At 38.2% G+C, this 57,671-nt stretch carries 63 protein-coding genes and 2 pseudogenes (2 of these 65 cut by a window edge); 6 read left to right on the top strand and 59 right to left on the bottom strand.

What is annotated here, in order from left to right; genetic code table 11:
• Both topB and ACOI1C_RS11935 read right to left on the bottom strand, forming a co-directional pair.
• Positions 1–741, bottom strand: partial view of a DNA topoisomerase III gene (gene topB, locus ACOI1C_RS11930; protein WP_422510749.1) — the 5' portion only. 1,440 nt of this gene lie to the left of the window's left edge; 741 of the gene's 2,181 nt are visible here — the first part of the coding sequence; it begins with the start codon at positions 739–741; its stop codon lies off the left edge, out of view.
• A 144-nt stretch (positions 742–885) separates the two neighbouring features.
• Positions 886–3,129 (bottom strand): UvrD-helicase domain-containing protein, encoded by a 2,244-nt coding sequence (locus ACOI1C_RS11935; RefSeq protein ID WP_422510750.1) that lies wholly within the window; start codon positions 3,127–3,129, stop codon positions 886–888.
• A 340-nt stretch (positions 3,130–3,469) separates the two neighbouring features.
• Between ACOI1C_RS11935 and ACOI1C_RS11940 the strand changes: the two genes are divergently transcribed.
• Together ACOI1C_RS11940 and ACOI1C_RS11945 are read left to right on the top strand one after the other, a co-directional pair.
• Positions 3,470–3,664 carry a small, acid-soluble spore protein, alpha/beta type gene (locus ACOI1C_RS11940; RefSeq protein WP_422510751.1) on the top strand — a complete coding sequence of 65 codons (195 nt, stop codon included), beginning with the start codon at positions 3,470–3,472 and terminating at the stop codon, positions 3,662–3,664.
• Positions 3,665–3,852: 188 nt separating this feature from the next.
• Positions 3,853–5,148 carry an MDR family MFS transporter gene (locus ACOI1C_RS11945; protein WP_422510752.1) on the top strand — a complete coding sequence of 432 codons (1,296 nt, stop codon included), beginning with the start codon at positions 3,853–3,855 and terminating at the stop codon, positions 5,146–5,148.
• 51 nt (positions 5,149–5,199) lie between these two features.
• On the opposite strand, the gene ACOI1C_RS11950 is transcribed toward ACOI1C_RS11945, so the two are convergent.
• Complete coding sequence (locus tag ACOI1C_RS11950; RefSeq protein ID WP_422510753.1) at positions 5,200–5,754, bottom strand: GNAT family N-acetyltransferase; 555 nt, start codon at positions 5,752–5,754, stop codon at positions 5,200–5,202.
• 284 nt (positions 5,755–6,038) lie between these two features.
• A complete protein-coding gene (locus tag ACOI1C_RS11955) occupies positions 6,039–7,925 on the bottom strand; it encodes a sensor domain-containing diguanylate cyclase (RefSeq protein WP_422510754.1) in 1,887 nt (628 codons plus the stop codon).
• 696 nt (positions 7,926–8,621) lie between these two features.
• Here ACOI1C_RS11955 and ACOI1C_RS11960 point away from each other — a divergent pair.
• A pseudogene (locus tag ACOI1C_RS11960) lies at positions 8,622–8,815 on the top strand (MFS transporter); the annotation flags it as partial.
• Between the two features lie 103 nt (positions 8,816–8,918).
• Here ACOI1C_RS11960 and ACOI1C_RS11965 read toward each other — a convergent pair.
• On the bottom strand, positions 8,919–9,740 hold the full coding sequence (locus ACOI1C_RS11965; protein ID WP_422510755.1) for a serine/threonine protein kinase: 822 nt from the start codon (positions 9,738–9,740) through the stop codon (positions 8,919–8,921).
• Complete coding sequence (locus ACOI1C_RS11970) at positions 9,740–9,919, bottom strand: hypothetical protein (RefSeq protein WP_422510756.1); 180 nt, start codon at positions 9,917–9,919, stop codon at positions 9,740–9,742. Before ACOI1C_RS11970 ends, ACOI1C_RS11965 begins: the two co-directional genes overlap by 1 nt.
• A 550-nt stretch (positions 9,920–10,469) precedes the next feature.
• On the opposite strand from ACOI1C_RS11970, the gene ACOI1C_RS11975 reads away from it, so the two are divergent.
• On the top strand, positions 10,470–11,732 hold the full coding sequence (locus ACOI1C_RS11975) for an MDR family MFS transporter (RefSeq protein WP_422510757.1): 1,263 nt from the start codon (positions 10,470–10,472) through the stop codon (positions 11,730–11,732).
• 184 nt (positions 11,733–11,916) lie between these two features.
• On the opposite strand, the gene ACOI1C_RS11980 is transcribed toward ACOI1C_RS11975, so the two are convergent.
• The 21 genes and pseudogenes from ACOI1C_RS11980 to ACOI1C_RS12080 all read right to left on the bottom strand — a co-directional run bounded on the left by ACOI1C_RS11980 (position 11,917) and on the right by ACOI1C_RS12080 (position 30,668).
• Positions 11,917–13,272, bottom strand: coding sequence for a hypothetical protein (locus ACOI1C_RS11980; RefSeq protein ID WP_422510758.1), 1,356 nt, complete (start codon positions 13,270–13,272; stop codon positions 11,917–11,919).
• Positions 13,273–13,632: 360 nt separating this feature from the next.
• Positions 13,633–13,911, bottom strand: coding sequence for a type II CAAX prenyl endopeptidase Rce1 family protein (locus tag ACOI1C_RS11985; protein ID WP_422510759.1), 279 nt, complete (start codon positions 13,909–13,911; stop codon positions 13,633–13,635).
• Positions 13,912–14,112: 201 nt separating this feature from the next.
• On the bottom strand, positions 14,113–14,604 hold the full coding sequence (locus ACOI1C_RS11990) for a hypothetical protein (RefSeq protein WP_422510760.1): 492 nt from the start codon (positions 14,602–14,604) through the stop codon (positions 14,113–14,115).
• Entirely contained in the window at positions 14,601–15,536 is a 936-nt protein-coding gene (locus tag ACOI1C_RS11995) for a ParA family protein (RefSeq protein WP_422510761.1), read from the bottom strand. Before ACOI1C_RS11995 ends, ACOI1C_RS11990 begins: the two co-directional genes overlap by 4 nt.
• 155 nt (positions 15,537–15,691) lie before the next feature.
• A pseudogene (locus ACOI1C_RS12000) lies at positions 15,692–16,022 on the bottom strand (GGDEF domain-containing protein).
• A gap of 34 nt (positions 16,023–16,056) precedes the next feature.
• Positions 16,057–16,539, bottom strand: coding sequence for a hypothetical protein (locus ACOI1C_RS12005; protein WP_422510762.1), 483 nt, complete (start codon positions 16,537–16,539; stop codon positions 16,057–16,059).
• Positions 16,529–16,906 (bottom strand): hypothetical protein, encoded by a 378-nt coding sequence (locus tag ACOI1C_RS12010; RefSeq protein ID WP_422510763.1) that lies wholly within the window; start codon positions 16,904–16,906, stop codon positions 16,529–16,531. The genes ACOI1C_RS12005 and ACOI1C_RS12010 overlap by 11 nt, the downstream gene beginning before the upstream one ends.
• A 407-nt stretch (positions 16,907–17,313) precedes the next feature.
• Complete coding sequence (locus tag ACOI1C_RS12015; protein ID WP_422510764.1) at positions 17,314–17,601, bottom strand: hypothetical protein; 288 nt, start codon at positions 17,599–17,601, stop codon at positions 17,314–17,316.
• Positions 17,602–17,657: 56 nt separating this feature from the next.
• Complete coding sequence (locus ACOI1C_RS12020) at positions 17,658–17,990, bottom strand: hypothetical protein (protein ID WP_422510765.1); 333 nt, start codon at positions 17,988–17,990, stop codon at positions 17,658–17,660.
• Positions 17,991–18,322: 332 nt separating this feature from the next.
• Positions 18,323–18,979 (bottom strand): carboxymuconolactone decarboxylase family protein, encoded by a 657-nt coding sequence (locus tag ACOI1C_RS12025; RefSeq protein WP_422510766.1) that lies wholly within the window; start codon positions 18,977–18,979, stop codon positions 18,323–18,325.
• Positions 18,980–19,085: 106 nt separating this feature from the next.
• Positions 19,086–20,348: a hypothetical protein gene (locus tag ACOI1C_RS12030; RefSeq protein ID WP_422510767.1), complete on the bottom strand. Its 1,263-nt coding sequence runs from the start codon at positions 20,346–20,348 to the stop codon at positions 19,086–19,088.
• A gap of 2 nt (positions 20,349–20,350) precedes the next feature.
• Positions 20,351–21,076, bottom strand: coding sequence for a creatininase family protein (locus ACOI1C_RS12035; RefSeq protein ID WP_422510768.1), 726 nt, complete (start codon positions 21,074–21,076; stop codon positions 20,351–20,353).
• 23 nt (positions 21,077–21,099) lie between these two features.
• Positions 21,100–22,482 carry an amidase gene (locus ACOI1C_RS12040; protein ID WP_422510769.1) on the bottom strand — a complete coding sequence of 461 codons (1,383 nt, stop codon included), beginning with the start codon at positions 22,480–22,482 and terminating at the stop codon, positions 21,100–21,102.
• A gap of 79 nt (positions 22,483–22,561) precedes the next feature.
• Positions 22,562–24,223 (bottom strand): ABC transporter substrate-binding protein, encoded by a 1,662-nt coding sequence (locus ACOI1C_RS12045; RefSeq protein WP_422510770.1) that lies wholly within the window; start codon positions 24,221–24,223, stop codon positions 22,562–22,564.
• Between the two features lie 93 nt (positions 24,224–24,316).
• Positions 24,317–25,135 (bottom strand): nickel transporter permease, encoded by an 819-nt coding sequence (gene nikC / locus ACOI1C_RS12050; RefSeq protein WP_422510771.1) that lies wholly within the window; start codon positions 25,133–25,135, stop codon positions 24,317–24,319.
• Between the two features lie 12 nt (positions 25,136–25,147).
• Positions 25,148–26,167 (bottom strand): ABC transporter permease, encoded by a 1,020-nt coding sequence (locus ACOI1C_RS12055; RefSeq protein ID WP_422510772.1) that lies wholly within the window; start codon positions 26,165–26,167, stop codon positions 25,148–25,150.
• Positions 26,168–26,191: 24 nt separating this feature from the next.
• On the bottom strand, positions 26,192–27,148 hold the full coding sequence (locus ACOI1C_RS12060; RefSeq protein WP_422510773.1) for an ABC transporter ATP-binding protein: 957 nt from the start codon (positions 27,146–27,148) through the stop codon (positions 26,192–26,194).
• Positions 27,102–28,118, bottom strand: coding sequence for an ABC transporter ATP-binding protein (locus ACOI1C_RS12065; protein ID WP_422510774.1), 1,017 nt, complete (start codon positions 28,116–28,118; stop codon positions 27,102–27,104). Before ACOI1C_RS12065 ends, ACOI1C_RS12060 begins: the two co-directional genes overlap by 47 nt.
• A gap of 28 nt (positions 28,119–28,146) precedes the next feature.
• Positions 28,147–28,800, bottom strand: coding sequence for a GntR family transcriptional regulator (locus ACOI1C_RS12070; protein WP_422510775.1), 654 nt, complete (start codon positions 28,798–28,800; stop codon positions 28,147–28,149).
• Positions 28,784–29,836: a ketopantoate reductase family protein gene (locus ACOI1C_RS12075; RefSeq protein ID WP_422510776.1), complete on the bottom strand. Its 1,053-nt coding sequence runs from the start codon at positions 29,834–29,836 to the stop codon at positions 28,784–28,786. Before ACOI1C_RS12075 ends, ACOI1C_RS12070 begins: the two co-directional genes overlap by 17 nt.
• Positions 29,837–29,849: 13 nt before the next feature.
• On the bottom strand, positions 29,850–30,668 hold the full coding sequence (locus tag ACOI1C_RS12080; protein ID WP_422510777.1) for an SDR family NAD(P)-dependent oxidoreductase: 819 nt from the start codon (positions 30,666–30,668) through the stop codon (positions 29,850–29,852).
• 285 nt (positions 30,669–30,953) lie between these two features.
• On the opposite strand from ACOI1C_RS12080, the gene ACOI1C_RS12085 reads away from it, so the two are divergent.
• Positions 30,954–32,330, top strand: a complete 1,377-nt coding sequence (locus ACOI1C_RS12085) for a M20/M25/M40 family metallo-hydrolase (RefSeq protein WP_422510778.1) — start codon at positions 30,954–30,956, stop codon at positions 32,328–32,330.
• 386 nt (positions 32,331–32,716) lie between these two features.
• Here ACOI1C_RS12085 and ACOI1C_RS12090 read toward each other — a convergent pair whose 3' ends face one another.
• The 4 genes from ACOI1C_RS12090 to ACOI1C_RS12105 form a co-directional block, all read right to left on the bottom strand.
• The gene (locus tag ACOI1C_RS12090; protein ID WP_422510779.1) at positions 32,717–32,848 is read right to left on the bottom strand and encodes a hypothetical protein; all 132 of its coding nucleotides are present in this window, start codon (positions 32,846–32,848) and stop codon (positions 32,717–32,719) included.
• A complete protein-coding gene (locus tag ACOI1C_RS12095) occupies positions 32,848–33,105 on the bottom strand; it encodes a hypothetical protein (RefSeq protein ID WP_422510780.1) in 258 nt (85 codons plus the stop codon). The genes ACOI1C_RS12090 and ACOI1C_RS12095 overlap by 1 nt, the downstream gene beginning before the upstream one ends.
• 221 nt (positions 33,106–33,326) lie before the next feature.
• Entirely contained in the window at positions 33,327–34,328 is a 1,002-nt protein-coding gene (locus tag ACOI1C_RS12100) for an LLM class flavin-dependent oxidoreductase (RefSeq protein ID WP_422510781.1), read from the bottom strand.
• Positions 34,329–35,382: 1,054 nt separating this feature from the next.
• Positions 35,383–36,528 (bottom strand): glycosyltransferase, encoded by a 1,146-nt coding sequence (locus ACOI1C_RS12105; RefSeq protein WP_422510782.1) that lies wholly within the window; start codon positions 36,526–36,528, stop codon positions 35,383–35,385.
• Positions 36,529–36,850: 322 nt separating this feature from the next.
• Here ACOI1C_RS12105 and ACOI1C_RS12110 point away from each other — a divergent pair, with 322 nt between their 5' ends.
• On the top strand, positions 36,851–37,498 hold the full coding sequence (locus ACOI1C_RS12110) for a cell wall hydrolase (RefSeq protein WP_422510783.1): 648 nt from the start codon (positions 36,851–36,853) through the stop codon (positions 37,496–37,498).
• Positions 37,499–37,500: 2 nt separating this feature from the next.
• Here the strand turns inward: ACOI1C_RS12110 and ACOI1C_RS12115 are convergent, their stop codons facing one another.
• The 28 genes from ACOI1C_RS12115 to ilvB form a co-directional block, all read right to left on the bottom strand.
• On the bottom strand, positions 37,501–37,644 hold the full coding sequence (locus tag ACOI1C_RS12115; protein WP_422510836.1) for a DUF6508 domain-containing protein: 144 nt from the start codon (positions 37,642–37,644) through the stop codon (positions 37,501–37,503).
• Positions 37,645–37,674: 30 nt separating this feature from the next.
• Entirely contained in the window at positions 37,675–38,148 is a 474-nt protein-coding gene (locus ACOI1C_RS12120) for a hypothetical protein (protein WP_422510784.1), read from the bottom strand.
• A gap of 147 nt (positions 38,149–38,295) precedes the next feature.
• Positions 38,296–38,541, bottom strand: coding sequence for a hypothetical protein (locus tag ACOI1C_RS12125; RefSeq protein WP_422510785.1), 246 nt, complete (start codon positions 38,539–38,541; stop codon positions 38,296–38,298).
• Between the two features lie 257 nt (positions 38,542–38,798).
• On the bottom strand, positions 38,799–39,230 hold the full coding sequence (locus ACOI1C_RS12130) for a hypothetical protein (RefSeq protein ID WP_422510786.1): 432 nt from the start codon (positions 39,228–39,230) through the stop codon (positions 38,799–38,801).
• A gap of 256 nt (positions 39,231–39,486) precedes the next feature.
• Positions 39,487–39,684 carry a hypothetical protein gene (locus tag ACOI1C_RS12135; RefSeq protein ID WP_422510787.1) on the bottom strand — a complete coding sequence of 66 codons (198 nt, stop codon included), beginning with the start codon at positions 39,682–39,684 and terminating at the stop codon, positions 39,487–39,489.
• A gap of 575 nt (positions 39,685–40,259) precedes the next feature.
• The gene (locus tag ACOI1C_RS12140; protein WP_422510788.1) at positions 40,260–40,478 is read right to left on the bottom strand and encodes a zinc-binding dehydrogenase; all 219 of its coding nucleotides are present in this window, start codon (positions 40,476–40,478) and stop codon (positions 40,260–40,262) included.
• Positions 40,479–40,801: 323 nt separating this feature from the next.
• Positions 40,802–40,912, bottom strand: coding sequence for an alcohol dehydrogenase catalytic domain-containing protein (locus tag ACOI1C_RS12145; protein WP_422510789.1), 111 nt, complete (start codon positions 40,910–40,912; stop codon positions 40,802–40,804).
• Positions 40,913–41,022: 110 nt separating this feature from the next.
• A complete protein-coding gene (locus ACOI1C_RS12150; RefSeq protein WP_422510790.1) occupies positions 41,023–41,241 on the bottom strand; it encodes a nuclease-related domain-containing protein in 219 nt (72 codons plus the stop codon).
• A gap of 155 nt (positions 41,242–41,396) precedes the next feature.
• Positions 41,397–41,741: a hypothetical protein gene (locus ACOI1C_RS12155; RefSeq protein ID WP_422510791.1), complete on the bottom strand. Its 345-nt coding sequence runs from the start codon at positions 41,739–41,741 to the stop codon at positions 41,397–41,399.
• A 25-nt stretch (positions 41,742–41,766) separates the two neighbouring features.
• Positions 41,767–42,141, bottom strand: coding sequence for a VWA domain-containing protein (locus ACOI1C_RS12160; RefSeq protein WP_422510792.1), 375 nt, complete (start codon positions 42,139–42,141; stop codon positions 41,767–41,769).
• A gap of 165 nt (positions 42,142–42,306) precedes the next feature.
• The gene (locus ACOI1C_RS12165) at positions 42,307–42,636 is read right to left on the bottom strand and encodes a hypothetical protein (protein WP_422510793.1); all 330 of its coding nucleotides are present in this window, start codon (positions 42,634–42,636) and stop codon (positions 42,307–42,309) included.
• A 277-nt stretch (positions 42,637–42,913) separates the two neighbouring features.
• Positions 42,914–43,405: a Panacea domain-containing protein gene (locus ACOI1C_RS12170; RefSeq protein ID WP_422510794.1), complete on the bottom strand. Its 492-nt coding sequence runs from the start codon at positions 43,403–43,405 to the stop codon at positions 42,914–42,916.
• Between the two features lie 172 nt (positions 43,406–43,577).
• Positions 43,578–43,976, bottom strand: coding sequence for a WYL domain-containing protein (locus ACOI1C_RS12175; RefSeq protein ID WP_422510795.1), 399 nt, complete (start codon positions 43,974–43,976; stop codon positions 43,578–43,580).
• A 296-nt stretch (positions 43,977–44,272) separates the two neighbouring features.
• Complete coding sequence (gene thrB / locus ACOI1C_RS12180) at positions 44,273–45,190, bottom strand: homoserine kinase (protein WP_422510796.1); 918 nt, start codon at positions 45,188–45,190, stop codon at positions 44,273–44,275.
• Positions 45,183–46,250 (bottom strand): threonine synthase, encoded by a 1,068-nt coding sequence (gene thrC / locus ACOI1C_RS12185; protein WP_422510797.1) that lies wholly within the window; start codon positions 46,248–46,250, stop codon positions 45,183–45,185. The genes thrB and thrC overlap by 8 nt, the downstream gene beginning before the upstream one ends.
• A gap of 1 nt (position 46,251) precedes the next feature.
• Positions 46,252–47,550, bottom strand: a complete 1,299-nt coding sequence (locus tag ACOI1C_RS12190; RefSeq protein ID WP_422510798.1) for a homoserine dehydrogenase — start codon at positions 47,548–47,550, stop codon at positions 46,252–46,254.
• Positions 47,551–47,573: 23 nt separating this feature from the next.
• A complete protein-coding gene (locus ACOI1C_RS12195) occupies positions 47,574–48,014 on the bottom strand; it encodes an ACT domain-containing protein (protein WP_422510799.1) in 441 nt (146 codons plus the stop codon).
• A 655-nt stretch (positions 48,015–48,669) separates the two neighbouring features.
• The gene (locus ACOI1C_RS12200) at positions 48,670–48,849 is read right to left on the bottom strand and encodes a hypothetical protein (protein ID WP_422510800.1); all 180 of its coding nucleotides are present in this window, start codon (positions 48,847–48,849) and stop codon (positions 48,670–48,672) included.
• A 5-nt stretch (positions 48,850–48,854) separates the two neighbouring features.
• Entirely contained in the window at positions 48,855–49,037 is a 183-nt protein-coding gene (locus ACOI1C_RS12205) for a hypothetical protein (protein ID WP_422510801.1), read from the bottom strand.
• A 216-nt stretch (positions 49,038–49,253) separates the two neighbouring features.
• Positions 49,254–49,487: a hypothetical protein gene (locus ACOI1C_RS12210; protein ID WP_422510802.1), complete on the bottom strand. Its 234-nt coding sequence runs from the start codon at positions 49,485–49,487 to the stop codon at positions 49,254–49,256.
• Positions 49,488–49,908: 421 nt separating this feature from the next.
• Positions 49,909–50,226, bottom strand: a complete 318-nt coding sequence (locus ACOI1C_RS12215; protein ID WP_422510803.1) for a hypothetical protein — start codon at positions 50,224–50,226, stop codon at positions 49,909–49,911.
• 419 nt (positions 50,227–50,645) lie between these two features.
• A complete protein-coding gene (gene leuD, locus ACOI1C_RS12220) occupies positions 50,646–51,245 on the bottom strand; it encodes a 3-isopropylmalate dehydratase small subunit (protein ID WP_422510804.1) in 600 nt (199 codons plus the stop codon).
• A complete protein-coding gene (leuC, locus tag ACOI1C_RS12225; RefSeq protein ID WP_422510837.1) occupies positions 51,245–52,663 on the bottom strand; it encodes a 3-isopropylmalate dehydratase large subunit in 1,419 nt (472 codons plus the stop codon). Before leuC ends, leuD begins: the two co-directional genes overlap by 1 nt.
• A 4-nt stretch (positions 52,664–52,667) precedes the next feature.
• Positions 52,668–53,792, bottom strand: coding sequence for a 3-isopropylmalate dehydrogenase (gene leuB / locus ACOI1C_RS12230; RefSeq protein ID WP_422510805.1), 1,125 nt, complete (start codon positions 53,790–53,792; stop codon positions 52,668–52,670).
• A complete protein-coding gene (locus tag ACOI1C_RS12235; protein ID WP_422510806.1) occupies positions 53,789–55,336 on the bottom strand; it encodes a 2-isopropylmalate synthase in 1,548 nt (515 codons plus the stop codon). Before ACOI1C_RS12235 ends, leuB begins: the two co-directional genes overlap by 4 nt.
• Positions 55,323–56,345, bottom strand: a complete 1,023-nt coding sequence (gene ilvC / locus ACOI1C_RS12240) for a ketol-acid reductoisomerase (RefSeq protein ID WP_422510807.1) — start codon at positions 56,343–56,345, stop codon at positions 55,323–55,325. The genes ACOI1C_RS12235 and ilvC overlap by 14 nt, the downstream gene beginning before the upstream one ends.
• 219 nt (positions 56,346–56,564) lie before the next feature.
• Positions 56,565–56,834: an acetolactate synthase small subunit gene (gene ilvN, locus ACOI1C_RS12245; RefSeq protein ID WP_422510808.1), complete on the bottom strand. Its 270-nt coding sequence runs from the start codon at positions 56,832–56,834 to the stop codon at positions 56,565–56,567.
• Positions 56,831–57,671, bottom strand: partial view of a biosynthetic-type acetolactate synthase large subunit gene (ilvB, locus tag ACOI1C_RS12250; protein WP_422510809.1) — the 3' end only. It continues 875 nt past the right edge of the window; 841 of the gene's 1,716 nt are visible here — the last part of the coding sequence; its start codon lies off the right edge, out of view — the gene reads right to left on this strand; it ends in the stop codon at positions 56,831–56,833. Before ilvB ends, ilvN begins: the two co-directional genes overlap by 4 nt.

Below are 57,671 nucleotides of genomic sequence, written 5' to 3' on the forward strand. Positions count from 1 at the left end.
CATTTCTTCCACTCGATCTTTGCCAAAGGTTTTAAAGTCCTTTGATTTTTGATCCTGCCAGATTAATGTTAGCTTGTCTGTTTGAACTTTTAAACCATAAAAAGGCTTTGGTTTAAAGAATTTGATTTCTTCCTCCCTCTTGGCAATCATGGCAAGAGTAGGTGTTTGAACACGACCACACGAAAGCTGCGCATTATGCTTTGTTGTTAAGGCTCTTGTTGCATTGATCCCAACAAACCAATCAGCCTCTGACCTAGCAACAGCAGAAGCGTATAGGTTCTCATACTCTTTCCCACTTCGAAGCTTAGAAAAGCCTTCTTTTATGGCACGATCTGTGACAGATGAAATCCAAAGTCTTTTAATTGGCTTTTGAACGCGTGCTTTTTCTAGGATCCACCTTGCTACAAGCTCCCCTTCACGCCCAGCATCCGTTGCGATAATCACCTCTGACACATCACTTCGACCGAGTTGTGCTTTCACGGTTTGAAACTGTTTGCCTGTTTGTTTGATTACCGTTAACTTTAAGGAGGATGGAAGCATGGGTAAGTCTTCTAGCTTCCACGCTTTATATTTTTCATCATACGTTTCAGGATCTGCTAAAGTTACAAGATGCCCTAAGGCCCAAGTGACAATATATTGACTTCCTTCAAAGAAGCCATTTCCTTTTTGATGGCAGCCTAATACCTTTGCAATGTCACGGCCAACAGAAGGTTTTTCGGCTAAAACTAATCGTTTACTCATAAGAAGCATTCCTTTCATTTCTAAGCTATCATTAAGCATAGCCTAGTGCTTACTTGTCTACAACTACTAAGAGGTATGTAATTTTTCATAATGTATTGAACTAAAGAAGTAACCTTAACAAATGACGGTTACTTCTGCTTTTAATTAAATCTCTTTCGAACCCATTTTCATGTTTGATTTACAAATCGGGCATTCCTTAGTGTTTAGCTGTGATTCTTCATAACTTGTTACCCGTTGCCAAGCGATACAATCATCACTGCTACATACCCATGCAAGAATGGTTTCACCTTTTAGTGCCTTTGCAATCCTCTTTTGTTTCGTTTCAGGACCTTTTTTACTTGGAAAAGCTTGAAGTAAAAATCTCGAAACCTCCACTTTCTTGCCACGGTAATAGGCAGGAGAAGTAATATACAACTCTTCTTTTGCTCTCGTAATACCAACGTACGCTAAACGTCTTTCCTCTTCAATGGCTCGTTCTATTTTTAACCTAGCTGTTTCCTTTGTCCCGAATTCTTCCATGTTTCCTGCCTCGAGTGCCGTCACATGTGGCAAAATTCCTTCAGAAGCACCGATTAAATAGACCGTACGAAATTCTAACCCTTTTGCCTTATGAATGGTCATTAAAGAAATGGCCTTTTGTTCTTGTACCTTTCCTTTTTTCAACTGCGTGTGCTGTTCAATCACTTCTGCAATAAAGTGCAAGAAGTCTTGGATGTTAGAAAACCTTCTAGCAGAGGCTTCTAATTCATCTAGCATTTCTTTGATATCTTCCTTTTGAATGGTTGCCTGTTGCTTACCTTCTGCTTCTAAGAATTTATCATAAAAGTCTGATCGCAGCTTCCTAATGGCACTAGCTGGCTCCATTTCTTTTATACTCTTTAAAAGTTGTACACGCTCTTTCACTTTTTCTATTTGAAAGCTTCTATAACCTGGGAAGGCTACAAGATGGATAAGGGGATATTTCTTAGAGCCGGCTTGCTCCTGATGCCAAATAAAATCCATTCCCTTTTCCCGTTGGATATAAAGAGTCGTAATCATACCGTCCATTGCATCGAAATCTCTTGGTTCGATAGCTAGCTTTAAATGATCGACAAGTGGTTTTACCGTCCAATGCTCATAAAAGAGCTTGTGGTTTCCAGAATACAAAATAAAGGGTAATTTCTCCAGCATAAGTGTTTCAAAAATGGCCCTACTGTTGCTTGAAGTTCGATGTAAAATCGCAAAATCGTCATAGCTATGAGTTCCTTTTACGACTTTTTCTTTTATATCTTCTATAATCCATTTCGCTTCATCGTCAGTCGTTGCTGGCCGGCTGAACTTCGGTTGAACCGTATTCTCTTTTATTGCTTGAAGTGTTTTTACCTTCCGATATTGATTGTGTTTAATCACTTCATTTCCAAGTCCGACAATATATTGGGAAGACCGATAATTTATATCCAACGTTATCGTTTTAGCTGTTGGATATTCTCGGTCAAACTGGAGGATAAACTCATTCCTAGCCCCATTAAACGAATAGATGGTTTGGTCATCATCCCCCACGACAAATAAATTGTAAGGAGATCTTGTCATCATTTTCACCAACTCGTACTGTAACAAGTTCGTGTCTTGAAATTCATCCACCATGATATAGTGAAATCGGTCTTGAAGTGCATTGACAAGTCCTGGCGTCTCTTGTAACAAATGATAGGCTTTGACAAGAATATCATCAAAATCAAACTTATGGTTCCGATTCTTCCACTCCTCGTATTTTTGGTGCAACTTTTTAACTTCCTTCTCACTTTCCGTTTTTGCTGGAAAGTCTTCATCAGGCACCATATTCACTTTATATGATGAAAAAAGGGACAATAGAGTTTCTGGTTGAAACGTATCACTCATCTTTAGTTCTCTCATTAATTGCTTCATTACAATTTGACGATGTCGATCACTACTTAGTATTTCTTCTGAAAACCCACGACTTCTTAGAATCGTTAAAAAGAAGGAATGAAAGGTGCTTGCCTGAACAACACTTGCCGTTGCTCTATTTAGGCCAGGTAGTAAGCCAATTCTTTCTTTCATTTCATCGGCTGCTTTTTTTGAAAATGTCATTAACAATACATGTCTAGGGTTAATTCCATGGACATTGAGCAAGTAGCCTGTCCGAGAAACAAGAACGGATGTTTTACCGGAACCAGCACCAGCTAGTGTTAATAGTGGACCTTCATTATGTCGAACAGCTTCAATTTGAGCCGGATTTAAAAAGATGCCTTTTTGTTCTAAGGATCTGAAATATAAAGAATCCTCCTCGTGATTCAATACGATATTCTTACTGTTTCCTGTTTCTGCTAAACTTGCAACAGGAATTTTATCATGTGGAGAACCGAGTGGACTGTTATAAAATCGTTGCTGCATTGTGATCACCTTGTGTTGTCATTTTTAGTATCTTTAAATTATATCAGACAATGTTGATTGATTGGGGTAATTCACTAAATGGAAAAATCAAACAGATAATATGCTAAAGCCAAAATGAGTGTCGTGGGCTAACCCATTTAGCAACAAAACAACCGTTTTTCTACAATAAATGACTTTCTATGCCTTTGCAAACGAAGTTTATTTAAAAATATTGTTATTTCCTGCGGTTTCCCAAGAAATATAAATACAATCATAGTGCAAGAAATTCATATCAGATGGTTAAGTTATTATTGAACCTTCTTTACGTTGGTTCAAATTCTTCGTCCGGGAGTGTTGTAACATGGCAAGAAACAAACTATTAGTCCCTGGTGCTGCTAATGTAATGGATCAAATGAAACAAGAAATCGCCAGTGAGTTTGGAGTTCAGCTAGGTGCCGATACGACCGCACGAGCAAACGGCTCTGTTGGTGGAGAAATGACGAAACGTCTGATCGCCATGGCAGAGCAACACCTACGAGATCAGCAAGGGCTGTAGTGTTGATCATCTAAAAAAGAGACCCTTTTGGGGTCTCTTTTCGATTTGATAGAAAATCAATATTTTAGTTTACATAATTATATTACAGTATACAAACCAGTTGTAAATAAATTAAAAATTTAAAAAAGGGAGAATTCCCTATATATTAGGTTAAAATGAAACAATCTAATCGGACTGAAGGTGAGAAAATGAATTCATTTAGGCAGCTTAAGGGAATGGATCGCAATGTTTGGATTCGATTTGTAGGTGAGGCAATAAATGGTACTGCGTTTATGATGCTTATGCCGTTCTTTGCTCTCTACCTAAAAGATAAGGTTGACTCCTTGTGGCTGGTCGGAGTCGTTATGTCTGTTGCTCCTATTGCTTCCGTATTTGGGACGATGCTTGGCGGAAAAATGGCAGATCTTTATGGGCGAAAACCAGTAATGGTCTGGTCCATGTTCGGAAATGGACTTGTGATGATTGGATTTATCTTCTTTGATACTTTTATTGCTTTTGTCATCTTGTCGGCTTTTATGGGCTTTTTCAATTCTCTCTTTCACCCAGCAGCGTCTGCCATGGTAGCCGACGTTACTAAGCCAGAAAATCGAACGGAAGCTTTCGGACTTTTACGAATGGGTCATAATATTGGAGCAGCTATCGGTCCACTATTAGGAGTATCCATTATCCTATTTTCTAAATCAGTCATATTTATGATCGCCGCCTCATCGGTCATCATTTATGCGATTGTCGTTGCACTATTTATTCGCGAAAGCTTACCAAAGAAAGATAAAAACCATTCATTGCAAACCAGTTACCAAGAAAATGAAAAGCTACCTTCTCCATTAAAGGTACTCCTCCAGGATAAAATCTTGCTAAGCTTTGTCTTAACTGGAGTTGTAATCTCGATGTCATTTTCACAAACAGAAGGGATGCTACCCCTTCATTTTGATAGCGAGTTAAAACACTTATCACCTGAGATGAATCCATTTCCCTACTTAATGGCATTTAATGGACTACTCGTTGTCTTATTTCAATTTCCTATTGCGAGCTGGGCTGGTAAAAAAAGAATAGGGTCTGTTATGATTCTTGGAACTTTACTATTTGGGCTAGGTCAGATGGCAATTGGATGGTTACCTTATTACTTTTACGATGAAAGAACAGGCTATACAGTTATTATGATTGTTTTACTGCTAGTTTATGGCATCTATACTTTAGGTGAAATGTTGATTAGTCCTGTTCAAATGACGTTCATATCCAACCTAGCACCCGAACATTTACGTGGCACCTATATGGGGGCTTCAGGTCTTCAATGGATTCTTGGTGGAGCGATTGGTCCCCTCCTATCTGGCTATCTATTAGACCGATCATTGGGAAATGTTATGTTTATCTCATTAGGCATTGGTTGCATGATTGCTGGAGTACTATATGTATTGATTGATAAAATGGTTGCTTCAAAGCAACTTGCATTGTCACTTGTTCAACAGGAAAGCCAATCTATTTAAAAAGAATGCCTGACTACCATTGATTTGGTGACAGGCATTCTTTTATTTGATTTAATGTAAATTCAAAGCTTCCCATTCCGAACGTAAAATACTCATAATGATCCTGTCGTAGCTATTACCGTCGCGGAAAACAGCCTCTCTCATCCTACCTTCTTTCTGAAATCCAATCTTTTCGTAGGCATGAATTGCCTTTTGATTGTATTCAATGACATCCAAACCAACTCTGTTTAAATTCAATTCGTGAAAGGCATAGCGAAGAATAAGCTGCAAGGCATCCTGTCCGTAACCTAGATTACGAAACTTTGATTCTCCTATTCCAATGGCCAGTAATCCTACACGATTGTTCCATTCAATGTTATGAATCACCACAAATCCGATTAATTCATCGTCTTTCAAGGTACGAATACGAAAGTATGCACTGTTGGGACCTGATTTTTCCTCTGATTCAAGCTCAGTTACCATTCTTGGCCTAGCAATATCCGTATCTACATTACGAAGATATTCTGCATCTTCAAACCACTTTACCATGATCTCTGCGTCTTCATGTCTTGAAGCAGTCAGTCGAACCTTATTTCCTTTAAAAAAATTTGAATAATTAATTGTCATCTTAATCTCCTTAATTAGTGGTATTAGTCACCTCATCATATATAGAAACCCAATTTAGTATACGCAATATTCTATCCCCTTTAATTCATAATAGATTAATATTATAGGTAATGATCGCAATTAGCAATATCATCTTGTTTGATCAATGCATGTTCAACCACATGTATATAACTGCTATCAATATGCTAGCTATGTGATACTTTTAAGGTATGCAACTACAACAAAATAATAAGACTCCTGTTATAAACCAAGAGTCTTGTTAGTCCGAGACAAATCTATTCATTTTATAAAAATTCCAAACTATCTAAATCTTTATAGTAACTCACAGTATTACGCCCTGCTTCCTTAGATCCATACAAGGCTTTATCTGCTCTTTTAAGTAGTTCTTCAGGATTAATTTCTTCTGAAACCATTAATTGGGCTATTCCTATACTTATCGTCACCCTGTCAGAAACAGTTGAGGTTGCATGTTTAATATTTAAATCAAAGATGAATAGGTTAAGTGATTTTGCAATCTTTACACCTTCATCATAGGACTTTCCTTCAAACAAAACGAAAAATTCTTCTCCTCCATACCTTGCAAGGAAACCATCGCTTTTCTCAGTTTCACTTTGCAATGCCCCAGCCACAGCTTTGAGCGCATTATCCCCCAATTGATGCCCATACGTATCATTAAAGAGCTTAAAGCAATCGATATCAATCATGAAAACAGTTAAAAGATGATCTGTTTGTTTGGCAGAGCCCCAAACAGTTTCAAACTTACGATTGAGCGACCTCCTATTCGGTACATTGGTTAAGGAATCAATATTGGAGAGCTTCTCTAGCATTTGATTTGCTTTTTCCAATTCCATTTGGGAGTGCTCTAATTCATAGGTTCTCACTTTTACCTTTTCTTCCAAGGTGTTATTTAATTCTATCAACTTTGTGGAGGTACTTTCTAACTTGTGATAGGTAGCTGCATAATTGATAGCTAATGTAATGGACTGTGCAACGATGAAAATAAATAATCCTAAACCTGTGTAATCACCTTTGTCTATCCACTCATTATAATAGAGAATGTCGTTAATCACCGTAATTGTAAAGATGATGGTTGAGCCAAACAGAATTTTTACACCCGGTTCATTTTTCCTTAAAGCTTTAATAAATACGGCTAAAACATAAAACATGGTTAATAGTATAATAATTTGATAGAAATTAATCGTTTGTGTAAATAAACGAGCTGGTGTACATAGAACAAAAAGGGAATACAAAATGCTTATGGTTAAAAGACTATTAAGAGCCTTTTTATGAATATATTTCGGAAAAATGAAGTGTAAAAACATGACGAAAATAGGAATACCAAGACTTATCGTCCAATATTCAATTTTCTTCAACAACTCCCAAGAGATTGCGGGTAAAAACTCAGTAAGCAATACCTCCCCCACAACCATCGTCCGAACGGAGATGAGTAAGCAAAGGAGTCCAAAAGCAAGGGCTGATTTTTCAGTTCTTCGTAATAAATACATAATGATATGATAGACTCCGAAAATACTTAAGGCACCAATAAGAAACATTTCTTGAATGTATCGCTGCTCGATTTGACTAGCAAGGTCCTCAGCATTTCCAAAAAGGAGATCATTCCAAATACCACCTTTTCGTTCTGAAAAATTAGATACTTGGAGAACCAGGTTTATTTCTGTTTGATTCGCATCAATATAAATGACTTCAGGATCATAGGCGGGATATTCGGTATCTAAGGATGTTCCAATGGTACCGATTTCTTTGACGAGTAGACCATTCACCCAAAGCTTTGAAGCACCCGATATTAGTGGTAGATGAATTGCTTTTGGAGTGCCTAAGGTGTCCTCGCTTAATTGGATTTTTAGTGAATACGTACCTAAACCATGTCCTGATAATAGTTCACCGTTAACCCTGGAGCCCAACCACATATGAGGGAAATCTACAAATGTAGTAGGTTCGCCTGTTGGTATAAGTGACTCATTCCAATAGATTCCCCACTCCCCACGTAGCTTGACAGCACCGTTCTGTTCAAAGTTCCAATTTTGAAGATCTAGTATACCAACATTTGCTTTTACATCAACAGCAGCAGAAGTTATGCTAATCGGAAACATGGAGAAACTAGTTATCAATAGTAGGATGGTAATCAAACACTGCTGCACATTTCTTCTCAATTGAAATCTCTCCGCCCATAGCTTATGTACCCCTATTATACTTCTAAACTAGTCACTCCTGCACTATGTTTGTATTGCTTTCAGAACAAAAAGGTAAGAGAGCTACTAACCCGAAGTTAATAACTCTCTTACCTTTTATTTAATAGATTTTAATTGAAAAGATGGATTAACAATCCACTTCTAAGCTTAGGCTCAAACCAGGTGGACTTCGGTGGCATTAATTCACCTGCATCCGCAATATCCATCAATTCTCCTATTGAGGTTGGACAGAGAAGTATCATAGAGTAAAAGCTTATCAGCTTAGCTTCTCTTTTTATCTAAAAACCAATAGGCCTTTTTATGCATACTTTAAATAAAGAAAAAGTTTAGATCAACTTAAATCCATTTCTCTTTTTACAATGAATGATGTGTTGAGTTAGTATAATTGGCAAACAATTGGTCATCAACATCTTACAGTAGAAAGCTATATTCCTCCTGACTACAGAGTTTTAGGAGGACACAATAAAAGTCCGTAACTCGGTAATGTGGACTTATAGAGGGTGTTCAAAAAGTCCGGCAAAAATAGCTTCAAATTTCTTCGTCAGCTCGTCTCTCCGCTCCTCACGTATACAAAACATACGCTCCGGTGCTCAAGACTTCGCTTCCTCGAACTTCTTTGCTCTTTTTGTCCTCCTTTTTGAACAGACTCTTATAAGGATTTCATATAAAAATAAAGAAGTTGATTCTACTAATTTAGAAAGTCAACCTGCTCAGTTGCGACGTTACATTTATTCTCCTAAAAGGCGAAGACAGTTATATCGAAGGACATTGATCATCGTTGCCATTTCACAAATTTTCGGAGGTGTCTAGGACTTGCAGCAGGTATTACAGTGGGAGTGCTTCTTGCACAGGATAGGCATAACAAAATCTAATGCTTAAATTTGAAGAGCTAAAACCGACATCTTTTTGGAATTAAATCAGTTGTCAATGTGAAAAAACCACGTAACCTAATGGCTAAGTGGTCTCATCCTTTTGTAGACAACTACTGTTTAAGATCATTGCATTCTCAATATCGGTAATAATGTCCCTAACATCCTCATAACAACGATTCAACTTAAGCAATCTCCGAATAATCATGATAGTCTCTGGCTGAAGAATTAGCTCCTCTTCCCAGCTAAGATCCTTCTTTCTAGTAACCTCATATTGAGAATACAATAGAAACAGTAAAAACTGTCCTAATGCATAAAAGTCACTTGTAACAGACATTTCACGGTACAATCTTTTTTCTAAGGGCATGGATTCAAGCGAGATAGGATCTATCTGTTTGCCCAATACAGCTGCAAGGCCAAAATCGATAACAAATACTTCTTGTTCGTTGATTAGAATATTGGGTAAACGAAGATCGCGGTGGATGATCTTTTGCTGATGTAAGTACTCCACGACCTTCAAAACCTCTAAAAGTAACTGCAAGCTTTCTTTTTCATTGAAGGTCCGCCCCTCATGAAATAGGAGCTCCTCTACATTTCTCCCATCCACAAACTCCATGACAAGAAAACTCTTTTGATCTTCTTGAAAGAAATCGATGAACCTAGGGATCGAAGGATGAGTGAGAGAGGCTAGCATTTTTGCCTCTCTCTGCAGTAACCCAAGTCTCACTTTACTCTTTCTCTTACGCAACTGCTTTACAACTACCGTTTTCATTGCTTCTTGATCTAGGGCAAGGTACACCATTCCGTAGCTTCCTTTTCCAATGAAACGTATGACTTTATAACGATTATGCAAAAATGAATGAATATTTAGCGGTCTTTCTAGGAGATCAGCTATCCAATTTTGCATCAGCTGCTGCTATAAGACTTCCCGAAAAAACCACCAGATTTGTGTTTTTTCTTATAATACCCGTGACCGTAGCTTGAAGGATGCTGACCGTAATGCTTCTTTTTATAATCACTACTTGAATAGTGATGCTTTGAGTGTGACTTGCTTTTAAGTAAGGCTTTAATAATCTTCTTTAACATTGAAATCACCCTTTTTGTCGAATTTTTTAAAGTGATACAAAAAACACTTCTACCCAATGGTAAAAGTGTTCTATACATAGAGGCACCTTTACCAGAATTGGCAAAGGTCTCGCTAACAACAATGTTGCATGTTGCCAAATAAAGCCGAGGACCAAAAAAATCCTGTACTGACGACTTTATTGTAAAAGCTACTCCCCTTTGAATATGAAGTTTTATTATACTTATAAGTTTATCAGGATTGGTTTCATTATTCAAATAATATACTTTTTATCGATTATTTTGAGTGGACATTCGTTCTGATTTGGTAAATTCTGTCTCCCTTCTTCTATGAAATCTGAGAAATCTAACAATACTGTTACGTATTGCCAAACAAGATATTCACTATTATAATCATTTCTTTTATTAACATAATTCAGCAATCCATTTTAAAATAGATTAGGACTCTATCAGTCTAAAGTATGAAGTTCCTTCCATCTCATTGCGGATAGTAGTAGTTGTTTAGTAGGGTTATATTTAAAGTAGAAAACTAAAACAACAAGAGGTGAGGACAATGAGGTTTAGAGATTTTCATATGAACATCAAAATTAGAATTATTGAGACGTTTTTGAGTCGGTTAGTGGGTGGAATGGTATTCCCGTTCATGGCGATCTACTTAGCAAGTCATTTTAGCTCTAAGCTTACTGGGATTATGCTTATGTTTAATGTGTTAATGGGAGCCGTGGTCAATTTCTTTGGCGGCTATTATGCGGACCGAGTAGGTAGAAAGAAAATCATGGCGTTTGCAGAGGTTCTTCGAGTCTTCGCTTTCGCTATGATGGCCTTAGCGAATTCACCTTGGTTTGATTTGCCACTGTTAACCTTTTTCATGATGATGATTAACAGTGTTTGCTGGGGATTAGCAGGTCCTGCCAACCAAGCGATGCTGATTGATGTTTCCACTCCTGAACAACGTAAGCTGATCTATTCCATCACGTACTGGGCAACCAATTTATCCATTGCAGTGGGTGGGATTGCAGGAGGGTTTTTCTTCAAAACGCATTTATTTGAGCTGTTTGTAACGACCTCCCTTATTGCCTTAATAGTTGCCTTGCTCGTTGTTTTCTTTATAAAGGAAAGCTATACACCAACAGATCTTGGAAAACAGAGCTTTAACCCGAAAGGAATATTCAAAAGCTATGGGAAGGTTATGCAGGATCGGCTGTTTCTCCTCTATGTTCTAGCTAGTTTATTCATCATGACCATGGAATTTCATCTTACGAACTTTATTGGAATTCGATTGACTGCGGAAATGCCACTGCAATTATTCCTGAGTTGGGAACTTGATGGCGTTAAAATGCTTGGCTTTTTACGGACAGAAAATACTGTTCTTGTTGTACTTACATCCCTTTTTGCCGCAAGAATGTTCGCAAAATTCAAGGATGGATCTGTCTTAGTAGCTGGCTGCTCCATGTATGTCATTAGTTACGCTGCTATTTCCTATTTCAACAACATTTGGGTATTGTTTGCTTTTATGTTACTAGCGACTATTGGTGAGGTTAGTAAGGTTCCCGTTCAGCAATCCTATCTTGCGTCCATCCCACCCGATGACGCAAGAAGCACGTATATGGCCATAAACGGATTAACCTTTAACGGAGCCATGCTCATCTCTTCCCTTTTTGTTACCTTAAGTGCCTTCCTCCCATCGATCTGGATGTCCATCCTGAATCTCGCCGTCGGTATGGCTGGAGTATTCATCTTCGCTTCCATCATTCCGGGACTAGAAGGTCGACGTCAAGCTAGCCAAGTAGCAAGTACTCAAGCAAAACCAGCTTAATTTCCATTAATAAATATTTATTTAAAATAGTACACATACTAAAAAAGATCAGGTGAATCAAACACATGATCAACTCAACTAGATGCCGCAATGGACGGCAATACCTTTTTATACAAGAAGAAGGAACTGTCTACTCCCTGTCGTGGTGAGATCGTTCCTTCTTTTTGTGTAGTAACATTCTTGGTTATTGAGTAAAGATGCTAAGAAGATAGATCATAGAAACTCCAATTGAAAACGTAACAAGGGCAAACAGTCCATTCCATCTTAAACCCACTGTTAGACTATCTGTTTTCGCCGCCTGACTGATGATCATATTGATCGCAGCAAATGGACTGATAATGGATGATACAGACCATGCCATAATAAAGAGTAAGGCGAGAATCTCAGGTGTTGTTCCTAACAATTCAGGACTAATTTGGGCCGCAATAACAGGAATGGAGATAATCTGATGAACACCTATGAATGAAAGCAAGGCAATCAATCCAGTAATAAACAGGATGAGGAGGAAAAAGGAACTTTCTGATATGGAAACCATAATTTGCTGCAATCCTTTTGAGAGCTCGGAGCCTGCCAAAGCAGCCCCAAAGAAACCCGCACTCAGAAACAACACAATTTCACTATTCATCTGATCTGGAATCTTTTTCGTATACTGAATCATTTCCTTGAGGGTTTTACGGAGATTTCTTCTGATTATTCCCGCAAGGAGTGGAAAGATAAATGCAATCATACTTACGAGTAAAAGCATGGATTCCCCAGTGACTTTTTCTAAAAGTAATAAAAGACCAATAAGAGAGGTTAATACCCCGACTAGTATGAGGATATTCTTTTTATGAGAGCTTAACAAAGTCATAGATTCTTCTTCGGTCTCAGTTTCTAAGATTTTCCCCACACCTGATTGCTTCCGGTAAAGTACATTCCCAGCAATCAAGATGAGAAAGGCATACGTTAAACCAATCAAAATATAATCACTGATTTGAAGACCCGTGTAAAATAGAACGAGTGCAATCGAGCCAAAATAGGGAGACCATACCATGGCTGTTGCAAAGCCCACAAAACTAGCATTTGCTTGAAGCTTTGGGTGAAGATGAATGTCTTGAATAATGTCATTCATAATTCGAACAGAACCTAGGTTTAAAATCGGTGACAGTAACGCTAAAAAAGCTGTAATACTAAAGAAGGTCTTCTTTTCATTGTTCTTCCAACGATCAATAAAATAATAAGGGGATTCTAGCAAACCGCTACTTCTTAATGGAATTGAAATAAGTGGTACAAATAAAATTAAAGTTAGCAGCGGTAGATTTGTCAGCAATCCGCCTAGGTCAAAGACTGTCATATCTTTGTTCAGGAAATTGAAAAGTAACCCTAGACTCACAAGCGTAATCCCCATATACTTGGTCACTCTCTTCGTATAGTAAATGCAAATGAGCAGCACACCCATTGAAAGATAAGACAATACATTGGCAACCATTGTTGAGGCTATAAAAGAATTTAATAGATTGGCTATGCAAAGAAATGCTATTATAATACTAATCTTGTTCAAGGTAATCCCTACTTTTAGTGATTATGATTTTGTTCACAGGTTCTATTATAACGCTTGTTTACTATATTTAGAGCCTCTATTTTAAAAAAATCAGGTGCACTGTTCACCTGATCACTACAAATACATGCTGAATAAATTATACTTCCTTCACTCTCTATTCCTTCTCCCGATCTTCTAAATATTCTGAGTCGGTTCTTCAACCAAAACGAGTGATTGTTTATACCGTTGTTCCCTTTCAACAATCGACAACGTTAGGTAAATCACCAGCATGAGTAAAAAGAACACCCCATGTGACCACTCCCATACATTCCAACTGAGACTTGTTGTCACGTTGTGAATCCCGTGCGCCAAAACCATGATTCAGAGATTTCGAGTCCACAACAAGAGAAACCCAAGCAATAATCCCATGTTTGTATAATAGACAATAGAGCCCACATTTACTTCAAAAGGCTGCCCTACACTTAAAATATGACCAATCCCGAATAGGAGAGAACTCAAGAAAAGTGCCATACACCAAAAACCAAATGTTTTCCCACGTGTCCACATGTTAGGGAATAGGCGTTTGGTAAGATGTAAGAATAAGACGATATAACCAAGTCTCCATACTTCTTCCATGAAGAATCCAGAACCCACTCCCATTCACTAGAAGGACAAAAAGCGTAGTGCTGATGATCCATTTCCAACTGTTTTTCAAAATGGCTTTTCCCCTCGGGTTTTAAATAAGTACTTTTTTATAAAAAAATAGACGTCTATTCTTGAAAATGATAGACGACTAAACGTTTACTATGTTTTTGTTAATCTTCAAATTATTGTATAACTACAGAATTTATAATAGATTTATTAGATCGTTTTCGAGAAGGCCTCTCCTCTTTTTCTCGCACGGATGTTCCGTCTAATGGATTTTAGTAGATCTTCCTTTTTCCCCTTAAGTTCAGTCTGCTCACCAGTCAACAAACAATAAAGCAATTTTAAGTCCAAGGCTGTCGTTTTTTTAACGATCTCTGAATCCTGGAAGCCCTCTAAAAATTCAAGCACTTCTTCACTCGTACTTATTTTAGTATAGTTCATTTTCGTACCTTTTATTTCAATAGATTTTTTCTCAAGTAGCAAACCAATTGCATGTTCAAAGGAAGTGACTTTTTTCACTTTCTTCCTCGTTTCCTTACACACAAGTGGTTCATTTCCGTTTAAGTTGTCCAACGAGTTCACTAGTTTAATAGCGTTTGTTAATTCCAATAATTCTTTCCTGAATTTTGATTCATCAATTGACAAATAAATGGAACGAAGCTGTTCAAGATATTTTGAAACATCACTAAATGTTACCTTAGTCATTTCTTTTCTCCTATTATGGCTAGTGTTCGTAAGGGTTCTCGTTCAATACAGGCAAGAAGTTCATAGGTGAGCTCTTTATATTCCTCACTTTTTTCACCGTCAGCTGTTGACCTTGCAATTTTTTCGTAGTTTTTTATAATTGTGTCAAACACAAACTTCTCTTCATGTGGTGTAGACAATTGTGTTTTGACCTTTGCTTTTTTCAAATCCTCTTTTAATTCATTCATCACCTCAACATTCTTAACGAGACCCTTTTTCAACGTTTCAAAGATTCCGAGTAATTCAGGTACTGGGCCAAACAGTAGTTGAGCAAGCATTGCGTTTTCGTGTTCTACACATTTTCTCTGATATATTTTTTCAACCGTCGTAATGTAATGGACAACCCCTCTAACGCTCATTGTTTGGATGATGGACGGGATGACGTAATAATCCGATAAGAGAAAAGCACCTTGCGTAATGATGTTATTGCTTGGAGGGCAATCAAACAGAATATAATCAAAATCTCTTTCTAGAACACTAGATTCAAAAAATTGCTGTAGTGGTAAAAGGTCATAAAAATCATCCTTAAGCTTTAGTGCGAGGTCATCAAGACCACCATTGACATAAAACGTATTCGACGGGATAAAATGAACACCCTCCACCGTTTGTTTGATCAATGGCTTCTTATCGATGGTAACTTGTAGGGAAGGAAATCGTTTGATTTGATGCCACATATCATATACATAATTTAGACATTCATTGGGTTGCAGCTTTTCAAGATCAAAATTGATTCTCGCTAAACAGATTTCACTCAATGAGCATTGTGGATCGAGATCAATTAATAACACCTTTTTTCCGGATTCCACCATATGTAAGGCAATCTGATAAATACTGGTCGTCTTACCAACGCCACCTTTGTAATTCCCAACGAATATCTTCTTAGACTTTGTCAACGATGCATCCCTCCTGATGTAGGCTCATTTATATGTATTAGAGGGATTTATTTTTATACCTTCTAAGAAGGGATTAGGATCAAAAAAAGGCTTGTCCTATTAGACAGCCTACTTAAGTGGATTGCTTCAGGTATCCCATATATTTATGGTGTAACCTATTCATCGGAGCACTTCTTTGCAAATTTCCGTTCATACATATGTTTATCTGCAAACCTGATTAATTCGACAAGAGTCGTTGCCTGTTTGGGATAGACTGACTTTCCAATGGAAATCGAAATATGGACTCCAAGTTTTTTTAGATGCTGCTTCAATGTCTTCCTGAACTCGCTCCAAAACAACGAGTGGAGTCGCTTCGTCACTGTAAGGCATGATAACCAAAAACTCATCCCCGCCCCATCGCGCTACAATATCCCCTTTTCTAGTAGACTTACAAAAAGCTTGAGCTATTTCGTAAAAATACCTTAAAATCAAAAAACTTAACTCCATATAAGTTAAGTTTTTTGGATAACATTACAATTTTTTATTTGAAAACCATCGCAATAACCTCGTCAATGGTCAGGTTGCTATTAATTTCATACGTTCCAGGGCGTAAATCGCCTGACTTGCCTCTATTCTCAACCTCTGTAAAAAACGTCATTGCGTTATCAGTAATCTTGGCCTGAACCAGTACCTCTCCAACATCAATACTTGTCATACCAGATGTAACATTGAGAATGGTACTAGAAACGGCTGTCTCTTTTCCTTCAACTACAGGCTCAACTTTCTCTTCAACAGCATCCATCGCTGCAAGCTGCGCCTTCCACTCTTCTTCAGAGTGAATAACATACCCAGCAGTTGCTAACGTGTTTTTCATCTCTTTTTCTGACAGTTTTTCGTTTTGAGTGGTTTCCTTCGAACTCTCATTTCCCGTTACTTCGTTTGGACCCATAAAATAGGCAGCACAACATATCGCGGTTGCAACAAAAAGTCCCGATGCAAAGCTGTTCATTCGACTAGTGTTCATTTGCAGCTTGTCTCCTTTCATCTACTGAAGACATATAGGGAGCTAGCAATGTTTCGATTTCACTTTCATCTACCTGCTTTTTCGCTGCCATAATCTCCATTGAGTATCCTCGCTTGTATAAGTCAAGTAATTCACGTAATAAGAGACGCTCCTTGTAGGATGATCCCAATTCATGTGCCGTAATTTCAACATCAATCTCCATTGTATTGATTTGACCTTGGAGCTTATTGATTTCTTCCATAACTGTATATTGCATAGTATCCATTTTTTGCTGCTCCACTTTTGCTACTTGTCTATTTTTATAGAAAGACAAAATGAACAAAAAAGCTGCTGATCCAAACAATAAGACTATAGCCCATTCAATCATACATGGTCCTCCTTCAAATTAATCTATCATCATACAATGTCCTATTATACAAAAAAATGATAGAGTAAGGGGGATAATTCAGTAAAACACTTCCATAGTCAGGGATTTTGGAAGATTTAACCGAAGTATTCACGTGGGAAATAGTTACTAAAGACCTAGCTGTATTGGCAACGAACAAGACTAGGGCAATTCCATACTGAAGATATTTTATGAATGGTTTCTTGATGGACAACAAAGAAAAGAAGAGAATAATCATATAATTTACAACATAAAAAATCCAATCGTAAATGAGGTAATAGCCCTTGGGAGCTGCAATGGAGAGCAGCAAAACCTGAAAAATGATCAGTAGAACGGCCTCAACAATTAGTACTATTTGTATGTTTCGGTTTTACATCATAAAACATCTCCTACAATCCAAAGTGAGTCATCATTTCAGGATATAGTGAATCTCTCTCTTCTACAATGTCCCATGTTACCCCTGTGTTTACACTACGAAAGGCAAGCACAACACCATTTCGAATAACCACAAGGTAACCTGTTTGGTTACCAGGCAAAAAATCAATGTACATCACGTCATATCCTTTTTCTAAATCATGAGTCGCAGTCTTGGATATGCTTCCAATACTCCAATATTCACCTTTCCCATCATTTTCAATAATGCTGATGTTTTTATGGACCGCGTCCACCGTAAACAATGGCTATTTTTCCAGGTGTTATATGAAAGTTCCTTCTTGCCAACGTTTCATGATAGTCATTGATACGAGCATAGCCAAATAATCATCATCGGGTACTTGCAGCCATGTCTACCCATTGTTATGAGTACATACAGCCAAACCTTATGTATCATAAAATCTTGGACATATTCGACAGGTAAAGTGGTTTCAAAAGTTCCAGGTACACCATGCGAAATCATTTTATCAATATGTTGGGGGATTAGTTGCTCCTCCAGTGTTTCCTTTGTAAGTAATGGATCTTTTTGAACATAACGAGAATTCACATGATCAATTACACTTTTACTTCCATAAAAAGCGGGAAATACAAGCAGTATACTAATGAAGAAAATTGTAATGATCCTTATATTCATAGAAACTCCTCTATTTTGAGAAATCTTTATTTTTGTAATTTTTTATCCCCTTTACTCAGAATGACATTCTCCAATCAATTTTTTCTGAAAAATTTAAATAGTTTACGACTATTTATTCGGAGCTAGTGGAATAATCAGTTTTTTGTATAACCTATAACCTTGATGAGAACGTATATTCTACTCTGATTATATACAAGTCAAATTAAAAAGCAAAGCTTTTGCTTTGCTTTGATAAACTGATCTTCTTTCACTATATTTTTGTAAACTTACTTTCACCCAATCTTGGAAACAAGGTACTTTTCCCTCGCCCCCTCTATCCTCTTGTTATACCACTATTTGTTATAAGAATTAAGTGCATTTACTCCATGAGCAATGGCAGATCCTGCTTTTAGAGCAGTAGCTACAAAAATAGACTCTGAAATCTCTTCAAGTGTCGCACCAGAATTCTTTGCCCCTTTCGTATGGACATCGATACAATATGGACATCCAGTTGTGTGAGCTACTGCAATTGCGATTAATTCTTTCTCTTTTTGATTCAATAAACCTGCCTTCATTGCTTGTTGATCAAAATCAATGAAAGCTTTGAATGCGTCTCCCTGTAAATCTGAAAATTCTTTAATTCTACTAAAATATGTACTCTTATACAATTCTTCCTTACCTTCACCATCAAAGGCATTTAAAGCATTTACCCCATGAGCTAGAGCAGAACCAGCTTTAAGTGCCGTTGCAACCATAATTGCCTCAGCCATCTCTTCCTTAGTACCTTCGTTCTTTTTCAAACCATTGACATGAACTTCAATACAATAAGGACAGCCCGTTGTATGCGCAACAGCAACTGCAATTAACTCCTTTAGCTTTACTGGTAATTTACCTGGAGCTAATGCTTTCTGATCGAATTCAACAAACGCCTTAAACGCTTCTGGTGATAGGCTTCCAAACTCTGAGATGCGGTGAAAATAAGACTTCTGATAAAGTGATTCGTTCTTCATGTTTATCCCCCTTATAATTTCCATAAAAGTATCAGTATAGATATTCAACAAAAGGTAGGGAAGGGATTATCCTATCAGACATAATTACTTTTTTCACAAAAGTGGGTCAAGGTACCTGTCCCCGTGGTTGCCCGTGGTTGTCAAAGGGTTGAAATTCAGAACCGGTTAGATGACTTATTGCGTCAATAAAGGTGTTGGTCGTATGAGGTGTGTCGTATAATTGGTGAAAGTATTCTGCCCTTTTATCCCTAGGTGTAGCATCATAGGCCAGACCAACCATCCAACGACCATAATAGTAGGAAGGATAATACGTCTTTTGGACGGGGTCTGAGAAAAAGCGGAAGCAGTTGTGTGCTTCAATGGTGGTAATTCCACCTTTATGGATCATGTAATCAATGACCTCAGCTTTACTTGAATGCCCTAGATTATACATATAACAAGCATTCGTCATAAAGATGCGTTGTAAATCTAGGAAATTCCGTGCAAGGAGATATTGTTTTTTAGACTCATTGCTAACGCCTGGCGTCTCTTCGTCTTCTGTATCCCAGCCTAAAAAGTGAAGGGCCGTTTCAGGACCACCTTCAAATAAGGCATTTGTTGGACTATTAATTAGATAATAAGAAGCTTCTAAGGGTAGTTTCCCTTGTTTAAATAAATAATCCCATCTGCAATAAAAGGCTTGATGGCCAGGATATGCTTCGTGTGTCATAATTTGGGCAAGGATAGGCTCTGTCCATGGTCGGTCAATATTAAAGGTAAGATTTCCACGATAATCTCCTACATATTTTGAGTAACCACTCCAAAATACATCCCTTATGGAACTAATCGAATCAATTCCATCTTCTTCTGGAAGCCCAATTACACGTTTTAAAGTTCCTTCCTTACTCAGTTTCATGAAATTCTCTGCCACTTTTGTTACATTTTCAGGTTGTATGAGCTTATCACTGCGCCATTTCTCAACATTGTCTTTAAAACTACCTTGGTATCCATTATCTGCTAAACCCTTCTCTACCTTTTCCTTTAAAAAAGAAATTTTCTCCTCAGTAATAAGGGTGGAAGGCAGCTCTTGAATATTTAAAATTAGCTCATCATACGGAATCTCATCCCTTTGGAGACTTCGAGCAAAATAACGGAAACCATTTGTCATCGCACGTAAATATCTTCCTGGATGACCGTCCAAATACTTAATTTCTTTCTCTACTTCATCAAGCTTTAGAACAATTTGATCAAGGCTTGGAAGTGTGGGTTGAATATCACTATAGCTTGCTGTTGCCACTTCTGTGTTATGTAGCTTCTTGGCCTGTTCATTCAAACTCACAACAATATCAACAATCGATTCCCCAACAGACTCTTTCGTCCAGCGTAGCATTGTCATTCCCCCTGTTCATTTGAAATGGACCACAAGTTTTCAATATCATTGATCATTAACGGAATAATGGCTTCATACAGTTGCTCTCCTTTGGCAGCAGTAGATTCTCCAGGATTACCTGAGTAGGCATCTGGAAATAAATCATTGCCCCAGTTCTTGTATTTCACATTAAAATAGGCAGGTAACTCGTTTGGAACTAGCCCTTGTGTTTCGGCTAATTCCTCATTAATGGCGAGAATGAGTGAGGTTTCATCTTCACCTGCATGACCGAATCCTGGGGTTATGGTTACAATCGTATTTCGGTAGTCAAGCCACCAATTCATGGTTAACACAACCATACCAAGCTCAGCCAATTTCTCTGAGGCAATTTGCAGACTTGGAATATTTCCACCATGCCCGTTAAATAAAATCAAATTTTGAAATCCATTTCTATAAAACTCTTGTCCTACTTCATAGACGTAATTAATGAAGGTCTCACTTGAAATATCAATGGTTCCATCAAAGGGGCGAAGTGCAAAAGATCGGCCATACGGAATCTCTGCAGCAATCATTATTTTTTCATCTAGGGCTACATTAAGGCGTTTAATAAATTCACGCGGAATGAGTACATCCGTACCTAATGAACAATGCGGACCATGTGCTTCCACCATCCCGATTGGAAGTAAAACCGTATTTATATGTTTTTTTTGCTCCTGAAATTTCCGCATATTCAAATCCATCATGTACATACGAAAACCTCCTCTCATTTTAATTAGCTAGTCACAATTGCTGGTCTATTCCGAACTCCAGAATTCTCTTCCAACACATGAGCCACATGTAGTAATTCTTTTTCACCAAAATGCCTTCCAACTAGTTGAATCCCGACAGGAAGATGAGTAGATGTAAAACCCATATTAATCGTAATTGCAGGGTGGCCTGATAGATTAAATGGACCCGTAAATGTCATTTCATTTTGATCCGCATCACCAATAATAGGATCCTCTGCTGGAGCTGGAAACGCTACGGTTGGCATGAGGACCACATCCACATCACACATGGCTTTTGTCACAATTTCCCGAAACTCCTTTTGCGCTTTTACACCCTTCAAATAGTCAAGGGCCATATGCTTGAGTCCCATCTCAATTTGTTGATACGTCATAGGTGCATATTGATCCTTTAAGTCCAACCACTTTTCATGAATTTGAGCCGCTTCAGGTAGTAATAGATTCATAATCATCTCTTCAGTAAGATTCCATTTTTCAATATCTATGGTTTCAATATCCCAACCGAGTGACTGCGCTAGCTTGATTGTTCTTATATAAATCTCTTTAACTTCCGAATCTAAGCTTGTTAATTTAAATTCTGGTAAAATACCAATCTTCTTTGGTGGGATTTCTTCGAATATGTCTAGAGAAATAAACGAGATATCTTTCCCTGCAGAATATGAATCATAAGGATTTTTTCCTGCGATAAGATTTAATAGTACAGCTGTTTCTTTCACACTTTTAGTAATGGTACCCACATGATCAAGTGACCAAGATAAAGGAAAAACACCATACGTACTAACTAAACCATATGTTGGCTTTAGACCGACAGTCCCACAATAAGATGCAGGAATTCGAATCGAGCCCCCCGTATCTGTTCCTAGTGAAAAATAACCAATACCCGCGGCAATTGCTGCTGCGGATCCACCACTTGACCCGCCGGCTGTTTTTGTGAGATCCCAAGGATTGTTCGTTTGTCCGTAATCTGGATGTACAATTCCGTACGCAAACTCCAACATATTGTTTTTTCCGAACAAGACAGCTCCTGTTTGTTGCAGTTTTTCCACTACCGTTGCTGTATAGGTAGGAACAAAATCTCGTAATATGTTTGATCCACAAGTTGTTTTAATGTCCTTTGTATAAAATAAATCCTTTACTGAAAACGGAATTCCAGTTAATAGATGTGTTTCTTGACCATTCAAAAACATTTGTTCTGCCTTCTTTGCTGATTTTATAGCATCTTCCTTCCATACAGATATAAAAGCATTGAGTTCTGGTTCCAGTTTTTCTTGCCTTTCAAACACTATTTGTAAAACTTCAACAGGTGAAATTTCTTTTTTACGGTATAGTTGGGCGACATCTATAAAAGAGCTGTATAAAATTTGATTCATAGTTGAATCACCCTTTTCATTTGTGATTTTCTTTTATAAAAAGCGGTCGCTAGGAATCACTCGACCGCTTTCATTTTACTTACTCCTTTGTAAGCTTGTGGAATGGTACATACCATGTATTCATTGGGTTGATTTCATGTCCTTTTACCCATTCTCTCTTTGCAGCTTGAACGGTATTTTGTGCAAGGAAGATGTATGGGACATCCTCAGCCATGATGGACTGAATTTCTTTGTACGCAGCATCTCTTTCTGCTTCATCACTGCTTGCTCTGGCCATTTCTAATAATTCATCCACTCTAGCGTTTTCATAGAATGCTAGGTTAAAGCCAGGTCCCTTACTAGAAGAATGCGAGAAATACCATAGATTATAATCTGGATCCGCATAGTCTGGAGTCCATGCTACTAAGCCAAAGTCATGACCACCACTCGTGACTAAATCAAGGAATGTAGGCCAAGCATAGGTTTTAATATCAACGGTTACACCAATCTTTGCTAGATCAGACTGAAGTAAAACGGCAATGTTTTTACGAACTTCATTGTTTTCAGAGATGGCCATTTCTACCGTAAATCCATCTGCCACTCCTGCTTCTTCTAAAAGGGCTTTTGCCTTGTCTAAATCATATTCATAAAGCTTCGCTTCTTCGTTATAGCCAAACATTCCTTTTGGTACAATTCCACCAATTCTTTCAGCATTTCCTAGAAACACATTGTCGATAATGACATCATAGTTAATGGCATGTGCAATGGCTTGACGTACAAGCTTATTATCAAGAGGTTTTTTGTTCATATTTAGTGGGAAGTAATCAATTTGGAAGCCAGGTGCCTTCACAACCTCCACCCCATTTTTACCATCCATCTGTTGTAACACGTCCGGTGAAATCATGGTGTCATCAAGTTGGTCAAGCTCCCCTTTTTCTAACATTAAGCGTGCAGTTGATGGTTCTGGAACAATTAGAATGTTAACGGTTTTCATTGTAGGAGAACCGCCCCAATAGTCTTCGTTTGCTTTTAATACTAACTTTTGTCCACGGTCCCAGCTTTCTAAAATGTATGGACCTGATCCAACCTCTTTATCTGCAAGATAGACTTCTCCTAAATCCTCTCCGTGCTGCTCTGCAAGATTAGGATTTAAGATGTTACCAAAAACAGTACCTAATGCTTTGACAAATGGTCCAAACGGTTTTAATAGTTTTATTTTTATCGTATGATCATCTACAATTTCAAAACTATTTTCATCAATAACTTTGTTGAAAATACCTGCTGCGGATTTTCCAATATTGATGGCACGTGTGAACGAGTATTGAACTGCTTCAGACGTCACAGGTGAACCATCATGGAACTTTGCATCTTTTCGTAAATAGAAGGTGTAGGTTTTCCCATCTTCTGAGATGTCCCACTTTTCAGCTAATTGTGGTTTTACATCCGTTGTTGTTCCGTCATACGTAACAAGGCGATCATATAGCATATAGGTAACACGGAAAGACGTATTGGCTGATGTCCCATGTGGGTCTAGATGCGGGATATCTTGGTTAGTAGCGAAATTAAACACATCTGTTTGAGCTGGACCCGCTGGTTCTTCAGTTGTCCCCTCTTCATTATTATTTTCTTCCGTATTTTCTTCTGTATTCTCATCTGTAGTTGTGGTCGTTGTTTCTTGGTTGTACTTGTTACAGCCGGCTAGAAGCATCATGGCCATCATTAGTAGGACAAACGTTTTAAACCAAGCACTATTCTTCCTCATTCACTGTTCCCCCTTGATCTCAATTGTATTCTCCAATCTACTAGCTTAATAGTTTGTCACATCCCTCCTTTAAAATAAGAAGCTTACTAGACTTTACCGTTGTTTCGGATCAAGGATGTCTCTTATACCGTCACCTAACAAATTAAAGCCTAAAACCGTAATCAATATCGCTAGTCCTGGGAATGTGGCAGCCCACCAAGCTTCTCGTAAGTTTTCACGGCTGGAAGATAGCATGGCCCCCCATTCAGGTGATGGAGGTTGTGCCCCAAGACCTATGAAACTTAAACCAGCAGCGGCTAAAATTACAAACCCTAAATCCAGAGATGCTTGAATGCTAGCTGGTGCAATCGAATTTGGAAGAACTTCTTTAAATAGAATTCGAAATGGACTAGCACCTATTGCTCGGGCAGACTCAATAAACTCAGAATTCTTAATAGATAGGACAGATGAACGAACAATCCTTGTGTACCAAGGCCACCAAACAATAGCTAGAGCGAGCAAAACATTTTCAATGGATGGCCCTAATGCTGCCGCAATGGACATCGCTAAAATGATTCCTGGAAAGGATAAAAAGATATCGGTAGTTCGCATGATGATGGAATCAACTAGTCCGCCAAAGTAACCAGCAATCGCACCTAAGATCGTACCAATCGGAAAAGATAAAACGACAACGAGTAAACCTATTTTCAGCGATATCCTTGTTCCATAGATAATTCGGCTGAATATATCTCTTCCCACTTCATCTGTTCCGAATAGATGCTCCGAGCTTGGGGGTTGTAACTTATTCACGATATCAACCTCTAACGGATCATGGGGAGCAATGAGTGGAGCAAAGGCTGCAAAAATTAATAGAAGCAGTACCACTAAGAAACCAAATACGGTTAAAGGACTGGAAAAAATTCGCCTTGCCACAGTAATCCCCCCTTATTCATATTTCAACCTCGGATCAACGACATGATAGAGAACATCAATGATTAAGTTCACGGTAATAAACAATAAAGCGATTAATATCGTCACTCCCATAACGGCTGGGAAATCTAAATAATTAATGGCGTTCACCGCATATTTTCCTAGACCAGGCCATGAAAATACAGATTCAACTAACACACTTCCACCAAGCGAGTGACCAAATGTCATCCCCATCAATGTTAATATTGGCATCATCCCGTTTTGCAAGGCGTGACCATACAATACACGGTTTTCAGACCCACCCTTTGAGTAGGCTGTACGAATATAATCACTTTTTAACACTTCCAGCATACTGGACCTTGTCATTCTTGTGATCATTCCAATCGTTACAGCTGCCTGCGTGATTCCAGGTAGTATTAAATGAATCAATGATGATTTAAAGGTTTCCCAATTACCCGTTAGTAGTGAATCCAAGGTGTACATTCCCGTAATCGTTTCTGGTGGAGAAACCCATGTATCGAGTCTTCCTGCTCCTGGAAGAATACCAATCTTTAAATAAAAGAATAGTAGAAGAATGATCCCTAGCCAGAATGCTGGCATGGCAACTCCAGTTAAAGCCATGACCCTCGTAATTTGATCGGGTAGTTGATCCTTTTTATTGGCACTTATGATTCCAAAAGGTATACCAATTAAAATGGTGAGGAACATTGAGAACAATGTTAGCTCAAGAGTGGCAGGAAAATATCTTTTTAAATCATCAACAACTGGCTGTTGTGAATACGTACTATTGCCAAAGTCTCCTTGAACGAGCCCTGTCATGTATCTCCCGTATTGAACATGGAGTGGGTCATTTAGTCCCATTTCCTCCCTTAACTGTTCAACACCTTCAGCGGTCGCTTTGGGCCCAAGGATTAATCTAGCTGGATCTCCTGGAATCGTATTTGATATAAAAAAGGTTAAAATACTGATCCCTATTAGTATAGGAATCATTAGAATGCATCTTTTTATAATGTAATGAAGAACGTCCATACCCATTTATTCCCCCTTTAAGTGTCAGCGTTAGATATGGATGCAGGACGCCCAATGATTCATCTCCATTTCCCGAAGTTGTGGGATTTCGGTTTTACACGCTGCTGTTGCAACAGGACATCTTGTATGAAAAGCACAGCCTGAAGGAGGATTGATTGGACTTGGCAAGTCCCCTTGAAGTATAATTCTACTTCTTTTTATACTTGGATCTGGAATGGGTAGTGCTGATAATAACGACTTTGTGTAAGGATGTAAGGGGGTATTATACAAAGAATCAACATCCGCTAATTCAACCACCTTACCTAAATACATCACCGCTACCCGGTCTGAAATATGCTGTACCACGGACAAATCATGTGAGATAAAAATGTAGCTGAGGTTAAATTCCTTCTGAAGATCGACTAATAGGTTTAACACTTGAGATTGAACAGACACATCTAATGCCGAAACAGGCTCATCGGCAATGATCAATTCTGGATTTAACGTTAATGCCCGAGCAATTCCAATTCGTTGACGTTGCCCTCCAGAGAATTCATGTGGATAGTTATCCAACTGATCTTTCCTTATTCCAATCTTCTCAACAAGACGTTCAATGATATTCATTCTTTCATCTCGGTTTCCGATGCTATGAATTTTTAGGGGTGCTTCTAAAATGGTACGTATGGTATTTCTTGGATTTAAAGAGGCAAAGGGATCCTGAAAGACAATTTGCATATCTCTTCTCAGTTCCTTCATTTGTTTTCTCGTAAAAGAAGAAATGTCTGTCCCTTTAAATTTAATTTCTCCAGCTGTGGGTTCAACAAGTCGTAAGATGGACCGGCCAAGACTAGACTTCCCACAGCCTGATTCCCCAACTACTCCTAGTGTTTCTCCTTTTTCAAGTGTAAAGCTCACGCCATCTACTGCTTTCACAATCCTATTTTCTCCAAAAAATCCTTTTTTAATGGGAAAGTGTTGTTTTAGATCCTTGATTTCCAACAGAGTCATTTTGTGTCACCTCTCTTTCCCCATAGATCCAACAGGAGGCCGTATGATTTTCTGTGATCTTGTAAGTGCTAGGCTGTTTTTGTCTACAAATATCCATCACTTCACTGCATCTGTCTGCAAACCTACATCCAACAGGCATATTATGAGGAGCCGGAACAGTTCCAGGTATGGAACCAAGCTTTCTCTTTGCTCCTCCGAGCTTCGGTATAGAAAGTAGAAGGCCTTTCGTATATGGGTGCTTCGGGTTTTTAAAGAGTTCGTTTACTTCAGCCTCTTCAACCACCTTTCCTGCGTACATGACCATGACTCGATTACAAACCTCTGCAACCACTCCTAAATCATGGGTAATCATAATAATACCCATATCATTTTCTTGTTTTAATTTGTTCATTAATTCAAGGATTTGGGCTTGAATCGTTACATCTAATGCCGTAGTTGGTTCGTCACAAATGAGTAACTGTGGACGGCACGCCATGGCTATCGCAATCATGACACGTTGTCTCATCCCGCCTGACAATTGGTGAGGATAATCATTCACAAGCTCTTCTGCTCTTGGGAGACCTACCTCATTCAACAGCTCGATCACTCGTTTTTTACGTTCGTTTTTTGTTAGTTTTGTATGCAGTAGAAGTGGTTCTTCAACTTGTTTTCCAACTGTATGAAGCGGATTTAAAGAGGTGAGAGGATCTTGGAAGATCATTGAAATTTGATTTCCACGGACCTTTTCTAGTCTTTTCTTTGAGTAAGAAGAAATGACCTCATCTTCTAACTTCACTTCAGCATCGAGCTTTGCCTTATCTGGTAGTAAACGCATGATAGAGAGTGCAGTCATACTTTTTCCGCAGCCCGACTCTCCTACAATTCCTAAAGTCTCACCTTTTTCAACTTGTAGGGAAACATCGTCTAGGATCGTCATATATTTTCCGGAACGTTTTAATGCTAATGTCATATGTTTTACATCAAGTAACATGCGGCACCTCCTATACGTGTAAAATGACTCACAGGTTCACCTCTTTTAAATCCTTTAAAGCGAGTAGATAATGATTTGTTATGACTTCTTGAATATCCAGAGGACTTCCCCCTTGAAGTACATCTAGTAATAACCTGTGATTCTCTACTACTTTTCTGGCACGTTTCGGGAGACTATTTGCTACGGTAAAAAACATCGCTCCAACTTGCGTATCAAGCTGTTCATGCATCTTGATTAAACGTTGATGCTTGGATGCGTTTACGATGGTACGGTGAAATAAAATATCCACTCTCGCTTCTTTTTCTAAATCCTGATTGACTAATGCTTGACTGAATTCCTCTAGTAGTTCTAACATTCTACTAAAATCTTGATTGGTTAAATGATCCGCTGCTAATTTGGCTGCTTCCCCTTCAAGCAAAGCCCTAAGTGTATAAATTTCATACACATCTTGCTGGGATAACGTGGTAACAAATGCACCTTTATTTGTTTCATGTTTGACTAAGCCCTCATTTTGCAAAAGTCTCAAGGCCTCACGCAAGGGACCTCTGGAAATCTCCATCTGTTCAGCAAGCTGTACTTGATTAATTCTTTCACCCGGCTTTAAGGTCCCATTTAAAATCATTTTTCGAATGAGTGTTGCAACATCATCAGATAATGTCCTATGGTCAATTCGTAGTTTCATTCGCACGCACCATTTCAAAGCGTTCATGTAACTCGTATAAGTTTTGCCAATCCATTTGTCTACTCCCTGTTTCAATTTCTTTAATCGCATGGACAAGAAATGTAGTAAGCGGCATTTCAATCCCATGTTTTTGCCCAATTTCAATAATAGGTACGAGCTGCTGATCAATCTCCGTTATTCTCTTTCTAACAGCTAGATCTCGCCAAATGCCACTTTTTGTTTTTTTATTAGTGGCCATACGATTTGCTAAACTTTCAAGCTGTAAATTTAATAATCTGCAATCCCGATTTTCTCTAGGATAAACAAGCGAAGGCTCCCAGTCATCAAAGCCTAACGGGTTTACTCCTTCTTTATCTGCCACCTCTAAAATTTCTGAACACAATTCCATTAGCCCATCTCGTAGCTCTATTTTTCTCACCACAACGGCCATGGTTTCATCCACCAACGCGGTCGCATATAAAAGACCTGCATAGGACATTTTGCCCCATAGGTATCCCCAAATATTGTCTGTCACTTCTACTGGACCCCAGCAGCTTAAAATTTGGCGTATTTCTTCAACCCGAGGGCTGATTACTCCATCTAGTTCACCAAGATAAAGGGCAGCAACACCTCCGTAAAGAATTCTACCTGGTTCAAGATAATCAGCTGAGAAATTAACAAAACAGCCTACCGTACGTTCCTTTCCAATTAACCCCTGTATCTTTTTTTCACATAAACCATTTTGGAAGGATACAACAAACGACTCATCTGATAATAGTGGGAGAATTTGACTAATAGCAAGGGATGTATGATGTGCTTTTACACAAAGGAATACAGCCTCTAGTGGTTTTCCACGTTCAACTAGTTCTTCAGGAGTCATTGCTTCACAGCTTACTGTAAAGGTCTCTTTGGGACCCTCAATTGTAATCCCATCCTGATTTATTTTTTGAACATGCTCTTTTGCAATATCACATAAAACAACTTGATTCCCGGCACGTGCTAAGTATGCACCGAGTACTCCTCCGATTGCACCTGCTCCAATGACTGTAATATTCATAGTACGTATCCTCCTAAAATAGCTGTAATCCACCGTCAGCTGAGATGATTTGTCCGCTCACGTAACCTGCATAATCTGAGGCAAAGAACAGAACTGGATAGGCGATATCTTCCGGCTTTCCTAAACGCTTTAACGAAATGGCTTCTAATAGAGATTGCTGTGATTCAGCTGTCATGTTATCCCACTGTCTTTCTGTGGATGGATTGGAAAGGACAAATCCTGGCGCCACATTATTTACTGTAATCCCGTATGGACCGAGCTCCCTCGCCATTTGACGAGTTAAGCCGATCTGTCCTGCTTTGGCACTTGTATACGCCTGTATGCCTGTTAAACTACTGCTTCGACCCGCACCACTTGATATGTTGACGATTCTTCCATACCTTTGTTCTTTCATTAGGGGTGCAACAGCTCTTATCATATAAAAAGTTGCATCTAGATTGATGCTCATCACACGCTGCCATTGTTCGTCTGTAACGTCTTCAATTGGCTGATGAACTTGCTGAGCGACTCCACCTGCATTATTAACAAGAACATCTACTTTGTGAAACTTAGTGATTACGCTCTCTATCAGTCTTTCTATTTGCTCACTATCTGTTAAATCAATCTTGTAAATATGTATGGATCCTGAAGATTCTATCCCCATTACTTCTTGTTCAATTGTCGTTTTGGTTTCTTCTAATTTCTCTTGTAATATATCAACGGCCTGCACATGTGCACCACAACTTACAAACTCAGTACAAATGGATCTTCCAATCCCATGACTTGCTCCCGTTACGATGACAACCTTGTCTTTAAAAACAGTTGAATGTAAACTGTTAACACTTTGGAACAATAAGATCCCCCCAATCAAGTTCTCTTTAACCTTTATATTTTCTGATAATTTAGTATATTGATTGATATACTACTTTATTCTTTTTCATCAAGCAATACATGCGACAAAACTAGTCTTAATAGTCTAATTTGTAGCAAGAAAACAACCTACTAGGATGAACATCTCGAATTTTAGCGAATAATTTGTTCTTCTTTTATTCTTGAACTTTTAAATTCTATGGAGGGTTTTTGAACTCATCCACGAATATTTAGAGAGACGAAATTTTTCCATGCGGAGGTTTTACTATTGAAACAAGAAGTTGAACGTTTAACTAGCAAAGTAAAAGAAACACTTAACCAATCTATTTATGAGCTAAAACGTTTCTGTGAAATAGAATCTATATCTGCTCATAACAAAAGTATTCCAGAGGCTGTTGGCTTTTTAGAATCTTACATTTTATCTTTAGGTGGAAGTGTAAAAATTTTAGATGAGGTTCAGGATGGAAATCCGGTGTTGTATGTCCACTTTGAAGCAGGACCTGGTGGGAATTCTGACAAGACGTTACTCTTTTACAATCATTATGATGTTCAACCAGCTGAGCCTTTGGAAGAATGGGAAACCCCACCGTTTGAGGTTACTGAAAAAGATGGAAAGTTATTTGCGAGAGGAATCGCGGATAACAAAGGAGACTTAATGGCCCGACTAACTGCCATTAGAATTCTGAAAAGACAAGAAGGCGGTTTACCTTGTAACATTAAATTCTTACTTGAAGGTGAAGAAGAAATTGGCAGTCCCAACCTTCCTTTCTATCTAGAAAAATACACATACTTATTCAAAGCGGATGCTTGTATTTGGGAGCACGCCGATAAGGATGAGAAGAATCGCGTGAATTTAATGGCAGGCGTTAAAGGGATGGCGTATTTCGAGTTAACATGCGTGAGTGCGGACATCGATTTGCATTCGAAGGTAGGTCCGCTTGTTGAGAATGCTGCATGGAGACTTACTCATGCATTAGCTTCGATGAAAAACAGTCATCACGAAATACTAGTTGAGGGATTTTTTGATGGGATCATCCCGCCTACAGAGCTAGAACTGGAGTATGTAAAGAAAATACCTTTTGATGAAGAGTCGTATAAGGAGATGTATGGATTAAAGCATCCATTAATCACTACTTATAGTGGTCAAGACCCGCGTGAAGCGTTGATTTTTAATCCAACCATGACCATTTGCGGGTTTGAAAGTGGATATTACGGAGAAGGTTCTAAGACCGTACTTCCGAAAAAGTCAATGGCAAAATTAGATTGTAGGCTCGTTCCAGGCCAAGATCCGGAGCATATTTTAGAGTGTATGGAAGAGCATTTACAAAATCATGGGTACTCAGATATTAATGTAAAACTACTAACTGGTGTAAAAGCCTACCGTTCCGACTTGTCCCATCCTTTTGTATCACTGATGGTTCGAACCGCAAAGGAAGTGTATGATTGTGAAGTAGTGCTATCACCTAATAATGCCGGAACAGGGCCAATGACGGATTTCGGTCATCACCTTCACTTTCCTATTGTAAGCACGGGTGTCGGCTGGGCACAGTCGAGATTACATGCACCTAATGAATCGATCAGGATAGCTGATTATGAAGAGGGCATTGTTCATATTGCTTATTTGATTCAGGAGTTTGGGAAGTAAGTTCTTTATCAAAATAATAGAACACACAGTTGTTCTCTGAGCGATATAGGCTTCAAATAAAGTTAAAGTTTGTTGAAGTTATTGTAAATAAATTAAATGGCAAGTACAGATGAATCTTCTATACTTGCCATTTTGAATAACTATATTCTAATGTTAGTTTATCTATGTTAATTATTGCTTTAATTTGCTGTAACAAATCCATTCCAATAATGCCATCTAAATCAAACCCATAATTCATTGCACCGATTTCTAACGAAAAATCATCTGTTTCTACATCTCCAATTTTTAGAGAATCAACCTTTTTTAATATACAAACTCCGTGCCTCCAACGCCACTAATACGATATATCATGTCGTTTTCTTCAGCAACAATTCCTATGGATTCAGCTAGATCCGTTGAAACAATTGTAATCCTGAACCCGTATCAATTAAAACCCGTTTTAACAATAATGATTTTCCTTTAAAGTTCAATATCAAATCTGTAAGTAATAAACCATCTTCAATAATTAAGTTTTTCACTAGCGCCTTACACCTACCCATTTTTTCTCAATGATATTAGGTTTTTTCCGACTGGTATGGAGAACATACAATTCACGATTAGGATTTTCACGATGTAGTGCTTGATACGCTCTCATTGCCTCTGGGGAATTAGAAAATTTCCTCAAAGGGGCAATCTCTTCTAAGATACGTTCACTTTCCTCATTTGTATATGCTTGGACAGCCTCAATTAGCACCCATTCCTCTGGGAATGCTTGGCATACATCTTCCCATTTCATATGAGTCACCTCCGAAGTACTTTATATATTTTATCATGCTACGAATCATCATAAATAAATCCTATACTCTAATCGAACTAATGTTCTATAAGTTAATTATAAAGATTCTTAAGATATATTCAAGTAATAACTGCGAATTTGAGAAATCTTTATCAAAACAATGGGCATTCCTCACCTCATTAAAATGAAGTGAGGAATGCCCAGTTCTTTTTTGGTATTCTCTATTGCCCATCCACTACTTCTTTAAAAATCTCATATGACCGTTTTTGTTTATCCTGGTCGTAGATATACGAAACAGCCATAATTTCATCAACATTATATAGCTCTTGAAAACGATTTAGCTGTTGTCGTACTGTATCTTTACTTCCCATTAGTGTCGCATTGGTCATCTTAGCTGACATTTCTTTTTCTGCTGGACTCCACAGCTCATCCATATTGTCTACAGGTGGTTGCAACGGGTTCTGTGTACCACGAACAATATTTAGGAAAAATTGCTTCATCGAGGTCGATAGCAGCTCCGCCTCTTCATCGCTTTCTGCTGCCATCACATTTAAACAAACCATCATATATGGAGAATCTAAATACTGTGATGGCTGGAATCGACGCCTGTAAATCCGAATCGCTTCTTCCATATGTGCTGGAGCAAAGTGTGAGGCAAATGCATAAGGAAGACCTAAACTTGCTGCTAAATATGCAGAATCGGTGGAAGAACCAAGAATATAAATCGGTACATTTGTTCCAACACCAGGATGGGCTTTCACATAACTTTGCTTATCTTCAGGTCCAAAATAAGTAAGCAATGATTGCACATCATCTGGGAACGTATAAACAGAATCATTTTGTGAGCGTCTAAGAGCACTTGAAGTCATCATATCGGTACCCGGAGCGCGACCAAGCCCAAGCTCTACACGATTTGGATACATTGTCGCCATCGTCCCAAATTGTTCGGCCACAACTAACGGTGAATGGTTTGGCAGCATAATTCCGCCAGACCCCACTTTTATCGTATTTGTATATTCAAGTGTATGTTTAATGAGGATAGATGTAGCTGAACTAACTAACGTTGGTGTATTGTGATGCTCGGCAATCCAATAACGTTTATACCCCATTTCCTCAACTGACTGCGCAAGGTCTACCATGGATTCTATGGCATCGGCAGGAGTCTGTCCTGCGCGGATTGGGGCTAAGTTTAATGCAGAAACAGGAATTAGTATGTTTGCCATTATCAATTGTCCTTTCTTGATGAAAATATATTCCTATAGTAACAATTGATTTAGGAGAATCAAAGTTTAATGCTTAGTGTGGCACTTGAGTAGTTTTTACTAGCAAGTAAATTAACTACAAACCAATCTATTCATGGCTATGGTAAAGGTGAACTACCTATATTTATCATTACTTATCTATATTTATCATTACTTATCTATATCGATCATTTCCCTAATCTCAAATTCTGATAATCCAGTTATTTCTGAAATGGATCCAATTTTCCATTCCTTTGTCTTCAATTTGACTGTAGTTTACTGCAACCATGGCTCCGATGAGAAAATGGGCTGTATCTTGATTTTCATATTCTTGAAGAGTTTTAGTAAGTTCATATGCCCTTTTTGACGAACTTGTCTGATCACTTTCCATCATAAGTAACAGTAGAATTTGTACCTTGTATTCATTTGAAAGTGAAGAACCTTTTTGTATTTTTTCCTTAATTTTACCGGAACTTTCATCACCGTTAAAGTCATGCTCGAGTAAAAAAAATTCATGATGTTGCTTTACACTGCCAATATCGAGTTGTTTGAGAGTGAGTTGGAAACTTCAGTTGAGAAAATAATAATTCGACGGACTTTTTGCTTTCGCTGTTCGAAGAGTTGCAAGTCATAGTGGGATAAACGAATGAGGTCTTGAACAGTAAGCGGTGTTGATTCAAATTCAATGTGTGAAATGGGTTCGTCAACAAGTAAGAAAATCGAGGTCCATCCCTCTGTCCTTTACTTCGATAAGAGGAACATCGGTCTGTACGACGTCTACTACTTTTTGGAAGCTGAATACCAGTAAAGGGGATTAACTCATCTTTGAACATTACGGCGAGGGATCGAAACCCAATGTCTTTGTGGTTTCTAGGTATATTGAGGTCTTTTGTCAAAATGTTGAACGCCTTTTATTGCGTTCAAACTATTTCGACATAAGACCTTATATGATAAAAGAGTAAAAGTTGCGATTTGCAAAATTTCATTTTACTGGGACAAGGTGCCTGTCCCTTCGTCTCTCCCTTCGTCTCTCTTATCACTTATTTCTCTGATTTCGTAACTCTCGTAAGGAATAAAAGGTCCCTCTCCATTCAATGCCACCTCTAATGTAAGTTAAGGAAACTGCTCGTAGGGTCGAGTATAGAAATAGTAAGGTCGTTATGGGGAATACGAAAATCATCCACACTGGAAAGGTAGTCATCTTAATTGTTGTCAATGCGTAAAGTCCAAGTAGGATAAGAATAGCTCCAGCACTTACTACTTGAATCAAAAGAAACTCTGAAAATAAGGTAACAAAAGGTAGCAAATGCGTAATGATAATGGAAACTAAAACAAATATTGTAAAAGGCAAAGAATAATAAAGTCCAGCAAACGTGTTTTTCTCGAGCCCCTTAAATGCTGCTTGAAGTGAAGGGTACCACTCCACTCTTATTAGATCTAAACCAGTTGCAAGACGTTGTTTATATCCTTTTTGTTTGATTAATTGACCAAGCTGTAAATCATCATCTGGTCTATTTCTTATGGATTGATGAGTTCCTATTTCCTCATATACTTTTCTTTTGACTAAATTAAATGCTCCAATACCCATACCACCTTCTTTACGGTTGTCTTGGTTTGCAGCCCATGGTCGTTTGAACACACCAAAGCCAAGAATAAAGAATGATATAAATGCCTTTAACCAGAAGGTTTTTGCATATAGATCTGGTGCAATTGTCAAATGGTCAGCTCGCTCTTGTTTCAGATAGGTTAGGGCTTTGTTAATGGTTTCAGGGTGAAAATGAATATCGGCATCCGTAAATAGAAGATAGTCCCCTGCTGCTACTTCATATCCTTTATATAGAGCATGATTTTTACCAAGCCAGCTATTAGGTAACTCCTCAATATGTAAGCATTTTACTAAAGGATTCGCAACAGCGAGCTCACTTATCAGAGTGCCCGTCCGATCCGTTGACCGATCATTAACCACAATGATTGCAAAATGGGAATATGTTTGCTGAAGCAAGGAGGTCACTGTTTGCTCAATCGATTCTTCCTCATTCCTGGCAGCAATAATGATGGAAATTTTATCATCATAATGCTGAGCCTTAATGGTTTGTAAAGAGACCATTTTTCTTAAGCCAAACCATGAGTCTATAAACGCAAAAACCCAAATAAGTATCACGACACTAAGAACCCAAACCATATATATGCCCCCAATTACTATACCTTCGTAAGAAAAATTTTCATTGTTTATTCCATGATGCCACAAAATTGATTGCATTTCTAATTCTTAGTCCTACATTTGTTCTGAACTACCACATCACAAAAAAGCAGGCAGCGGGGTTGCATGCTTTTCTATCTTTCTAGTATTCAGAGGAAATGGCCCCTTTCCTCCTGCTTCACCCAATTACTAGCCTCGTGTAATCTCATTGTAAACAAGCTGTAATACTATTCTAGACTTGCCCTTCATAGAAATGAGATATAAGAGATTCCCAATAATTATCCCCACTAGGAGGACTGTATCTGTGAAAAAACTAATGTTCATACTAACATTTCTAGTAGCTCTTTTTATGGCTGAGCCTGCATTTGCTCATACTGTTGAAAAAGGAGACACAATGACAGAAATCGCACGGGAATATAACGTAACATTAATAGAATTAGCAAAGTTGAACCCACAAATTAAAGACCTTGATCTAATTTTTATCGGTCAAGTTATACATACAGACAACATTAGCTACTCTACCGAACAAAGAACCGAAAATAGGTACCCAACTGAAAAGAAAATGGAGAAAAACAATTCTAACAAATTCAGTATCTCAAAAAATGAAATAGAATTATTGGCTAGACTTGTCAGAGCAGAAGCTCAAACAGAACCATTTAAAGGTAAAGTTGCAGTGGCAACGGTTGTCTTAAACCGAGTTGAAAGCCCTAAATACCCAAAAACAATCAAGAAAGTCATTTACCAGAGAGGTCAATTTCAGCCTGTTAGCAATGGGCAAATTAATAAACCAGCAGATAAGGAATCCATTCAGGCTGTATACGCTGCTCTTTCAAGTATGAGAAACATTACGCAAGATTCACTATTCTTCTATAACCCAGATATTGCAACAAGTCGTTGGCTCGATTCTAGAGCAACAACCGTTGTTATTGGACAACATGTGTTTAAAAATTAATGCTACGCTACTTGTTTCAATCTAAGTAAAATATTTAAAAACACTTTCTCTTTTGCAGCTGATTCCCAAGCTCCTGTCCAAAAACGTTCTCTACGAACATAAAATGTCAGGATTGATCTTAATAAGTCTATGTCGGCAGTCGAAATAACTGCTTCATAATCACTATCACTAGTTACTTATTCTAAACGTTCCATATAATCTCCTACTAGCAAATTCGATTGATATAAATCATCAAAAAAGTTAAGTAGCTTACTGTCATACAAAGGAAATGCCATGCACCCTTCCTCAGGTTTATGCCATATACAGAATTCGGTATTCTCATTCTCAAAATACGAGATATAACTTGTTACCTTTTCAAGATTTTTCAAACGATTCTTCCCTTCGTTTCTATAATTGATTGCAACCCTATCACTTACATCATGTGCATCAACTCTATTTTCATATTCTTGCAATGCTTTTGTGAGTTCATACGCTCTTATCGAAGTAGTACTCTGTTCTGATTTCATCATGAGCAATAATAGAATTTGAAGTTTTTCAAGTTTTGAAAGTACCCCAAAAGATCGTATTGTTTCCTTTATTTTACCAAAAATATCCTCACCAATATAGTCATGTTTAAGAAAAATACAATCCTCACGTTGCATAATTCGCATTCTGAAACTTCCCCTGTTAGGCATGTATTAACAAAAAAGAAAGTTACTGCCTGTCCCTTATTGAGGTTAGATTGTTACTTCTTTTTGACAAATTAGATAGCCAGATCAGATCCAACTTCCGCGTGTAAATTAAAACCGATTTTACCTTTACCCAAGATACATATATCCCTTTTTCATTGAAAGATATTTGGAGTAATCCCCTTCAATTTGAAAAGATGTCTCCATCATTGCATCCTCTCCAACTATTACGATCCATTCCCCATCGCCAAAAACAATGTAATCTTTCTTGTATCCTTTAACAGAATATAAAAAGATATCACTTTCTTTATCATTAATAGTAAAATCTCTTACCTGTAGGGATTTCGATAAAAAATCGGTTTTCCTTCTCACCATTCAGAAAACCACACATCTCTTATGAATCATGAAGAGAGCTCTACTAACGGAAAATAATTCTAGTTCGTTTTCTCCAATTGCTTCAGTTAGACTACTTTGTAACTTTCGCTGTCCCTCGAATACATCCGTATGGCGCAAACCCAACACAAAAAAACATGTAGTGGCGATCTGCATGTTTTTAATCGTTTTAACTTTTTTGTTTTTCAGAGGGACAGAGTACCTGTACCCCTTTTTAATAATGTTTTCGACAAAAATGACTATTCCCCTAAAATCTCTCCAGTTAAAATACCATGCAAAATATCAGAATTCTCTATACTCATTTTGGCATACTTATTCTCACTTCTCTGAATGACCTCTAGTTGATCTTCCTTTGGAGTAATCCAAACATAGTAAACTACAGATTGGGTCTCTTGACCATCCTTTTCTGTATGTAGAAGATAGAATTGATACTCTGGTTCCCCAATCATCATTACTTTTACATTCTCCTGCCACTTTGTTTGTTCTAGGACATCCATAGCAAGATCTACTTGTTTTTGAGCTTTCCCTTCTTTACTAATCTCGTACTCTTCATTTTCACCCTCACCCGTAGGCTTTTCCACGATTATAACTGAAGTAGATTTGTCTCCTGAACAACCTATTAAGAAAAGTATCAATACAAAGGGAATGCAGATTAACCATTTTTTAGTCATAGAATCCCCTTTAAAAATTAAATTCAGTTTCATAACATATTAATTATTTGTTACTTGCCCGTTGAAAACAGCTTACGCATTCTCTCATCTCTTAGCCAAATTGCTCCCCATGCCAAAACAGCTATATAGACGGGAAAAAGCGTGTGAGATAACAGAGGGTTATCCAGACGATATCCAGACGAATATGTGTTGCAATGGCCCCACCAAGATACCCTGTCAGCAGCACGGCACCTAAGAATGATAAACGAGGAATGCTTTAGAGAATCACAGAAAGGAGACCAAGTCCTTCAATTACTAAAAGATGATGTTCAGAAAATCCGAGTTCTAGTGTTGCTTCCACTACAGGAGCTAGTTTAAGCAATTTGGATATACTGTCGAACAGCATAAAAAGAATGACAATCCCACTCATAATTCGTGCCGTCCAAAGCCGACTTCTTGAAATGGTGTTATTCATCGTTTCCTCCGTAAATCGATGGCTTTCTTACCACCACCGATCGTCTGTTTTTTAAAACATATTGTTAGATTCGATGATTATTCCGATATTCCTGCATGGGATATGGTGTCTGCTTGATTGAAGTTGATAATACTTATCTCATTTATATCAAACTATGCTTTTACCTTAATGAAAAACCTAGTTATCCACTAGTTTCAATTGAATTGAAGAACTCAATCAATTCATTTAACACTTTGATATCCGCTCTCTGCTTAACAGCTATAACTTGCTTCTGGGGTCAGGGGGACAGGTTCCTTGACCCAAGTTTTATTTTTGGGTGGTCAAGGGGACAGGTTCCTTGTTCCACAAGTAAGCAAAGAGTCTCTCCTATCCGTTCCAATCAACAAAGGGGGTACGTAATTTCGTACACCCTTAAACTTTGCTACTTTTATAGATTTGAAATCTTCTCCGTTCTCCTCTTTCAAACATGTGAGTAGTCACGGTAAATTCATTAATCATTCTTCAACACCTTTTTTAAGAAATGCATCTGTTAATTAAAATATTATTATGAAAATAACGATAGTAAAAAAGGTTTATTACTCTTCGTTTTTATGTTCCAGGGTTATTACGACTTTTCCTTGAACGTGTACCTCTTCCAGATATCGGATAGCCTCCGGGACCTCACTCAATGTGTAACATCTGTCGATGACCGGTGTTACTTTTCCATCACCAAGTAGCTCTTGCATTACGACTAGGTCATCTTTGCTCCACGCCGCCATAAGCATCACCATTCGTTGACTCACGAACCGTGACAACACTAGCCCCCTAAGCGAACGAGTCAAAGGCCCCAACAAACGCCCCTTGTCTTGGTCCTCCCACAAGAACTAGAACCCCGTTGGAACCCAATGCAATTTGAGCGGATCATATCCACATTCCTTGTGCTGCAAACGCCGGTCACTTCCGCTCCGAACGATTTGGCAATCTGCACGGCGAACGTGCCCACACCTCCTGCGGCACCATTAATCAAGACTTTCTGCCCTGGCTGAATCTGTCCTTGATCGCGAAGAAGACATTGGACGGCGGTAAGGCCGCCGCTTGCTCAAACGACACGTTCGCCGGCTTCTTTACTAACGACCTTTCAGAGGCACACACATATTCGGCAAAGGATCCATTGCACGCACCAATATACGTCATCCCCCGTTTGAAACTCCTTCACGTCCATGCCTACCTCTTCAACCTTCCCTGCCATATCAACTCCCAATACATTGCTCTTTGGTCTGCGAGAAGCACAGGGACGAATCTCTTGCTTCTTTCTTTTGTTTAGCAAAACTAAAGAAGCGCAGGGTCCGTCCCCATGCTTTATTTACCCTTGGATGAAACAACCACATGGTCAATTTGTGAGGTTCGACCATCAGCTAGCGGGATATATAGATCGTGAAAATGATAGAAATCATCCTTAGGCAGATTCTCAAGTATGGATTTAACCTTTCTTTCACCCCACGCACCTTTTATAGTTGGGTATTTTAACTTGTAGTAAATTAAGGTAATTAGTAGAATAACAGCTAGTATAGTTGTCATGACAAGATACATCTCCTCAAATAATGTGTGTAATTACATTTTCCACCAAATAATGACAGAATACAATAGTTTGAAGTTGTTTTTATATTTATGTGAAGCAGCTTGATGATTTTAATTCATCATATAATTTTGAAGAAAACGCCGCCCAAAAGTCTCTAACAGTTAGAAGAATACATAAGTTCGAGCTCTTCAAGCTCGGTCATCTTCTTCTCTAAATGAGGGTTCTCTTTATGAAATATATCGTATTTTTGTTGATAGCTCTTAATTGTTTCATTATTAATGGGAATTGTATGATTCGAATAGAACGTATCTATAAATAAACGGGTTGCTGTTTCGAATGTGTCTTGATTAGTAGACTCACTTAATAACACATTCCATTCTATCCCTGAAGTTAATGCAGACCTGGATAGGTTGGATGAGCCAATTATGATCGTTCCGCTAGTTTGATAATGAAAAATATATGCCTTCGGATGAAAGGATATACCGCTACTTTTCCACAAACGAATTTCTATATCGGGGTGAATATCATGGAGAAGCGAAATTTAGGGGACTGGTCCCTCGTTCCACCTTATGAATGCGCACATCATCTTTAGCCTTAATCGACAGTGTTGCGTTTTGTGCAACTACCGATAGAAGACCTTCTAACTCTTTCGCAAATATATTCGGTATCTCTTCAACTTGATCTATGAAGTAAAAGGTCCCTTTTCCATGTTCGTCAATACCTTCCATGATATCTTCATCAAAATGACTTACACCAATGGTTGAAATGGCAACTCTAGCTGTCTGATAATCATCTACAACCTTCATTAATTGATCGTGATCCGTAATCCCACTATTTGCATTTCCATCTGATAACAGAATCACTCGGTTGACATAAGACTTAGTAGCCTGCTTCAGCACATGCTGACAGCCTTGAATGAGGCACCACTTAAATTCGTCGTTCCCCTCGTTTCACTTCTGTCGATAAGATTCTTCATTAAATTCTTATGCGTATACAACAAAGGGTGTGCGAAATTCCGCACACCCTACAATCTCTGTATATAGCATTCTACCAAAGAAGAATATCTATTCAAAAAATTGATGCATAGAAATATTGTTTTGTATGTTTTTGTTATATACTTCTGCCTCCATCTGAGATTTAGTTAACCTTCCCCGCCTTGGATCTCTAAACTCAGAAGGAATAACTAGATGAAATGGATCAATTAAAACAATTTTGTATTCAGCTCTTGGATGATCATCATCAACGTTTACATCAGCAACTGCATACACTCGAACGCCTGTCTGGTTACCAAGTGAATCCAGCAACTGACTTTTGAAGATAACGGAATCTTCTTCATTTGTAATATCAAAGTATAGTCCAATGCATTTCTTTATTTTCTCATTGATTATCTTCACTTCACCAGTTCTAACATTATTAATAATACTAGGATTATTAAATAAGTCGTATAACCTAGAGGTGATGGTGTGATCCGTATTTTTAGATAATAAATTGGTAAATTTATACTATTCTAGTTTTCTAGATTTTTTGACATGCTCTCCAAGAAAATCAATTGAAGAGTGAATTTCCTTAATACTTTTTTCAAACCCAGAAGCCTCAAATTTCTTACTTGCAAAAACATCCAAGTGGCTAAACCGTGAGAATTCTTTATCTTTTATGCTTTTTGAAAAGATATTATTGAGTGACATACTTTTCCATGTATTCATCAATTATGTGATCTTTATCCATAAGAATACCCGATTTAAAGGCATTCTTCCAAACAAAGTCTTGATGGCTTCGATCAACTAACCCAAAGTCACTAACTGAATTGATTTGATTAAATAGCTCATCAATAAAACTCTTTACTTCATTTTTACTTACGACTTCTTTTACCGCCTCAATAATTTCTACTTCTTGATATCCATCTTGTTTATTAACATTAAACACTTCCCTTATCACTGGTCCATATTTCCAAGCCTCAAATTCTGAATCAAATAGATATCTTGGACTATTGGGGCTTCCTTCAAATACTCCATCCTCTTTATTTATTCCATATAGAGCACCATAATAGGCAAAGAGAAAATAAAGGCTTTTTTGTAACTTTATAGGGGATATTTCATTATTCAAGTGATATAAGTATTTAGCAACTGTGTGCACACTATTGAATACAGTAGAGTGAATAGTCATTATTATCACCTCTTATTGGAATTATGTAACTATAATATACCCTAACTATTATAAAAATCACATGATCCACATGATTACATGCATATATTTTGGGGATTAGGAGATAAGGATATACTTTACCTTCAAAATCATCACTACTTGTACAAATTATACATCTTCTCCGCTTCGTCCCTCACCATATCCACAAGGGTGGTCGGTGAAACAACCAGCGGACAAGACCTTCACTCACTGCAGCCTTCGTAGTTAATATAAAATGCTCCTCATCAACTGGCCTAACCTCTACATCTAATCCAAATCGGTCAATCATTACATTGATGAGTCCGTTTCTAAAACGAATCTTGATTCTTTCCTCAGTACCTTCATACATATGAAAGGATTGATTCACATACTCTGAGATATTAAAATCATTTCTTTGAAAAGCTAGATCCGTTACGTTCACATTCCTCATTCGATCCACTCTGTAATGAGCGAGATTGTCTTTATTTTTATGAGCTCCAAGCAAATAATAAAAGTCATTGTTCCAGACTAGAGCATATGGTTCTACCTCATAGTGAGAGCCGTCTTTTCGCAACACAAACTCTTTATTCACATTACGGAAGCACAGGGACGGATCTCTTGCTTCTTTTGTTTAGCGAAACTAAAGAAGCGTAGGGTCCGTCCACTTTCTTCCTCACTTGCTTGACATATTCTTGTTCATATTCTAAAACTTCTAATTAGCCACAAGAATCCTATAGTTTAATAAGGAGCCTAGCCTTGATAACATTCAAGTTGAACTGAATATATTATTAACTGCCTCTTTACTTCAATACCCACTATGACTCAACAATACATAAAAAACAAGACGAATTCATACAGTATTCGTCTTAATCAACAATTCACAAAGGATTCAACTTTTATCCCTTCTATGTCAGGGTTTAATGATAGAATACTTGAGGTTATTCCATTCTCATTCAGTACACTTTGCATATATTGCTTTAATCTCCCATCATCCTTCTCAGTAAGTGCTATCACAGCAGGTCCGGCTCCACTAAGTGCTATGCCTACAGCCCCGTAATGCTTTGAGTTAGTCAGAAGCTCTTCCATTCCAGGGATTAGTGACATTCTGAAGGGCTGATGAATTCGATCGTTCATAGCCTTGTACAATACGGATGTATTTCCACTTACTAATGAAGCAGCTAGTAAGGCCGAGTGGCTGAGTGCATGAACCGTATCCGAGCGGGAATAAGAATCTGGGAGTAGATTTCTAGATAATGTTGTAGACAATTCATAATCAGGTATTGCCACTACCGTCGTTAGTCCTTTAGGTGGAGATACGTTAATGTATGAAACCTGGGTTGAGCCACATATAGCAATAACAATTCCTCCGAAAAGTGAGGCACCCACATTATCGGGATGACCTTCAAGCTCTGTTGCGAATTGATAGAGTTCCTCAGGGGTAAAAGGTTTACCAGCGATAACATTAGAAGCAACCATTCCGCCAATAATCGCTGCTGCACTACTTCCAAGTCCCCTCGTCAAAGGGATTTCACTTTCTATGATAATCTCTAGTTCAGGAATAGGTAAGTTTGCTTTCTCGAATACTAGTTTAGCTACCTTATATATGAGGTTACTTTTATCAATAGGTAAACCTTTTAGATTCGGACCTTTCGTATGGATGACCGTCTGAGAAGTCTTCTTCATTTTAATTGTTGTGTATAATTGAAGGGCCATCCCAATACAATCAAATCCGGAACCTAAATTAGCTGTACTCCCTGGAACTCTTACTACTACATCATATTTAAGCATGAAGTCCTCCTGTATATCTCTCAATCACTTCAACAACGGAGTGATAGTTACTATCGGCCTTTATAGGCTCTGCAGCAACCTTTTTTATTGCTGTGTTAGGATCCTTCAGTCCATTTCCAGTTAGCACACAGACAACCCGTTTACCAGGGGCAAGTTGTCCTAGCTTTCTAAGCTTCATGATTCCTGCTAACGAAGCAGCTGATGCAGGTTCAGCAAAAACCCCCTCAGTTGAAGCAAGTGTGTGATAGGCCTCTAAAATTTCCTCATCTGTAACTTCATCGATTAATCCATTTGATGATTGAATCGCATTTGTAGCTTTATCCCAGCTTGCTGGATTGCCAATTCGAATAGCTGTTGCAATGGTCTCAGGTTTTTTTACAGCTTCCCCTCTTACCATAGGGGCAGATCCAGCTGCTTGAAACCCGTACATTTGTGGCAATTGATCGATCCTTCCTCTTTGCTGGTATTCTAAGAACCCCTTCCAGTAAGCCGAAATATTACCTGCATTCCCTACAGGAATAGCGATAATATCTGGAGATTCCTTTAAGTCATCACAAATTTCAAAGGCTGCCGTTTTCTGACCCTCTAACCGATAAGGGTTTAACGAGTTAACTAAAGTAATAGGCTGCTTTGAGGTAATTTCCTTAACAATCGATAAAGCTTCATCAAAATTGCCTTTTATCGCAATAATTTTCGCACCATAGATCATCGCTTGTGCTAGCTTTCCAAGAGCAATGTTTCCATCTGGAATGAGAACGAAGCATTCTAGATTAGCTCTAGCCGCATAGGCTGCTGCTGAAGCAGAGGTGTTACCTGTTGAGGCACACATGATAGTACGGCTGCCCTCCTCCATTGCTTTTGCAACAGCCATAACCATCCCGCGATCCTTAAATGATCCTGTTGGATTCAGTCCTTCATATTTAAAATAAAGTTCTACGCCTAGTTGTTCAGACAATCTAGCTGCAAAAAGTAATGGCGTATTACCTTCATGAAGACTTAGTGCTGGGGTGTTATGACTAACTGGTAGGAAATCTGCATAGTTCTTTATGATACCTGACATTTTACTCACCACCTTCTACACGATAAGAGCTCTTTATTTCATCAACATAATCTAGTTCGTGAAGCTGTTTTAAAATACCTTTTATACTTTTTTTAGAGGCTGAATGAGTTACAATAATTAGCTCTGCTTTATTACTGTTCTGATAAGGCTGTTGAATAATTTGTTCTAAACTTATATTGTGATCCGCCATTACTTTTGTGATATGTGAAAGTACGCCAATTTTATCGGCAACTATAAATCTAACAAAGTATTTCGCCCAAATTTCTTCATCATTTTTCAACTTTTTCTGTCTATACGGAGCGACCATTCCTCTGCCATTCACACCTAACTTCATATTTTTCACAACAGTCACTAGGTCTGAGACAACTGCTGTTGCAGTAGGTAATTCACCTGCTCCAGGTCCATAAAACATCGTTTCACCAACAGCTTCACCATGAATATACACAGCATTATATACTCCGTTTACAGATGCAAGGGGATGTGACTGTTTTATCAAGGTTGGCTGAACACTAACCTCTATTAATTCATCATCCTGCTTGGCAATTCCGATCAGCTTCATGACATAGCCTAATTTCTTCCCATACTCGATATCCTCTGATGTTACCCCGGTGATTCCTTGACAATCTACATCCTCTAAATTCATTCCAACATGGAAACCTAATGTGCTTAAAATAGACATTTTTCTCGCTGCATCTAGACCACCAACATCTGCAGCTGGATCAGCTTCAGCGTAGCCGAGCTCTTGAGCCTCTTTTAAAACGGCATTATAGGATAAACCTTCCTGACTCATTTTTGTTAAGATATAATTTGTTGTTCCATTGACAATCCCCATCATTTTAGTAATACGATCTGATGAAAAACCTTCGACAAGTGCTCGTATGATTGGAATTCCTCCTGCGACACTTGCTTCATAAAATACATCACACTCTTTTTCAGCTGCCTTTTTGAGTATTTCACCTCCGTGTAAAGCCATAAGATCTTTATTGGCTGTGACAACATGTTTTCCTTGTTCTAATGCTTCTAAAATATATGCTCGAGTTGGCTCGACTCCACCCATTACCTCGACAATCACATCAATTTCTGGATCATGTAGGAGACTAAAAGGATCGTCTGTTATGAGGTCTGAGTTAACAGAAACGGCTCTTTCCTTACTTGGATTTTGTACTAGAATACGTGTTATCTCAATTCCCATTCCAGTTTGGTGCAATAAATCATCTTGATGACCTTCCACTAATCGGATTACCCCAGTACCTACAGTACCAAGACCCATTAATCCTACTCTAACCTTTTTTTCATGCATCCTTTTCACTCCTCTTCATTTAATTATCCTTGTCCAACGACTACAACCTTTTTTACTCCATTAATCTGTTGAAGCTCCTCGAGAAATTCAGTAGTTGGCAAGTTGAGTAATGCTGTGTCAACAGACAACACAACGTTTGCGATTCCTTGTAAGGGAATACTTTGATTAATCGTTAATACATTGCCGCTTTTATCGGCCACAAATCGGAGGACCATTGAAAGAACACCAGACTTATGCTCTAAAATTAATGAAATAGTAATGATTTGTTGGTATGTAGCAGCATTAAACGGAAATATTTTATCTTTATATTTGTAATAAGCACTGCGACTTATTCCAACTTTTTCAACTGCATGATTGATTGTCTCTACTTCACCTGATTCAAGTAACTTTTTTGCCTCAACCGTTTTATAAATAGACTCCGGCAAAATGTCACCTCGAATAAGATAATATTTTTCCTTATCCAACAAAAAGTCCTCCTATTGTGTACATTTGTTTTCCTGTTACGGACATTATAAGATGACTAGCACAAGATTACAACGACCATTTCCACAGTAAAACGCTCACATTTAATTATTTTTTAAAAAAGAGCTTATTGCTTTTTGACTATTTCAACACTATAACCATGTCTGTTGATTGCTGCTCCAGGTTGCTCGCTTTCCGCGGGGCGGGCGAAAAAGGAAGGTTTTTTTCACTATCGTGAAAAAACGTCGCAGGGAATGGAAGGCTATTTTCACTATCGTGAAAAAGCGTCGCAGGGAATGGAAAGCTATTTTCACTACCGTGAAAAAACGTCGCAGGGAATGGAAGGCTATTTTCACTATCGTGAAAAAGCCTAGGTCTCACCTGTCCCACTGCTCCCGCTCGAGTCTCGCACCTTCCGCTACAATCAACATTTGTTTTAATAAGATTCTTGCTAAAATAAAATCCTCTTCGAAAAAAACAGCCTTCTTTATAGTCTCATTTTTTCTAATAATCCATCATCCCTTATTTCTCGAATGAATAAAATCTTGCCATCGTCATTGAAGTTAATTCTTCCAGTGATGGTAGCTTTGTTTGTTTGACCATCTTTGCTGTATTCCACTTTAACTTCATAATTGTAGGCATCATTTTGAATGTCGTTTATCTTTTTATATCAATATTTGTTGGTTTCAATTGATACCCAATCCAATATGCAAAACTTATATATAAAAATACGTGACTAGTATTAAGCAATCTTTCTAAGTCTGCAACAAGCGGGTTATAGTTTTCTTCTAGGTACGCTTGTAATTCAAGTGGATATAGATCATCTTGCTCCAGCATTTTTTTTACTTCGTCACTAGGTCCTGTGAACTCATTTTCCAAATAAGTTTGGATTTTTTTACATTTTCATCACTGCCCTGTAAATCGGTCTCTGAATTCGAACACCCTACAGCTAAAATAAAGACAAACGCTAAAACTGTAAATTTATGGATAAATACACCAAAACTTGAAATATGACCTTTTTTCATCTCCTCCACCCCCTTTTCATTTGTTATACATCAAATCCTCTTACCAATTACTACGAAAGATGATAAGTTTCAGAATTTTTCGTCTTTTAATTAATCTGTTCGTTAAACAAGAAAAGCTGCCTTAAATGACAGCTATGTTCTTTCATTCAAGCATTCATTTGTTAAATATTAATTCCTGCTAAAAACAACATTTTCTACAAATACAGCCAATAGTAATTAATTCTTAAAACTATTTTCGTATATATCAAAAAACTTTGAAATGTCAACGCCCTGTTGTTGAACATCTTTGCTAGTCATAACAGTAATTTGCCATCCGTATGTCTTGTAGTCTTTATAATTTTTATGGTTAATCGATTCCAATTCAAATTCTGTAGCTATTGCTTTAAACCCATCAAAGTAGCCTATTTTAGCTTGTTTTAATGCTTCTTTAGTATCTTTAAATATGGGCATTCCTTCAGCATTAACCCCTATTTTATATGCTTCATTTTTACCAAAATCAATACTAAATTTACTATAAGAGTCTGTTCAAAAAGGAGGACAAAAAGAGCAAAGAAGTTCGAGGAAGCGAAGTCTTGAGCACCGGAGCGTATGTTTTGTATACGTGAGGAGCGGAGAGACGAGCTGACGAAGAAATTTGAAGCTATTTTTGCCGGACTTTTTGAACACCCTCTATAATCATATTCATCAACAACTGTTGCTAAAGATTGGTTGTCACAGGAAACTAACAAGGCGATTGATAGGATAAACAATAAGACCCTCATGTATACCTCCATCTATTATTGTATAGTTTTGACGAATGCACAAAGCCACCCTCAGCTCATATTTAGCTAAATACATCTCTATTTAAACAAAGACAATACCCAGAATGTATTTATCTATCTATTTCAGCCATTTTTTCCGCAAGTGGTTTGAGAGTCTCTAAAACTTGCCTTCTATCTGCTTCTTTTTCAATATTGAACTCTCGATTATCTACTAGTCTATATAATTCATCTGATGTATGATTAAGTGCTTGAATAGTAATGTTGACTTCTTCTTCAGTGTATTGGAAACCCCTTAATTCTTTTAGGGTGTTTTCTATCTGCATACCATACTCTTCAAAGGTGATGTTAAAGTTCGGGTAATTATTCATGTTGCTGGTTGTATGCCAATAATGATTAAAACGAATATGATCTTTGCCTATAGAGTCCATGTAGTAGACTCGCGTATCGTCTTGAATGGGAAAATCATAGATTTCAAGAGTCGTTTGTATATTGTGAAACACTGTCGTTAACTCACGAAGCTGTGACCTAATTAAATACTCTTGTCGCTGTTCGTTATTTTTTAACTCCGTATCTACACTGTCCCATTGAAAATAGAAAAAGAATGCTGCTAAGTATTGGATTTTGTTTCTTTACCATTTAGATTTAGCATCTTCATTTATGCCTCCAATTAACGATATTAATTAAATATTAACATGATATTAAAACAGAAAAAGGGAAATTGAGGAAATAGGTTCGTATATGAGCCCTAATTTAATGATTTATAAGCCAACTTTCAAATTAGAGGAAAACAATGAAAACAAGCAGTGGGGGCCAGGCCCCCACTGCTTTAGTATGATAAAGTTAAAGTTTACTTGATATACAATATCGCTTTATTATTTTCATAAATTGAAATTTCTGCTTCGTGTTTCTCGGTTAAGGCGATATCGTCTAGGCCTTCTAATAGGGCTTGCCTACGATATGGGTCTGTTTGAAATGTAAATAATAATCCAGCATTGTCTGAAACTGTTTGCTCCTCTAAATCAATACTCAGCTCATAAGACCCATTCTCAGCATGTTCAAATAAAATATCTATTTGTTCCTCTGATAATGTTATCGGGAGAATTCCATTTTTAAAACAATTATTATAGAAAATGTCTGCAAATGATGGCGCAATGATGATTTGAAACCCGAAATCTAGTAAAGCCCAAGGCGCGTGCTCTCTAGATGAGCCACATCCAAAGTTATGCCCAGCTAACAAAATGCTAGCTGATTGATAGCGGTCTGCGTTCAACGGGAAATCCTCAATTAAACTACCATCTTCATTAAATCGCCAATCATAGAATAAAAATTGCCCGAAACCTGACCGTTCGATCCTTTTTAAGAATTGCTTTGGAATGATTTGATCTGTATCGACATTGCTAATTGGTAATGGAGCAACAAATCCTGTGAGGTGTAGAAAAGGCTTCATTAAACAACACTCCCTGCTAACACAAAATCATTTACATTTATAAAATGACCTGTAATGGCGGCAGCAGCTGCCATAGCAGGACTCACTAGATGAGTTCTTGCACCACGACCCTGTCGTCCCTCAAAGTTACGGTTAGACGTTGAAGCACATCTTTTTCCAGCCGGTACAATATCTGGATTCATACTTAAACACATACTACAACCGGATTCTCTCCACTGAAAACCAGCTTCAATAAAAAGCTGATCAAGACCTTCTTCTTCCGCCTGTTGTTTTACTTTTTTTGAGCCTGGAACAATTAAGGCTGTAACAGCTGAGGATACCTTCCTTCCTCTTATCACCTTGACTGCCTCTCTTAAATCTTCTATTCTCGAATTTGTACAGGAACCAATAAATACATAATCTATCAAAATATCTGTGATTTTTGTACCTGGTTGCAAGTCCATATAAGTTAGCGCTTGGCTAGTTGCTTTTTGCATAACAGGATCAGTAAAATCCTCTGGGTATGGAACTGTCCCATTCACACCAGTCCCCATAGAAGGATTGGTTCCCCACGTAACCTGCGGCTCGAGCTTACTTACATCAAACTGAATCGTACGGTCAAATTCGGCATCATCATCTGAATGTAGTGTTTTCCAATATGCCACCGCTTTTTCAAACTCTTCTCCCTTAGGTGTATACTTTCGCCCTTTTAAATAAGAGAATGTCACTTCATCCGGTTGGATTAAACCGGCTTTCGCACCAGCCTCAATGGACATATTACAAACCGTCATTCTCTCTTCCATCGACATTTCGCGAATAACATTTCCAGTGAATTCAATAATATAACCTGTTCCAAAATCCACACCGTATTTTGAAATTAGGCCTAAAATCAAGTCCTTGGCTGATGTACCTAATGGCGGTGTTCCGGTCATCTCAACCTTTAGAGATTTCGTACGTGCCTGCCACAAACATTGAGTGGCAAATACATGTTCAACCTCACTAGTTCCAATCCCAAAAGCAAGGGCTCCAAAAGCACCATGAGTAGATGTATGACTATCCCCACAAACAATGGTTTTACCTGGTAATGTAAGTCCGAGCTCAGGACCTATGACATGAATAATACCTTGGTCAGAGCTTTTTAAATCTGCTAATTGGATTCCGTATTCCTGGCAATTTTTCTCTAGCGTTTGAATTTGGTTTAAAGCTATCTCATCGGTGATATGAAAAGGATTTTCTGTTGGTACATTGTGGTCCATGGTGGCAAATGTAAGATCTGGTCTTCGAACCGTACGTCCCCCCAGACGAATGCCTTCAAAGGCCTGAGGAGAAGTCACTTCATGAATGAGATGCAGATCAATAAATAGTAAGTCAGGCTTGTTTAGCTCTTGTACGACAACGTGTTGATCCCATATTTTATCCACTAATGTTTTCGGTCTCATATCTTCACCTACACCTTGCATAAAAAGTAACAAGTTCATTATCAATTTGTCTACATTGTAGCGCTTCTCGGACAGCCGTCCCAATTTGAGAGGTTGTCAATGGATTCTCCCATGACATGGCAATATCTTTTGTTCGGAACCCCTCTTTAAGTATGGTTTCTATGGCTGCTTCAACCTCTTTTGCTTCCTGATGAAGACCTAAGGAATGTTTTAGCATTAACGCAACAGATGAGAATGTCCCGATTGGATTCACGACGTTTTCTCCTGCAATATCTGGTGCAGAACCATGGATGGGCTCATATAAACCAGGTCCTGATCCTTCACCAATACTTGCAGATGGAAGCATTCCGATCGAACCCGTGATGACAGATGCCTCATCGCTTAAGATATCTCCAAACATATTCTCAGTTACGATCACGTCAAACTGAGCTGGATTCTTGATTAATTGCATGGCCGCATTGTCTACAAGCATATGATTCAGCTCTACCTCTGGATACTCGTGTGAAAGTCGGTTGGCAACCTCTCTCCATACCCTACTACTTTCCAAAACATTTGCTTTATCAACTGAGGTTAGCTTATTTCTTCGTTGTTTAGCCAATTCAAACGCTTTTCTTATAATTCTCTCAATCTCTTTTTCCGAATAAACAAGGGTATCAACGACTTCAAGTCCATTCACACCTTGCTTGCGCTCCCTTGGAGTACCGAAATATATACCCCCAGTTAACTCACGAACAATTACAAAATCTACATTCTTTACTCTATCAGCTTTTAAAGGTGAAATCTCCAATAATAACGGGTAAACCTTTACAGGACGAATATTTGCAAAAACACCTAGAGTTTTCCGAAGCTTTAATAATCCTGTTTCTGGACGTCGTTCAGCTGGTTCCTGATCCCATCTAGGTCCTCCAACCGCACCGAGCAAAATAGCATCACTTCTTTTGCACAATTCAATCGTCTTATCGGGCAAAGGAGTACCCACTTCATCAACGGCAACACCACCTATTTGTCCATAATCAAACTGAAACGTATGACCGTATTGCTTAGCAACTGTTTTTAGCAATAAAACCGCTTCATTAATGATTTCAGGTCCAACTCCGTCACCTTCTAAAATGGCAATAGAAAATTTCATAGGATCCCAACTCCCTTTGATTGGTAGCCGAACCATGCTTTTATTAAGCTTCGGTTGACTGCATCTAAATACGCTTTTGCCGAGGCTTCTAACACATCATGCTCTATCCCGCGTCCATTTGTTATCGTGTCGTTCATACGAATTTTTACATATACCTCAGCAAGTGCATCATGACCATTTGTTGTGGATTGAATTCGGTAGTCTACTAGTTCAATTGACTGATCAAGGATACGACTGAGTGTATTGTAAATGGACTCAACACTTCCTTTACCAGTAGCCGATTCCTGGATTTTTGTGCCTTCAGGTGTTTTCACACAAATAGTAGCAGTTGGAATGAGATTAGAGCCATAGGTAACCTGTAGCAACTCTAGTTCATACCCCGAAGTAGGTCCCTTAAAAGAAGAATCCATCATAAGAGCAAATATATCGTCCTCTGTAACTTCCTTCTTTTTCGCCGTTAGCTCTTTAAAAGATTGGAAAAGCTGTTTCTCTTCTTCTTGATTAAGATTAATGCCTAATTCCTTACATCGATCTTTAAAAGCATGGCTTCCTGAATGTTTTCCAAGTACCATTTTATTTGAATTTAACCCGACCATTTCAGGTTCAATTATTTCATAGGTTTGTTTATTTTTAAGGACACCATCCTGATGTATACCAGATTCATGGGCAAAAGCATTGGCTCCTACAATCGCCTTATTTTGTGGGACAATCATACCTGTTAGCTTACTAACAAGCTGACTAGTTCGGATCGTTTGTTTTAAATCAATATTGGTTTTAACGTTAAACGAGTCCTTACGAATTTCTAAAGCGACAGCAATTTCTTCTAATGAAGCATTACCCGCCCGCTCGCCAATTCCGTTAATGGTTCCTTCAATTTGGTGTACTCCACTTTTAATTGCTGCTAGACTATTCGCAACAGCTAGCCCTAAGTCATCATGACAATGAGCAGAAAGCTTCACCTTACTAATAGAAGGAACAGTCTTTACCATATAAGTAAATAGCTCCGCGTATTCTTGTGGAGTGGTGTAACCAACAGTGTCTGGTAAATTAATAACAGTCGCACCAGCATCAATTACTTTTTCTATAATATGAGCTAAGAAAGCCCAATCACTTCTAGTCGCATCTTCAGCTGACCATTGAATATGGGAGAAATATTTAGCTGCATGTTTGACAGACCATACAGCCTTTTCAACTACTTCTTCTTGACTCAGCTTTAATTTATATTCCATATGAAGAGGAGAAGTGGCAATAAACAAATGAATACCCGGGTGTTCGGCATTCCTTAAAGCTTCCCACGTGGTATCAATGTCATGCATCGTCGCTCTTGCTAAGCCGACGACCTTACAGTTTTTGATTGTTCCTGCAATTTGCTGAACAGAGTGAAAGTCACCTTTTGAAGATGAAGGAAATCCCGCTTCCATAACATCTACACCAAATCGTTCAAGCTGACGAGCTATCTCTACTTTTTCATGGGGGTGAAGATTCACCCCCGCAGACTGTTCACCATCACGCAGGGTCGTATCAAAAATATCAACTCTTCGCAATGGTTACCAATCCTCTCTTTTTTGATTGAACAAACGGCATTTTCGCTCGTAGCTCGCGCCCAACAACTTCAATTGGATGATTGCTTTCTCTCTTATTAACACTATTAAACACTGGACGATTTGCTTGATTTTCTAAGATCCAGCCTTTTGCAAATTGACCTGTTTGAATCTCTGTTAAAAGCTTTTTCATTTCAGCTTTTGTTGCATCTGTTACAATTCGAGGTCCAGCTGTAAAGTCACCCCACTGAGCTGTATCTGAAACAGAATATCTCATTCCTTCAATACCAGACTCATAGAATAGGTCTACAATCAGTTTTAGCTCGTGTAAACATTCGAAGTAGGCAATTTCCGGCTGATATCCAGCCTCTGTTAGCGTTTCAAATCCAGCTTTAACTAATGCTGTGACTCCTCCGCAAAGTACCGCTTGCTCCCCAAACAAATCAGTTTCTGTTTCTTCTTCAAATGTGGTTTCAATAACCGCAGCGCGGCCCGCACCAATCGCTTTACTGTATGCTAATGCTAAATCTTTCGCCGTTCCAGTTGCATCTTGGTATACAGCAATTAAACTCGGAACGCCCCCGCCCTCCTCAAACACCCTACGTACAAGATGACCAGGTCCTTTAGGTGCAACTAAAAAAACATCTACATCCTCTGGTGGTACGACTTGGTTAAAATGAATATTAAAACCGTGTGCAAAAGCAAGTGCCTTTCCACTAGTTAAATGAGGTTCAATTTCTTGTTTATATACTTGTGGCTGACTTTCATCAGGAAGTAATACCATGATAACATCTGCTGATTCAGCTGCTTCTGCAACACTTACTACTTTGAATCCATCCTCTTTTGCCTTTTCAAAAGAACGTCCAGGCCTAAGACCAACGACAACGTCTACCCCGTTATCTCGAAGATTCTGGGAATGTGCGTGACCTTGTGAACCATAACCTACTACTGCAACCTTTTTCCCTTTTAATGCCTCGAGCGATATATCCTGATCATAATACATGTTTGCCATTTATAACTCTCCCTTATTTATATTGGTTTTTGAATGATTTTCATTTTAGTAGTAATAATTTCAGAGTGACGGGATTCTAGATGTTTTTGACGGGATTCCCACCTAAAGTACGAGATTATCAGCCAAACTGACCAAATTCCTAGCTAATCATCTATATAACTCCCAATGTCACAACTATATTAAAAAAAAGGACTTAATTTTCAGTAATTCTTAGTGAATTTAGCTTTTAAAGACAGATGAATTTAAATAGTCTTGAGTGATATCAGTAATCTGGATCACATCAATTTGTTTTTCAAGCTGTCTTTTAATTTGTTCTACTTCCTTCTCTTCTTGAATGTTTAGAACGACAGTTAAGAGGGAGATTTGTTGACCATCCAATGGACCAACAGACAAACTATCTATATTTAACCCTTTTCTTAAAAAAAGATTGGTCATTCTATTTAATACGCCGAGCTGATTATTGACGATCATTGATAACGTCCTCTTCATGGTTTGACACCCACCATTTCTTGTATCCCTTTACCTGGAGATATCATCGGATACACATTTTCTGTTGGAGTCACTCGGCAATCGATTACGAGTGGTTCATTTAAGTGAAGAGAAAGTTGAAAAGCTTGGACAAAATCCTCCTCATTATCAACGACTACCCCTTTTAATCCGTACGCATCTGCTAGTTTGGTATAGTCCGGCTGATCTGGAAGTAGGGATTCTGAATATCTTCCACCATAAAAGATCTCTTGCCACTGTCTCACCATACCCATGGATTGATTATTTAAAATGACAACTTTAATAGGTAAACGATATTGCTTAAGTAATGCTAGTTCTTGAAGAGTCATTTGAAAACCTGCATCCCCGAGAATCGCGACAACACTTGAATTAGGTGCTGCAAGCTGGGCACCAATTGCTGCAGGTAAGCCAAATCCCATCGTTCCGAGACCTCCAGAGGTCACCCACTTGTTAGGTGAAGTAAACCCATAAAACTGTGCTGCCCACATTTGATGCTGCCCAACGTCAGTCGTAATAATTGCATCGCCACTTGTTTGTTGATGAATTAACTCAATTAACCGCTGTGGTTTTAATGTTTTTCCGTCTGGCACATACCAAAGCGGGAAATCTTCCTTCAGTCCTTGTAAATGAGTCACCCATTCTGAATTGGAACATGATGCAGGATTTTCTTTAAGTAAGAGTGTTAGTGTCTCTTTTGCATCACCAATGACAGGGATATGCGTATGAATGTTCTTACCTATTTCAGCTGGATCAATATCGACATGTACAATCTGTGCAAATTTAGCAAATTGTTCTAAATCACCCGTTAAACGGTCATCA

This window comes from Bacillus sp. DJP31 (assembly GCF_049310945.1).
Classification (GTDB): Bacteria; Bacillota; Bacilli; order Bacillales; family SA4; genus Bacillus_BS.

Coding starts and splice junctions, on each gene's coding strand:
- ACOI1C_RS11945 (WP_422510752.1), top strand. CDS start 3,853: ATGAATTCATTTAGGCAGCTTAAGGGAATGGATCGCAATGTTTGGATT.
- ACOI1C_RS12100 (WP_422510781.1), bottom strand. CDS start 34,328: ATGGCAAACATACTAATTCCTGTTTCTGCATTAAACTTAGCCCCAATC.
- ACOI1C_RS12060 (WP_422510773.1), bottom strand. CDS start 27,148: ATGACTCTGTTGGAAATCAAGGATCTAAAACAACACTTTCCCATTAAA.
- ACOI1C_RS12150 (WP_422510790.1), bottom strand. CDS start 41,241: ATGACAACTATACTAGCTGTTATTCTACTAATTACCTTAATTTACTAC.
- ACOI1C_RS12070 (WP_422510775.1), bottom strand. CDS start 28,800: ATGAAACTACGAATTGACCATAGGACATTATCTGATGATGTTGCAACA.
- ACOI1C_RS12045 (WP_422510770.1), bottom strand. CDS start 24,223: ATGAGGAAGAATAGTGCTTGGTTTAAAACGTTTGTCCTACTAATGATG.
- ACOI1C_RS11965 (WP_422510755.1), bottom strand. CDS start 9,740: ATGCAAAATTGGATAGCTGATCTCCTAGAAAGACCGCTAAATATTCAT.
- ACOI1C_RS12095 (WP_422510780.1), bottom strand. CDS start 33,105: ATGAAATGGGAAGATGTATGCCAAGCATTCCCAGAGGAATGGGTGCTA.
- ACOI1C_RS12130 (WP_422510786.1), bottom strand. CDS start 39,230: ATGACTAAAAAATGGTTAATCTGCATTCCCTTTGTATTGATACTTTTC.
- leuD (WP_422510804.1), bottom strand. CDS start 51,245: ATGAAGCCTTTTCTACACCTCACAGGATTTGTTGCTCCATTACCAATT.
- ACOI1C_RS12005 (WP_422510762.1), bottom strand. CDS start 16,539: ATGAACACTAGTCGAATGAACAGCTTTGCATCGGGACTTTTTGTTGCA.
- ACOI1C_RS12145 (WP_422510789.1), bottom strand. CDS start 40,912: ATGGCAGGGAAGGTTGAAGAGGTAGGCATGGACGTGAAGGAGTTTCAA.
- ilvN (WP_422510808.1), bottom strand. CDS start 56,834: ATGAAGAGGACGTTATCAATGATCGTCAATAATCAGCTCGGCGTATTA.
- ACOI1C_RS11935 (WP_422510750.1), bottom strand. CDS start 3,129: ATGCAGCAACGATTTTATAACAGTCCACTCGGTTCTCCACATGATAAA.
- ACOI1C_RS12105 (WP_422510782.1), bottom strand. CDS start 36,528: ATGGTTTGGGTTCTTAGTGTCGTGATACTTATTTGGGTTTTTGCGTTT.
- ACOI1C_RS12200 (WP_422510800.1), bottom strand. CDS start 48,849: ATGCTGGAGCAAGATGATCTATATCCACTTGAATTACAAGCGTACCTA.
- ACOI1C_RS12035 (WP_422510768.1), bottom strand. CDS start 21,076: ATGTACATGATGGATTTGAATATGCGGAAATTTCAGGAGCAAAAAAAA.
- ACOI1C_RS12120 (WP_422510784.1), bottom strand. CDS start 38,148: ATGCGAATTATGCAACGTGAGGATTGTATTTTTCTTAAACATGACTAT.
- ACOI1C_RS12075 (WP_422510776.1), bottom strand. CDS start 29,836: ATGAATATTACAGTCATTGGAGCAGGTGCAATCGGAGGAGTACTCGGT.
- ACOI1C_RS12205 (WP_422510801.1), bottom strand. CDS start 49,037: ATGAAAAAAGGTCATATTTCAAGTTTTGGTGTATTTATCCATAAATTT.
- ACOI1C_RS12065 (WP_422510774.1), bottom strand. CDS start 28,118: ATGTTACTTGATGTAAAACATATGACATTAGCATTAAAACGTTCCGGA.
- ACOI1C_RS11950 (WP_422510753.1), bottom strand. CDS start 5,754: ATGACAATTAATTATTCAAATTTTTTTAAAGGAAATAAGGTTCGACTG.
- thrC (WP_422510797.1), bottom strand. CDS start 46,250: ATGTCAGGTATCATAAAGAACTATGCAGATTTCCTACCAGTTAGTCAT.
- ACOI1C_RS12215 (WP_422510803.1), bottom strand. CDS start 50,226: ATGGACTCTATAGGCAAAGATCATATTCGTTTTAATCATTATTGGCAT.
- ACOI1C_RS12055 (WP_422510772.1), bottom strand. CDS start 26,167: ATGGGTATGGACGTTCTTCATTACATTATAAAAAGATGCATTCTAATG.
- ACOI1C_RS12010 (WP_422510763.1), bottom strand. CDS start 16,906: ATGATTGAATGGGCTATAGTCTTATTGTTTGGATCAGCAGCTTTTTTG.
- ACOI1C_RS12030 (WP_422510767.1), bottom strand. CDS start 20,348: ATGCTACGCTGGACGAAAGAGTCTGTTGGGGAATCGATTGTTGATATT.
- ACOI1C_RS12190 (WP_422510798.1), bottom strand. CDS start 47,550: ATGCATGAAAAAAAGGTTAGAGTAGGATTAATGGGTCTTGGTACTGTA.
- ACOI1C_RS12020 (WP_422510765.1), bottom strand. CDS start 17,990: ATGAATATAAGGATCATTACAATTTTCTTCATTAGTATACTGCTTGTA.
- thrB (WP_422510796.1), bottom strand. CDS start 45,190: ATGCTTAAATATGATGTAGTAGTAAGAGTTCCAGGGAGTACAGCTAAT.
- ilvC (WP_422510807.1), bottom strand. CDS start 56,345: ATGGCAAACATGTATTATGATCAGGATATATCGCTCGAGGCATTAAAA.
- ACOI1C_RS12135 (WP_422510787.1), bottom strand. CDS start 39,684: ATGAATAACACCATTTCAAGAAGTCGGCTTTGGACGGCACGAATTATG.
- leuC (WP_422510837.1), bottom strand. CDS start 52,663: ATGAGACCGAAAACATTAGTGGATAAAATATGGGATCAACACGTTGTC.
- ACOI1C_RS11990 (WP_422510760.1), bottom strand. CDS start 14,604: ATGACTAAGGTAACATTTAGTGATGTTTCAAAATATCTTGAACAGCTT.
- ACOI1C_RS12125 (WP_422510785.1), bottom strand. CDS start 38,541: ATGGTGAGAAGGAAAACCGATTTTTTATCGAAATCCCTACAGGTAAGA.
- ACOI1C_RS11985 (WP_422510759.1), bottom strand. CDS start 13,911: ATGGGAGTGGGTTCTGGATTCTTCATGGAAGAAGTATGGAGACTTGGT.
- ACOI1C_RS12170 (WP_422510794.1), bottom strand. CDS start 43,405: ATGACTATTCACTCTACTGTATTCAATAGTGTGCACACAGTTGCTAAA.
- ACOI1C_RS11975 (WP_422510757.1), top strand. CDS start 10,470: ATGAGGTTTAGAGATTTTCATATGAACATCAAAATTAGAATTATTGAG.
- ACOI1C_RS12040 (WP_422510769.1), bottom strand. CDS start 22,482: ATGAATCAAATTTTATACAGCTCTTTTATAGATGTCGCCCAACTATAC.
- ACOI1C_RS12025 (WP_422510766.1), bottom strand. CDS start 18,979: ATGAAGAACGAATCACTTTATCAGAAGTCTTATTTTCACCGCATCTCA.
- leuB (WP_422510805.1), bottom strand. CDS start 53,792: ATGAAATTTTCTATTGCCATTTTAGAAGGTGACGGAGTTGGACCTGAA.
- ACOI1C_RS12210 (WP_422510802.1), bottom strand. CDS start 49,487: ATGCCCATATTTAAAGATACTAAAGAAGCATTAAAACAAGCTAAAATA.
- ACOI1C_RS11940 (WP_422510751.1), top strand. CDS start 3,470: ATGGCAAGAAACAAACTATTAGTCCCTGGTGCTGCTAATGTAATGGAT.
- ACOI1C_RS11970 (WP_422510756.1), bottom strand. CDS start 9,919: ATGTTAAAGAAGATTATTAAAGCCTTACTTAAAAGCAAGTCACACTCA.